This window comes from Pantoea sp. K16, assembly GCF_048452805.1.
Classification (GTDB): domain Bacteria; phylum Pseudomonadota; class Gammaproteobacteria; order Enterobacterales; family Enterobacteriaceae; genus Pantoea; species Pantoea agglomerans.
Map to the genome: position 1 here is coordinate 1 of NZ_JBLWNV010000012.1, position 51525 is coordinate 51525.

The following is a 51525-nucleotide window of genomic DNA, read 5'->3' on the forward strand; positions in this document are numbered from 1 at the left end:
CCTCTTTCTCAGAAGTTTTTCTCCGGCGGCGCAGTCTCCTGTGCCTCTCAACCCGCTTCCCGTTGCCGGTGTTCCGTGTCGATGGAGGCGCATTATAGGGATCCCGTTTCAGAGCACAACCCTTTTTTTGGATCTTTTATCTGAACGGTTATAAATGATCCAGATTGATGAGATCGCCAGCGATCCAGGCCAGAATTGGCTTGTCAGCTGCCTGAAATCGCATCAGGCTGCATTGAAAACAGAACAAAGGAGAACATGATGACTTCCGCCCTACGTCCATATAAAGACCTTTTCCCGCAAACCGGCCAGCGCGTTATGGTCGATCCAAGCAGTGTTGTGGTCGGTGATGTCATAATGGAGGACGACGTGAGCATCTGGCCGCTGGTTGCGATCAGGGGTGATGTGAATCAGGTCCGCATTGGTGCCCGTACTAATGTACAGGACGGCAGCGTTCTGCACGTTACGCATAAATCAGCGTCTAACCCGCAAGGCTTCCCTCTTATTATTGGCGAGGATGTCACGGTCGGGCATAAAGCGATGTTGCACGGCTGTACCATTGGCGATCGCGTGCTGGTCGGAATGGGATCGATTCTGCTTGATGGCGTAATAGTAGAAGAAGAGGTGATGATTGGTGCCGGAAGTCTGGTGCCGCCAGGTAAAAGACTGGAGAGCGGCTATCTCTATCTGGGTAGTCCGGTCAGGCAGATCAGGCCGCTGAATGACAATGAGAAGGAAGGTTTACGCTATTCTGCTAATAATTATGTCGCCTGGAAAGATGATTACCTGGCGGGAGATAACCAGATCCAGCCCTGAGCATCAATATTATCCTGACGGATAGCCGCTTCAGCCTCATCTTCCAGATCCCAGCGATGGTGCTGAAACAGCGCCATCGCCTCCCCTTCACCAAAACGTGAAGCCAGCGACTTCCTGCTGATTGCACAGGTCAGCCGCATGCCGTTGACCAGCACCGGGAAACAGACCGCGTTCAGTTCAGCATTATAGGTTTCATCATCAGGAAACTGTATCGCCTGATTCATGGCTGCATGGCCTGTTTAAGCTGGGTAATCACCGGCGCGATTTCCGGCATCACACCGTGCCACAGATAGAAGGCATGAGCAGCCTGCCCCACCAGCATGCCCAAACCATCTGCCAGATGAGCCGTGCCCTGCGCCTGACACCAGCGAAGGAAAGGCGTCAGCCCGATTTGATAAAACATGTCATAACAGCGCACATCAGCATGAATGACTGCTGCAGGTAAAGGAGGGGTTTCGCCATTCACACCGCTTGATGTCGCATTAATGATCAGATCAAAGTGCTGATCTGTCAGCTGCTCAAAACCACATGAGCGGATAGTGCCGCTCGCTGCAAACAGGCCAGCCAGCTCTTCCGCCCGCGCGGCGGTACGGTTAACAACAGTGAGTGTCACGCCTGCTGAGAGAAGCGGCAGAATGACCCCACGTGCAGCACCACCCGCCCCCACCAGCAATACCTTGTCACCAGCGTTGATCATCTTCAGCCGTTCAAGATCGCTTAACAGCCCGATACCATCCGTGTTGTCACCCAGGATCTGCCCATCGCTGAGTTTTTTCACCGTGTTTACCGCGCCGGACAGGGCTGCACGTTCGCTGAGCTGATCGGCAAATTCCCATGCCTGCTGTTTAAAAGGTAACGTCACGTTGGCGCCACGGCCTCCCTGTTCGAAAAAGGCAGAGAGCGCCTGAGGAAAACCATCTATCGGGGCACAAATCCGACCATAGCGATGTTCAATGCCCGTCTGTTCAGCGAAAGCCTGATGGATCAGCGGAGATTTACTGTGGTTGATCGGATTACCGAAAACGGCGAATTGATCCATGAATTAGCCCTGACGTATAAGTTCGCCGCTGATGACATCGCGGATTTCAGAGGGATTGAGCCGCCCACCCGTTTTTCCCGACAGAACCGGGAACTGCTCACCAAACTGCTGCTTCACTTCTTCAGCCGTTCGGCAGGGAGGCAGGCCTGACAGATTTGCACTGGTTGAGACCAGCGGTTTACCAAATGCGCGGCAAAGGGCCTGCACATCAGGATGGTCACTGACGCGAATGGCCAGTGAATCAAACTGTCCGGTAAGCCAGCGAGGCGTTTGTGGCGGAACGGGTACGACAAAGGTCACCGGGCCGGGCCAGCATGCAAACATCCGCTCACGTTGTATCACAGACAGTTCCCGAGCGGAGATGTAAGGTTCCAGCTGGGTGTAATCAGCCGCAATCAGGATAAGCCCCTTTTCTACCGGACGCTGTTTCAGCGCCAGTAAAGCCATGACGGCAGATTCACTGTCAGGGTCACAGCCCAGACCAAATACGGCTTCAGTAGGATAGGCGATGACCGCCTGTCGATTCAGCTGCTCTAAGCAGGTTTCAAGTGAATCGGCGAGGTGTTGATTTTCCATGGTCTATGAATTCTCTTCAGCAATGGCTTTGCCACAACTTTTACTGGCGCAAAAGCGTTTGATCCCTTGGGCCGTCTTTTTTTCAACTAATAGCGGATACTGGCAATAAGGACAGATTCCGGCAACGGGTGTCAGATTCACAACAAACTGGCAGGCTGGATAGCGGTCGCAGGAGTGAAACGTTTTGCCGTAACGGGAGCGCCGCTGAACTAACCGGCCTTCATGGCACTGTGGACAGGCCAGCGAGGTTTCATCCGGTTTGTCGATGGTTTCGGTGTATCCGCATTCCGGATAGAGGCTACAGCCAATGAACATGCCAAATCGCCCCTGCCGCAACACTTTATCCGCACCGCATTCGGGACAGGCGTGGCCTTCCAGCACTTTGACCACATGACCATCGGCCTGACCCTTTAAGGGTCGAATGTAGTCGCATGCCGGGTAGTTCGCGCAGCCCAGAAAAGGACCGTGTTTACCGGAGCGGATAACCAGTTCTGCCCCGCAAGCGGGGCAGGGATCCTGTTTACGCACGGTGAAGAGTGCAGCTTTACTCATAGCGATCAATGCATGAAAGGAAATTTAATGCAGCATACCTTCATTGGCGTCGAATAGCAGTTCTTCCATCTGCTGATAGGCATTTTCACATCCGGGAATGTTGAACAACACCATCAGTACCACCCATTTGAGATCCTCCAGGTCAAACTCAGAGGTATCCAGCGCCATAATGCGTTCGATGACCATTTCACGCGTTTCCAGGTTCAGCACCTGAATCTGCTCCAGGAACAGAAGGAAACCACGGCTGTCAGCATCTAAACGTTTGCTCTCTTCATCGGTATAAATACGCATGGAGAGCGGATCATTTGTCAGTAAAATTGGCGCAACCAGTCCTTCCTGATAGTCAGCCAATCTTTCTAACCAGTTCAGCGCACTGTAAATATCTTCACGATGGAACCCGGCATCCGTCAGGTCGTCTGTCAATCTGTCCTGATCAACACCCATTTCTGCTTCGTTGTGGATATATGTCTCAAACAAATACATCAGTACGTCGAACATGGCATGCCCTCCTCAATCGGACATAGCCGCCGGGTACAGCTGCGATCCATCCTGCTAACTCCAGTTCCAGCAACTGAGCTGAGATAACTGGCACAGATTGGCCGGCACGTTCAGCGACAACGTCAACAGGTGTAACATCATCACCTACGTTAGCCAACACATCAGCAAATGGCAATGGAGCATCGTCACTCACCTCAGAATAAATTTCACCGGCCGGTGTCATCGGCAGCCAGTTAAGTGCACTAGCCAGATCTTCCACGATGTTATGGGGATGGGCCACCAGCAGCGCCCCCTGCTGAATCAGCCAGTTTACGCCTTCGCTTAACGGGTTACCGAGCGCGCCAGGTAAGGCATAGACATTACGATTTTGCTCCAGCCCATACCGCGCCGTTACCAGGGAACCACTCTTCAGCGAGGCTTCTACCACCAGCACCCCATGGCTCAGGCCGCTGATGATACGATTACGGCGCGGAAAATTAAGCGGATGCGGCAGGGTCGTCAGCGGAAACTCAGAAACCACCGCCCCACCCTGTTCAACGATCTCTGCGGCAAGATGGGCATGATTGCTGGGATAGAGCTGCTGCAATCCACTACCTAACACGGCCACCGTTTTACCGCCCACGTTGAGTGCTGCCTGATGCGCAACACCATCAATACCCCTTGCCAGTCCGCTGGTAATGGTCAGACCGCTGAGGCTTAAGTGCTGGGTAAACCAGTCGCACCAGTAGCGGCCATAGTGTGAACAGTTTCGGCTGCCCACCACCGCTAACTGTGGTGTGCTGATAAGCGCAGGATCGCCATCAATATAGAGCAGCGGCGGAAAGCGGTTGGTTTCTTTAAGACGGGCAGGATAGGCCGCGTCCAGAGCAGTCACCAGATGATGAGCCGGGCTCTGAGCCAGCCAGGAATAGACTTCTGTAAGATTTTTTTCATTATAATCATCATATTGCTGGCACTGGCTCTCATCTAAGCCAAGCCGGATAAGCTGCTCCCTGTCTGCCTGTCCGGCACCTATTTGCTGCGCCACATCAACCCAGCGTTTTCCTGTCATTCCAGTGACGGCGGCCAGCCGTACAGACTGCGCTATTTTGTCCATCTTCAGCTCCCTGATCGCCCTTGCTTCCTGCCGCAGAATGCTGTCAATCAGGCCTCGAAAAGTCTACAATATAAGGTAGTAATCTTTTCTTAACCGAATACAGATCTGGATATTTATGTCAGTTTTGCAGGTATTACATTTCCCTGACGAGCGTCTTCGCAAAGTTGCTGCGCCCGTTAAAGAAGTTAACGCAGACATTCAGCGTATCGTTGATGATATGTTCGAGACGATGTATGCCGAAGAAGGTATCGGTCTTGCGGCTACGCAGGTCGATATTCATCAGCGCATTATCGTGATTGACGTCTCTGAAAGTCGTGAAGAGCGTTTAGTGCTGATTAACCCTGAGCTGCTGGAAAAAAGTGGTGAAACCGGCATTGAAGAGGGTTGCCTCTCTATTCCGGAACAGCGCGCATTTGTTCCGCGTGCCGAGCGGGTAAAGGTCCGTGCACTGGATCGCGAGGGTAAAAGTTTCGAACTGGAAGCCAGCGAGTTACTGGCCATCTGTATCCAGCATGAGATCGATCATCTGGAAGGCAAACTGTTTATCGATTATCTGTCGCCTTTAAAGCGGCAACGGATCAAAAATAAATTAGAGAAACTGGCGCGTCAGAACGCGCAGGCTTCCTGAGATCTTAATAAGGGATAAACGTGTCTGCCCCGCTAAAAATCATCTTTGCTGGCACACCTGACTTTGCAGCGCGTCATCTTGACGCGCTGCTTGCTTCTGAACATCAGGTTATCGCCGTATTCACCCAACCCGACCGTCCTGCTGGTCGCGGTAACAAATTAACGCCAGGCCCGGTCAAAACGCTGGCGATGGCACATGACATTCCGGTTTATCAGCCTAAGTCACTGCGACCTGAAGAAAATCAGCAACTGGTTGCTGACCTCAAGGCCGATGTGATGGTGGTTGTAGCCTACGGATTAATTCTGCCCAAGGCCGTGCTTGATATGCCACGTCTGGGATGCATCAATGTCCATGGCTCACTGCTGCCACGCTGGCGCGGAGCTGCGCCTATTCAACGTGCGCTCTGGGCTGGCGACAGCGAAACCGGCGTGACCATCATGCAGATGGACGTGGGACTGGATACCGGCGATATGCTGCATAAGCTGGCCTGTCCGATTACTGCCCAGGATACCAGTGCCACGCTGTATGACAAGCTGGCACAGCTTGGCCCACAGGGGCTGCTGGATACGCTGACATTACTGACCACTCAGCAGGCTTCACCTGAAAAACAGGATGAAACGCTGGCCAACTATGCTGAGAAACTCAGTAAAGAGGAGGCACGTCTTGACTGGACACTCTCTGCAGAACAGCTTGAGCGTTGTATTCGCGCTTTTAACCCGTGGCCGATGAGCTTTTTCACCATTGAAGATCAGCCGGTTAAAGTCTGGCAGGCAAGCGTTCTGCCCCACAGCGATCGTGCGCCTGGTGAAATTATCCATGCTGACAAGCATGGCATCCAGGTGGCGACGGCTCAGGGCGTACTGAACCTGCTCCAGTTGCAGCCCGCCGGTAAAAAACCGATGTCGGCTCAGGATCTTCTCAACTCGCGCCGGGAATGGTTTGAACCTGGAACCCTTCTGGACTGACTCTCAGGCCCGGTCCCTCACCGGGCCTTTTGTTTGATGACAAAACCCTATGACTAAATCTATCAACCTGCGTAGCCTCTCGGCTCAACTTATTGAGCGTGTGGTCGACAAGGGCGAATCCCTGAATACGGCATTGCCAGCCGCCCAGAAAAAGCTCTCTGACAAAGATAGCGCATTAGTGCAGGAGATCTGTTTTGGCGTATTGCGCACATTACCGCAGCTGGAAGCGCTGATTGGCAAACTGATGGAGCGTCCACTTACCGGCAAACAGCGGGTTCTGCACTATCTGATCATGGTCGGGCTTTATCAGCTGGAATATACCCGTGTGCCTGCCCATGCCGCACTGGCAGAAACCGTCGCGGGCGCCGAAGTACTGAAGCGCACCAGTATGAAAGGCTTATTAAATGGCGTATTACGCCAGTTTCAGCGTCAGCGGGAAGAGCTGCTCGCCACTGTTCAGGATGGCCCGCAACGCTATCTGCATCCGGGATGGCTGCTAAAGCGTTTACAGCACGCCTGGCCGGAACAATGGCAACAGATTGTCGAAGCAAATAATCTGCGTCCGCCGATGTGGCTGCGGGTTAATCGCCAGCACCACGATCGTGACACGTGGCTGGCTATGCTGGCCGAAAGCGGCAGGAATGCACAGCCTGCTGTCGATGTGCCGGATGCGCTGCGGCTTGACGCCCCTGCCCCGGTCAGCCAGCTACCAGGCTTTGATCAGGGTTGGGTTACCGTGCAGGATTTATCTGCTCAGCGCTGTGCCTTGCTGCTTGAGCCCCAAAACGGCGAACAGATTCTGGATTTATGCGCTGCGCCCGGCGGTAAAACGACCCATATCCTTGAAATCGCGCCTCAGGCCGAAGTTATGGCCGTCGACGTGGATGCGCAGCGTCTTAAACGCGTAAATGAGAATCTGCAGCGACTGGGTATGAAAGCAGACGTGAAACAGGGTGATGGACGAACGCCGCAACAGTGGTGCGGCGATCGTCAGTTTGACCGTATTCTGCTGGATGCGCCCTGCTCTGCTACCGGTGTGATCCGACGCCATCCCGATATTAAGTGGCTGCGTCGCGATCGGGATATCGCCGAGCTGGCAAAGCTTCAGGGTGAAATTCTTGATGCTATCTGGCCGCACCTGAAACCTGGCGGTACACTGATTTATGCCACCTGCTCCATCCTGCCTGAAGAGAATCATCAGCAGATAGATGCTTTCCTGCAGCGCCAGCATGATGCGCAGGCTGAGCCCCTCGGAGATGCGCCCGCGAACGGCTTACAGGTATTCCCGGAAGCCGAGGGCGGAGATGGTTTCTTCTACGCTAAGCTGATAAAAAAATCGGGTACAAACTGAAATGAGTATTGATAAGCGATGAAAATAATCATTCTGGGCGCAGGACAGGTTGGCGGAACCCTGGCAGAAAATCTGGTGGGTGAAAACAACGATATCACGGTGGTTGATACCGACTCTTCACGCCTGCGTCACCTGCAGGATAAGTTCGATCTTCGCGTCGTGCAGGGTCATGGTTCTCATCCACGCATTTTACGTGAGGCGGGTGCAGAAGATGCCGACATGCTGGTTGCCGTAACCAACTCCGATGAAACCAACATGATTGCCTGTCAGATTGCTTATTCGCTTTTCAATACGCCGAATCGCATCGCCCGTATTCGCGCAGCCGACTATCTGCGTGATGCGGACAAGTTATTTATTCCTGAAGCGGTGCCTATCGATCACCTGATCTCGCCTGAACAGCTGGTGATCGACAATATCTATCGTTTAATCCAGTACCCTGGCGCATTGCAGGTCGTCAACTTTGCTGAAGGCAAAGTCAGCCTCGCCGTGGTGAAAGCTTATTATGGCGGGCCACTGGTAGGAAATCCGCTGTCGATCATGCGTGAGCATATGCCACACATTGATACCCGCGTAGCCGCTATATTTCGTCAGGATCGCCCCATTCGCCCGCAGGGTTCAACCATCGTAGAAGCGGGTGATGAAGTCTTTTTCATTGCAGCCAGTCAGAACATTCGTGCGGTAATGAGTGAAATGCAGCGGCTGGAGAAACCTTATAAACGGATTATGCTGGTAGGTGGCGGTAATATCGGTTTCGGTCTGGCACAAAAACTTGAGAAAAATTACAGCGTGAAGCTGATTGAACGTAACCCCCAGCGCGCAGCAGAACTGGCAGAGCATCTTCACGACACAGTCGTCTTTTATGGCGATGCGTCAGATCAGGAACTTCTCGCTGAAGAACATGTTGATCAGGTTGATCTCTTTATCGCCGTCACCAATGATGATGAAGCCAATATTATGTCAGCCATGCTGGCAAAAAAGATGGGGGCGAAGAAGGTTATGGTGCTGATTCAGCGCCGCGCCTACGTCGATCTGGTACAAGGCAGCGTTATCGATATCGCTATTTCACCTCAGCAGGCCACGATTTCTGCCCTGCTGGGTCATGTGCGCAAAGCGGATATCGTGGGCGTTTCATCGCTACGACGCGGTATTGCAGAAGCGATCGAAGCGATAGCGCACGGAGACGAATCAACTTCACGCGTGGTCGGCCGCTCCATTGATGATATCAAACTACCGCCAGGCACCATTATTGGCGCAGTGGTTCGTGGAGACGATGTGATGATTGCCAATGATAACCTGCGAATTGAACAAGGTGATCATGTCATCATGTTCCTGACCGACAAGAAGTTTGTATCAGATGTGGAACGTCTCTTCCAGCCGAGTCCATTTTTCCTGTAAATGCCGCGTTTATAGGCGAACAGAACACAAGGAATGCAAAACTGCCGCTTAATTCGCTGTGTTGATGGCAAAACCAGTAGGGTTTGTTAGACTTTATGGCATTGGCTTGGGCAAGGAGATAAGTATGAGTTTAATCAAAGAGTTTCGCGATTTCGCAATGCGCGGCAATGTGATGGATTTAGCCGTCGGTGTCATCATCGGTGCTGCATTCGGTAAAATTGTTTCATCGTTAGTCGCCAACATCATTATGCCGCCTTTAGGCTTACTGATTGGTGGTGTCGATTTTAAATCATTCGCCTGGGTACTTAAGCCTGCAGTTGGTGATGCTCCAGCCGTTGTAATGCAGTACGGTATCTTCCTTCAGACCATCTTCGATTTCGTCATCATCGCTTTCGCAATCTTTATGGCGATCAAGTTAATGAATCGTCTGTACAAGAAAAAGGAAGTAGAGAAGCCAGTGGCTAAACCGTCAAACGAAGAAGTTCTGCTGACTGAAATCCGCGATCTGCTGAAACAGCAGAATACCCGGGTCTAGTTAATAAGCCGCCGCACAGGCGGTTTTTTTAACCGTAAAAGCAGAAGGGCAGTGATAAGACGCTTTCTTATCACTGCCCTCCCATCCAGTCCCCTTGCCATGTTTCTCTTTCCGCTTAAAACTACCTTTACCCTTTTGCTTCTGCTCGATGCGTTGCCGAAATAGCGGGTCGTGTAACAGAGCCTGAATCGCGTTATCGCGGATTTGCCCTTTGGTGTGCTGATATTTACTCATGACGCCTCCTGTTGAGATGGTCTGATACTCTATTCCTTTGCAGCAAAATAACAATATGCTTATTTGCTCGAAGCCTCTCCCCGCTCCAGCGCCTCAAGAATTGAGCACGAAATGCTACTGTGACTGTCACCACAACAGGCATCGGAAAGGTGTCGCAGAGAACGCTGCATCGTTTCTAATTCTGCGATCATCTGAGCAACTTCGCTCAGCCGTTTTTCAACGATCGCTTTTGATTCCTGACAGGTGTGGTGCGCAGGATCAACCCGGATCGAAAGTAGCTCTCTGATCGCTTCCAGACTGAAACCCAGTTTACGACCATAACGAATAAATTTCAGACGCTGAAGATCGCCCTCGCTGTAAAGGCGAAAACCACCTTCCGTCCGACCATCATGATCCATCATCTGCTGCTTTTCATAAAAACGGATAGTGTCTGGCGTCACCTCCGCAAGCTTAGCTAACTGACCGATGCGAAACATTTACTCCTCCTCGCGGAAACGATGCTGAATAGCAGTGGAATAACTGCCATGGAGAAAATCGGTACTGATACCCGCCTGGCGTAATCTTAGCTCCAGCACCTGAAGCCGATGGCAATGATCCTGATAATTTTGATCCGCAGGATCGAGGTTGCGAATAAGATCGTTAACTTCCATGGCTTCACGTCTGAGCTCAAGCTCCGGCGGCAGAAAGCCCGCATTTTTCAGTAAACGGTAGCCCGCTCTTAACTCAGGCGGAACATGACTGTCATCATCCAGCTGCAGCGGCTTACCAGAGCCGGGAAGATTACTCAGCTCGCCTTTTTCCAGCGCCGCTTTGATGTGCTGTTCAGCAAGTTCATCAACCAGCCACATAGTTAGCTCCTTTGAACATGAAAAGAGTAAGCTCTAAGGTAGTAAATTTCAGGCAATAAAAAACCCGCCGAAGCGGGTTTTTTACGTTGCTACAGATTACTCTGCGGCTGCTTCTGCTTGAGCTTCTGGACGATCAACCAGCTCGATGTAAGCCATCGGAGCGTTGTCACCAGCACGGAAGCCACACTTCAGAATACGAGTGTAACCACCGGCACGGCTCGCGAAACGCGGGCCCAGCTCATTAAACAGTTTTGCCACGATCTCGTTATCACGAGTACGGGCGAATGCCAGACGACGATTAGCTACGCTGTCGGTCTTGGCAAGAGTAATCAGCGGCTCAACTACGCGACGCAGTTCTTTGGCTTTCGGCAGAGTCGTTTTGATGATCTCATGACGAACCAGAGAACCGGCCATGTTGCGGAACATAGCCTGACGATGGCTGCTGTTGCGGTTCAGTTGACGACCACTCTTACGATGGCGCATGACCTTATCCTTCTCAGTGAAACCTTAACCTGTGATCTGATTATTCATCAGCAATGCTTGCTGGCGGCCAGTTCTCGAGGCGCATGCCCAGAGAAAGACCACGCGAAGCCAGCACATCTTTAATCTCGGTAAGAGATTTTTTACCAAGGTTAGGCGTTTTAAGCAGCTCAACCTCGGTACGCTGTACCAGATCACCGATGTAGTGGATAGCTTCTGCCTTAAGGCAGTTAGCAGAGCGGACAGTCAATTCCAGATCGTCAACAGGGCGCAGCAGGATCGGATCGAATTCTGGTTTCTCTTCTTTAACTTCCGGCTGACGTACATCACGTAAGTCAACGAAAGCTTCAAGTTGTTCTGCCAGAATGGTTGCCGCACGACGAATCGCCTCTTCAGGATCGATTGTGCCGTTGGTTTCCATTTCGATGACCAGCTTGTCCAGGTCGGTGCGCTGCTCTACACGCGCTGCTTCAACATTGTAGGCGATACGGTCTACAGGGCTGTAGCAAGCGTCAACTAACAGGCGGCCGATTGGGCGCTCATCTTCTTCCGAATGAATTCGGGCAGAAGCCGGCACATAGCCACGACCACGCTGAACTTTGATACGCATGCTGATAGCAGCGTTCTCATCGGTCAGATGGCAAATGACATGCTGAGGCTTGACGATTTCGACATCACCATCATGGGTAATGTCGGCTGCAGTCACAGGGCCAATGCCAGATTTATTCAAGGTCAGAATAACTTCATCTTTCCCCTGAACTCTTACCGCCAGCCCTTTCAGGTTGAGCAGGATTTCCAGGATATCTTCCTGTACTCCCTCTTTGGTGCTGTACTCATGAAGTACACCATCAATTTCAACCTCGGTCACCGCGCAACCCGGCATGGATGAAAGCAGAATACGGCGCAGTGCGTTACCAAGAGTATGGCCAAAGCCACGCTCTAAAGGCTCAAGGGTCACCTTGGCGTGCGTCGAACTCACTTGCTCGATATCTACCAGGCGCGGTTTTAGAAACTCTGTCACAGAACCCTGCATTGTGTCCTCTCTTTGGTACTAAGCCTTACTTGGAGTAAAGCTCGACGATCAGGTGTTCGTTAATGTCCGCAGACAGATCAGTACGTTCAGGAATACGCTTGAACACACCTTCCATCTTAGTCGCATCAACTTCCAGCCAGGTTGGCTTTTCACGCTGCTCAGCCAGCTCCAGAGCGGCCTTCACGCGAGATTGCTTTTTGGCTTTCTCACGGATGCTAACGACATCATTCGGAGATACCTGATAAGAAGCGATGTTAACAACGCGGCCATTTACCAGAACAGACTTATGGCTGACCAGCTGACGTGCTTCTGCACGAGTGGCACCAAAGCCCATACGATAAACTACGTTGTCCAGACGACCTTCCAGCAGAGCCAACAGGTTTTCACCGGTGTTGCCTTTCAGACGAGCTGCTTCTTTATAATAGTTACGGAACTGACGCTCCAGCACGCCGTAGATACGACGAACTTTTTGCTTTTCACGTAACTGACCGCCGTAATCAGACAGACGCGGTTTACGCGCACCATGCTGACCAGGGGCTTGTTCAATCTTACACTTGGAATCAATCGCGCGAACGCCAGACTTAAGGAATAAGTCAGTGCCCTCACGACGGCTCAGCTTGAGCTTAGGACCCAAATATCTTGCCATTTTCTTTCTCCAACTATCCTAAAAAAACGGGCGTTATACGCGACGTTTTTTCGGCGGACGACAACCGTTATGAGGGATCGGAGTCACATCAGTAATATTAGTGATGCGGAAACCAGCGGCGTTCAAAGCACGAATCGTAGATTCGCGACCTGGACCCGGACCCTTTACCATAACTTCCAGGTTCTTAATTCCGTAATCTTTTACCGCTTCTGCACAGCGCTCTGCAGCGACCTGAGCAGCAAACGGAGTGGATTTACGTGAACCGCGGAAACCGGAACCACCGGCGGTTGCCCAACCCAGTGCGTTACCCTGACGATCAGTAATGGTAACGATGGTGTTGTTAAAAGAAGCATGGACATGAGCCACGCCATCTGAGACTTGTTTTCTTACACGCTTACGTGCACGAACTGGTGCCTTTGCCATTATTTACTCACCCCGATTATTTCTTGATCGGTTTACGCGGACCCTTACGGGTACGTGCGTTGGTCTTAGTACGCTGACCGCGAACCGGAAGACCACGACGATGGCGCAAACCACGGTAGCAACCAAGGTCCATAAGACGCTTGATGCTCAGGGTGATTTCACGGCGCAGATCACCTTCTACAACGAATTTCGCAACTGCATCACGCAGCTGATCAATTTGTTCTTCAGACAGCTCACTGATCTTAACATTTTCAGCAATACCCGTTGAAGCGCAGATGGCTTTAGAACGAGTTTTACCGATACCGAAGATCGAAGTTAATGCGATAACGGTATGTTTTTGATCAGGAATGTTAATGCCTGCTATACGGGCCACTATGCACTCCTATAATTAAACAAGCACGTCCCATGCTGAAAAGCCCGTTTTCAGGATACTCAAATGGAAACGCACTGACATACAAAAGATTGGCTGGCTAATCTAGCCAGCTCAACCCGACTTTGCAAGAAAAATATGTGACAAAATCAGCCTTGGCGCTGTTTATGCTTTGGCTCGGCGCTGCAGATCACACGGACGACACCGTCGCGACGAATGATTTTGCAGTTACGACATAATCTCTTGACGGAAGCACGAACTTTCATTTTTACTCTCCGTAACTTCTCAACCAACTGAATTAACGGCCGTAGCCTTTCAGGTTAGCTTTCTTCAGTGCCGACTCGTACTGACTTGACATCATCAGAGTTTGCACTTGAGCCATAAAGTCCATGATGACGACAACTACGATAAGCAGTGAAGTACCGCCAAAGTAGAAGGGAACCTTCATCGCATCACGCATGAACTCCGGGATAAGGCAGATAAACGTAATGTAGAGAGCGCCGATTAAGGTCAATCGCGTCATTACTTTATCAATATACTTCGCCGTTTGCTCTCCCGGACGAATTCCCGGTACGAATGCACCAGACTTCTTCAGGTTATCTGCTGTTTCACGTGGGTTGAAAACCAACGCCGTATAGAAGAAACAGAAGAAGATGATTGCAGTCGCATAGAGTAGCACATAAAGCGGCTGTCCTGGCTGCAAATACAGCGAAATTGTTGTCAGCCAGTTCCAACCGGTACCGCCCCCAAACCACGATGCAATCGTTGCCGGGAACAGAATAATGCTGGAAGCAAAGATGGCTGGAATGACGCCTGCCATGTTCACTTTCAACGGTAAATGTGTGCTCTGTGCAGCGTAAACGCGACGACCTTGCTGACGTTTTGCGTAGTTCACCACAATGCGGCGTTGACCACGTTCAACAAAGATAACAAAGAAGGTCACTGCGAATACGAGTACTGCAACCAACAGCAACAGAAGGAAGTGCAGGTCGCCTTGCCGCGCTTGCTCGATGGTATGGCCAATGGCCGGCGGGAGACCCGCAACGATACCTGCGAAGATAATGATCGAAATACCGTTACCGATACCACGCTCAGTAATCTGTTCGCCCAGCCACATCAGGAACATCGTTCCTGAGACCAGACTCACAACAGCGGTAAAGTAGAAAGCAAAGCCTGGATTCATTACCAGGCCTTGCATCCCTGGCATATTCGGCAGACCGGTAGCAATACCGATCGACTGAAATATGGCCAATACCAACGTACCGTATCGGGTGTACTGGCTAATCTTACGACGGCCAGCCTCCCCTTCTTTCTTAATTTCCGCTAACGCTGGATGAACCACCGTTAATAACTGGATGATAATCGATGCCGAAATATACGGCATGATGCCCAGTGCGAAAATAGAAGCACGGCTCAGAGCACCACCAGAGAACATGTTAAACATTTCAATGATGGTGCCACGCTGTTGCTCAAGCAGTTTGGCAAGTACAGTGGCATCAATACCAGGGATTGGAATAAAAGAGCCAATACGGAAGACAATGAGTGCGCCGATTACAAACAGCAGTCTGCGTTTCAGCTCACCAAAGCCACCCTTGGCACTTTGAAAATCTAATCCCGGTTGTTTAGCCATCTGCTACTTATTCCTCGATTTTACCGCCAGCAGCTTCGATTGCAGCACGTGCACCTTTGGTGACACGCAGACCGCGAACCGTTACCGGTGTAGAAACTTCACCAGACAGAATTACTTTAACGAATTCAATCTGAACACCGACAATGTTGGCTGCTTTCAGCGCGTTCAGGTCGACGATACCGCCTTCAACTTTCGCCAGATCAGACAGACGAATCTCTGTGGTGATCATTGCTTTGCGAGAGGTGAAACCGAACTTCGGCAGACGACGGTACAGAGGCATCTGACCACCTTCGAAACCGCGACGTACGCCACCGCCAGAACGTGAGTTCTGACCTTTGTGACCACGACCACCGGTTTTTCCGAGGCCAGAACCGATACCACGACCCAGACGCTTGGTAGCGTGCTTAGACCCTTCGGCCGGAGACAGAGTATTTAAACGCATCTCTTACTCCTCCACTTTAACCATATAGGAAACCGCGTTAACCATACCGCGTACTGCAGGCGTGTCTTCACGCTCAACGGTGTGGCCAATACGACGCAGACCCAGGCCAACCAGAGTGGCTTTATGCTTAGGCAAGCGGCCGATTGAACTACGGGTTTGAGTGATTTTAATAGTCTTAGCCATCGTGATTACCCCAGAATTTCTTCAACGGATTTACCACGCTTAGCAGCGACCATTTCCGGAGATTTCATATTGCCCAGGCCGTCGATAGTTGCACGAACCACGTTAATCGGGTTAGTAGAACCATAGGCTTTTGCCAGTACGTTATGAACTCCAGCGACTTCCAGAACGGCGCGCATTGCACCACCGGCAATAATACCGGTACCTTCTGAAGCCGGCTGCATGAACACGCGGGAACCCGTGTGTGCACCTTTAACTGGGTGCTGCAGGGTGCCGTTGGTCAGCGCGACGTTAACCATGTTGCGACGGGCTTTCTCCATCGCTTTCTGGATCGCTGCTGGAACTTCACGCGCTTTACCGTAACCAAAACCTACGCGACCATTACCATCGCCTACCACAGTCAGTGCTGTGAAGGAGAAGATACGACCACCTTTAACAGTTTTAGAAACACGGTTTACCGCGATCAGTTTTTCCTGCAGTTCGCCAGCTTGTTTCTCGATGTGTGCCATCTTAGACCTCTACCTTAGAACTGAAGGCCAGCTTCACGGGCAGCATCTGCCAGTGCCTGGACGCGACCATGATATTGGAAACCGGAACGGTCGAAAGAAACACCAGTGATGCCTTTTTCGATTGCGCGTTCTGCGATAGCTTTACCTACTGCAGCTGCGGCTTCTTTATTACCGGTATACTTCAGTTGTTCAGTGATAGCTTTTTCTACAGTAGAAGCAGCGACCAGAACTTCGGAACCGTTCGGGGCGATTACCTGTGCGTAAATATGACGCGGGGTACGATGTACCACCAGGCGAGTAGCACCCAGCTCTTTGAGCTTGCGACGTGCACGGGTCGCACGACGGATACGAGCAGATTTCTTATCCATAGTGTTACCTTACTTCTTCTTAGCCTCTTTGGTACGCACGACTTCGTCGGCGTAACGGACACCCTTGCCTTTATAAGGCTCAGGACGACGGTAGGCGCGCAAGTCCGCTGCAACCTGACCAATCAGCTGTTTATCAGCGCCTTTCAGCACGATCTCAGTCTGAGTTGGACATTCTGCAGTGATACCCGCGGGCAGCTGGTGATCGACTGGATGAGAAAAGCCCAGAGACAGGTTAACCACGTCGCCTTTAACGGCTGCACGATAACCTACACCAACCAGCTGCAGCTTCTTAGTGAAGCCTTCGGTAACACCGATTACCATTGCGTTCAGCAGCGCGCGAGAAGTACCCGCCTGCGCCCAGCCGTCAACGAAACCTTCGCGCGGAGCGAAAGTCAGAGCGTTGTCAGCATGCTTAACTTCAACAGCATCATTGATAGTACGAGTCAGCTCGCCGTTTTTACCTTTAATCGAAATTACCTGACCGTTGAGTTTTACCTCTACGCCGGCAGGAACAACGACAGGTGCTTTAGCAACACGAGACATATGTATCCTCCGATTACGCTACGTAGCAGATAATTTCGCCACCAAGACCTGCCTGGCGCGCTGCACGATCAGTCATGACACCTTTAGATGTAGAAACTACAGCGATGCCCATACCAGCCATTACCTTTGGCAGCTCATCTTTTTTCTTATAGATGCGCAGACCAGGACGGCTTACTCGCTGAATGCTTTCTACAACAGCTTTGCCCTGGAAATACTTGAGAGTAAGTTCCAGTTCCAGCTTGATGTCGCCTTCGATTTTGAAATCTTCAATATATCCTTCTTCCTTCAGAACGTTGGCAATTGCCAATTTCAGCTTGGAGGAAGGCATGGTGACCGCAACTTTGTTTGCGGCCTGACCGTTACGGATACGGGTCAGCATATCCGCGATCGGATCTTGCATGCTCATCTGTGTTACTCCCGTGATTCAATTGGTGACAATTACCAGCTAGCCTTTTTCAGGCCCGGGATTTCACCGCGCATGGCGGCTTCGCGGACCTTGATACGGCTCAACCCAAACTTCCGCAGGAAACCGTGCGGACGACCTGTTTGACGGCAGCGGTTACGCTGACGCGAAGGGCTGGAATCACGCGGCAGACTCTGCAGCTTCAGAACAGCATCCCAACGATCTTCGTCGGAAGCGTTCACATCAGAGATGATCGCTTTCAGTTCAGCGCGTTTAGCGAAGAATTTGTCTGCTAATTTTGCACGCTTAACTTCGCGTGCTTTCATAGATTGCTTAGCCATTAAGTAACCCTACCTTACTTACGGAACGGGAAGTCAAAGGCAGCCAGCAGAGCACGGCCTTCATCATCAGATTTCGCAGTAGTGGTAATGGTGATATCCAAACCACGAACGCGATCGACTTTGTCGTAGTCGATTTCTGGGAAGATGATCTGCTCACGTACACCCATGCTGTAGTTGCCACGACCATCGAATGACTTAGCGGACAAGCCACGGAAGTCACGGATACGTGGAACAGCAATGGTGACCAGACGCTCAAAGAACTCCCACATGCGCTCGCCACGCAGAGTTACTTTACAGCCGATCGGATAGCCCTGACGGATTTTGAAGCCTGCAACTGATTTGCGTGCTTTGGTGACCAGCGGTTTTTGACCGGAGATTGCTGCCAGGTCAGCTGCTGCGTTATCCAGCAGTTTCTTGTCAGCGATCGCTTCACCAACACCCATGTTCAGGGTGATCTTCTCGACCCGAGGGACTTGCATGACAGAATTGTAGCCAAACTCTGTCATGAGTTTCTGGACTACTTCGTCTTTGTAGTAATCATGCAGTTTCGCCATCGTACTACTCCAAATTACTTGATAGTTTCGCTGTTAGACTTGAAGAAACGGACTTTTTTGCCGTCTTCGAATCTAAAGCCTACACGGTCAGCCTTACCAGTTGCCGCGTTGAACAGTGCAACGTTAGAAACCTGAATAGCAGCTTCTTTTTCAACGATGCCACCTGGTTGGTTCAGAGCCGGAACCGGCTTCTGATGTTTCTTCACCAGGTTGATACCTTCAACGATGACCTTACCAGAAGACAGGACATTCTTAACTTTACCGCGCTTACCTTTATCTTTACCGGTTAACACGATAACTTCGTCGTTACGACGGATTTTAGCTGCCATTGTTCGCTCCTTAGAGTACTTCTGGTGCCAGAGAGATAATTTTCATGAACTTTTCAGTACGAAGTTCACGAGTTACCGGCCCAAAAATACGCGTACCGATAGGCTGCTCACTGTTATTGTTCAGAATAACGCATGCATTACCATCGAAGCGAATGACAGAACCGTCCGGGCGACGAACACCCTTCCTGGTGCGCACCACTACCGCCTTCAGGACATCACCTTTTTTGACTTTACCACGCGGAATTGCTTCCTTGATGGTAACTTTGATGATGTCACCGACGCCTGCGTAGCGACGGTGCGAGCCACCCAGAACCTTGATACACATTACGCGACGTGCACCGGAGTTGTCGGCGACGTTCAGCATAGTCTGTTCTTGGATCATTTTAGTGCTCCGCTAATGTCAACTACTACTTCGGGACCTAAACCTCAGGTCGTTAGAAAGCCCCATAATTGAGGGCGCGGCATTGTAACACCGGTTCTCACAGATGGGTAGAAAAAATAAACGGCTCTCAATCGAGCCGCTGATTTCCCCTGATGACAGGGAGGGCGTATTCTAGGGAATAGTGCGAACAGTAGCAAATGTAATCTGCCTTATTTTTCGTCGCCTCCCAAATAAAGTGCCCTTCTGACTCAACCAGCCAGTTTCCTGGCCAGTTGGTTATGCTGACGCAACACGGCTGGCAGTTCAATTCCGGCCACTTGTCCGTCCCGTACCCGGACTTTTCCGTTAATGATGCTATAGGCAACCTGTCCCGGATTACAGAACACCAGGGCGGCGACAGGATCGTGCCCTGCCCCGGCAAGTCCAATTCGATTCAGGTCAAAAATGGCCAGATCGGCCATCATGCCCGGCGCAATGTTGCCCACATCATCGCGGTTTAGCACCTTTGCTCCACCCAGCGTCGCCAGTTCCAGTGCCTGACGTGCCGTCATCGCATCCGGGCCGAAGCCAACGCGTTGCAGCAGCATCGCCTGACGAACCTCGGCCATCATGTCTGAGCTGTCATTGGAGGCTGAGCCATCCACACCCATACCCACGTGTACGCCGGCATCACACATATGGCGTATCGGCGCAATACCGGAACCGAGACGCATGTTCGAGCAGGGACAATGCGCGACGCCGGTACCGGTACGTGCAAAGAGTTCTATGCCATGCTGATCCAGTTTGACGCAGTGTGCATGCCAGACATCCGGTCCTACCCAGCCGAGGTCTTCAACATACTGTGCTGGCGTCATATTGAATTTTTCACGGCTATAACGGATATCGCTGTCGTTCTCCGCCAGATGGGTATGCATAGAGACATTGAAGCTGCGTGCCATCGCTGCGGATTGCTTCATCAGCTCACGGCTGACTGAAAACGGCGAACATGGCGCAACCACGATGCGTAACATCGAACCGTGGCTGTCATCATGGTAGCGCTCAATCACACGCTGCGTATCTTTAAGAATGGCGGCTTCATCCTCTACCAGTGCATCGGGTGGTAAGCCACCCAGGGACTTACCGACGCTCATGCTGCCCCGGCTAGCATGGAAACGCATGCCCATTAAGGCTGCAGCCTCAATACTGTCGTCAAGCTTACAGCCATTCGGGTAGACGTAGAGATGGTCACTGGTGGTGGTGCAGCCGGAGAGCATTAACTCGGCCATGGAGATCTGTGTTGAGATATGAATCATCTCAGGCGTCAGATTCTGCCACAGTGGATAGAGGTGGGTCAGCCAGTTAAAGAGCTCGCCGTTTTGCACTGCAGGAATAGCGCGGGTCAGGCTCTGATACATGTGGTGATGCGTATTGATCAGGCCAGGGATGACAATATGTCCTCGCAGATCGATGATCTCATCCGCGCTATCAGGTAACGAGCGTGCTTCCCCGACTGCAACGATCTTATTTCCTTTTATCAGAATAGAGGCGTTACCTATTTCCCGACGGTCAGCATCCATGCAGACCACACATTCAGCATTCTTCAGTAACAGAGTTCGTTCCATGCTATTGCCTGTGGGTAGTGGTTGTGTGTTACCCGATAATAGCGGCAAGCTTTTGGCAGAGCTAATCGCAGGTAACGCAGCTAACAGTGGCAATTTTAACAGTGACCGGCGTAAGCGGTCATGACTCTCCATTTTCACGGCACATTTCCTTGTACAGTTATGATAACCCCGGCGTTTATAGCCTGGCGTTTTCAGGCCACCTCGCCTGAAGAGAGGCAGCTTAATCCCTGCAAATCCCTGAATTTGTGAGCACCATCAAATCCGTATTGCCACGGGCACAAATGGATCAAGCCCGAATCGCAGGCAAAAAAAAACCCCCTGCCGAAGCAGAGGGTTTCCTCAGAAAAAACGATTCTTATTACAGAACAGCTTTCTCGATTACGCGAACCAGGGTCCAGGATTTAGTCTTGGACAGTGGACGGCATTCGCGGATTTCTACCACGTCACCAATTCCACATTCATTGTTCTCGTCATGGATGTGCAGCTTGGTCGTACGTTTAATGAATTTGCCGTAGATCGGGTGTTTCACGAAACGTTCGATAGCAACAACTGCAGATTTCTGCATTTTGTCACTTACTACACGACCCTGCAGAGTACGGATTTTATCGGTCATTACGAACCCGCCTTCTCAGTCAGTAAAGTCTTAACGCGTGCAACATCACGGCGAACCTGTTTCAGCAGATGAGTCTGCTGCAGTTGGCCAGATGCTGCCTGCATGCGCAGGTTAAATTGCTCACGCAGCAGATTAAGCAGCTCAGTGTTCAGCTCTTCAACGCTTTTTTCACGCAGCTCAGTTGCTTTCATTACATCACCGTCTTAGTTACAAAGGTGGTTTTGATAGGCAGTTTTGCTGCTGCCAGCTTGAATGCTTCACGGGCCAGCTCTTCTGGTACGCCGTCCATTTCATACAGGACTTTACCAGGCTGGATCAGGGCAACCCAATACTCTACGTTACCCTTACCTTTACCCATACGCACTTCCAGCGGCTTCTCGGTGATCGGTTTGTCCGGGAATACTCGGATCCAGATCTTACCTTGACGCTTAACTGCACGGGTCATAGCACGACGTGCTGCTTCGATCTGACGAGCAGTCAGACGACCACGGCCAACAGCTTTCAGACCGAAAGTACCGAAGCTGACATCCGTACCCGCAGCCAGACCGCGGTTACGGCCTTTGTGCACTTTACGGAATTTCGTACGCTTTGGTTGTAACATCAGCGACTCTCCTTACTTACGGCCTTTACGCTGCTGCTTTTTAGGTTGAGCAGCCGGTTCCGGTTGTTCAACAGCAGCCATACCACCCAGGATCTCACCTTTGAAGATCCATACCTTAACGCCGATTACACCATAAGTGGTGTGCGCTTCAGAGGTGTTGTAGTCAATGTCAGCACGCAGTGTGTGCAATGGCACGCGACCTTCACGATACCATTCGGTACGTGCGATCTCGGCGCCACCCAGACGGCCGCTAACTTCGACTTTAATACCCTTCGCGCCAAGACGCATGGCGTTCTGAACTGCACGCTTCATAGCACGACGGAACATCACACGACGCTCCAGCTGTGAAGTGATGCTGTCAGCTACCAGTTTCGCGTCCAGTTCCGGCTTGCGGACTTCGGCGATATTAATCTGTGCAGGAACGCCAGCGATATTCGCGACGACCGTGCGCAGTTTTTCTACATCTTCGCCTTTCTTACCGATAACGATGCCCGGACGAGCGGTGTGAATAGTCACACGGATGCTCTTCGCTGGACGCTCGATAACGATACGAGAGACAGATGCTTTAGCCAGTTCTTTAGTCAAAAACTGACGTACTTTAAAATCGCTGTCCAGGTTGTCAGCGAATTCTTTGGTGTTCGCAAACCAGGTAGAGTTCCATGGTTTTACAATACCCAGGCGAATACCATTAGGATGTACTTTCTGACCCATTGCTAGTCTCCAGAGTCTCAGCGATCGGACACAACCACAGTAATGTGGCTGGTGCGCTTCAGGATGCGATCTGCACGACCTTTGGCACGCGGCATAATGCGTTTCATGGTCGGACCTTCATCAACGAAAATTTTCGTGATTTTCAGATCGTCGATATCAGCGCCATCGTTGTGTTCGGCGTTAGCAATGGCAGATTCCAGAACTTTTTTGACCAGTACAGCCGCTTTCTTATTGGTGTAGGTCAAAATGTCCAGTGCCTGCGACACTTTCTTACCGCGAATCAGGTCAGCAACAAGGCGAACCTTCTGAGCAGAAGAACGAGCGTGGCGATGTTGAGCTAAAGTTTCCATCTCTTCCTCCTACTTATTTCTTCTTGGCTTTTTTATCAGCCGCGTGACCGCGATAAGTACGTGTCGGCGCGAATTCACCCAGTTTGTGACCAACCATTTCGTCGGAAACAAAGACAGGAACGTGCTGACGACCATTATGGACAGCGATGGTCAAACCGATCATGTTAGGAAAGATCGTTGAACGACGGGACCAAGTGCGCAAAGGCTTCTTGTCACCGCTTTCCACCGCTTTCTCTACCTTCTTCAGCAAGTGCAGGTCAATAAAAGGACCTTTCTTGAGAGAACGTGGCATGGCTTATCCTCTAATATTATTTGCTACGGCGACGTACGATAAACTTATCGGTACGCTTGTTGCTACGGGTCTTCTTACCTTTGGTCTGAACGCCCCACGGAGTTACCGGGTGCTTACCAAAGTTACGACCTTCACCACCACCGTGCGGGTGATCAACTGGGTTCATCGCGGTACCACGAACGGTAGGACGAACACCACGCCAACGGGCTGCACCAGCTTTACCCAGAACGCGCAGCATATGCTCAGCGTTGCCGACTTCGCCCAGTGTTGCGCGGCAGTCAGACTCGACTTTACGCATTTCACCTGAACGCAGACGCAGGGTAACGTAAGAACCTTCACGCGCAACGATCTGCACGTAAGCACCGGCTGAGCGAGCAATCTGACCGCCTTTGCCTGGTTTCATTTCTACGTTATGCACGGTTGAACCCACCGGGATGTTACGCATCGGCAGAGTGTTACCTGCTTTAATCGCAGCATCAACGCCAGATTGGATCTGGTCGCCGGCTTTCAGGCCTTTAGGGGCCAGGATGTAACGGCGTTCGCCGTCTTTGTACAGAACCAGTGCGATGTTCGCAGAGCGGTTCGGATCGTACTCAAGACGTTCAACAACTGCCGGGATACCGTCTTTGTTGCGTTTGAAGTCAACAATACGATAAGCCTGCTTGTGACCACCACCGATATGACGGGTAGTGATACGACCATTGTTGTTACGGCCACCGGATTTGCTGTTTTTTTCTACCAGCGGGGCAAATGGTTTGCCCTTGTGCAGCTCCGCGTTTACCACTTTAACTACATGGCGACGACCCGGAGATGTCGGTTTACATTTAACAACTGCCATTGTCTTTCTCCTCCGACTTACTCAGCGCCGCCAGCGAAGTCCAGATTCTGGCCTTCTTTCAGGGTGACGTAAGCTTTTTTCCAGTCGCTACGACGACCGATACGCTGTCCTTGACGCTTAACTTTGCCCTTAACTACCAGGGTGTTTACGTCTTTAACTTCTACTTCGAACAGTTTCTCAACAGCAGCAACGATCTCTGCTTTGGTCGCGTCATTAGCAACTTTGAGAACGATGGTATTGGTTTTTTCCATCGCGCTAGATGCTTTTTCAGATACGTGCGGCGCGCGCAGTACTTTCAGCAGACGTTCTTCACGGATCATGCCAGCATCTCCTCAACTTGCTTAACTGCATCAGCAGTCATAACGACTTTGTCGAAGGCGATCAGGCTAACTGGGTCGATACCGGATGCATCACGTACGTCAACCTTGTACAGGTTGCGCGCAGCCAGGAACAGATTCTCATCCAGTTCACCGGTGATGATCAGCACGTCTTCCAGAGCCATGTCTTTCAGTTTCTGTACCAGCAGCTTGGTTTTCGGTGCTTCTACAGCAAATGATTCGACAACGATCAGACGATCTTGACGTACCAGTTCGGACAGGATGCTTTTCAGCGCGCCTCGGTACATCTTTTTGTTAACTTTTTGACTGTGGTCCTGCGGCTTCGCAGCAAAGGTCACACCACCTGAACGCCAGATTGGGCTCTTTACAGAACCTGCACGCGCACGGCCGGTGCCTTTTTGACGCCATGGCTTTTTGCCTGAACCGGTTACTTCGGCGCGAGTTTTCTGCGCGCGAGTACCCTGGCGGGCGCCAGATGCGTAAGCAACAACAACCTGGTGAACCAGCGCTTCGTTGAAATCACGACCGAAGGTAGTTTCGGAAACAGTCAGCGCGCTCTGCGCGTCTTTCAATACTAATTCCATTGCTATCCCCTTACGCCTTCACAGCTGGTTTAACGATCAGGTCGCTACCGGTAGCACCGGGAACTGCACCTTTAACCAGCAGCAGGTTGCGCTCAGCGTCAACACGTACTACGTCCAGACTCTGAACGGTTACGCGCTCATTACCCAGCTGACCTGCCATTTTCTTGCCTTTGAACACTTTGCCCGGAGTCTGGTTCTGACCGATAGAACCCGGAACGCGGTGAGACAAGGAGTTACCGTGAGTAGCGTCCTGGGTACGGAAGTTCCAGCGCTTAACGGTACCGGCGAAACCTTTACCTTTAGAGGTACCGGTTACGTCAACTTTCTTAACTTCAGCGAAAATCTCAACGCTGATGCTCTGACCTACAGAGTATTCTTCACCTTCAGCGGTGCGGAATTCCCACAGGCCACGGCCAGCTTCAACGCCAGCTTTAGCAAAATGACCAGCTTCAGGTTTGGTCACACGGTTTGCTTTTTTAGCACCGGTGGTAACCTGAATTGCCTGGTAACCATCGTTTTCCAGGCCTTTGACCTGAGTAACGCGGTTCGCTTCAACTTCGATTACGGTGACGGGGATAGAAACGCCATCTTCAGTGAAGATGCGGGTCATGCCCACTTTTTTACCGACTAAACCAATCATTGTTTCAACCTCTCAATCGCTCGATGACCTGATTAACCCAGGCTGATCTGCACGTCAACACCGGCAGCCAGATCCAGACGCATCAGAGCATCAACGGTTTTTTCAGTTGGCTCAACGATGTCTACCAGACGCTTGTGAGTGCGGATTTCGTACTGATCACGCGCATCTTTGTTAACGTGCGGAGAGATCAGAACAGTAAAACGCTCTTTGCGGGTTGGCAGCGGGATTGGACCACGAACCTGCGCACCAGTGCGCTTGGCGGTCTCAACGATTTCCGCGGTTGATTGATCGATCAGACGATGATCAAACGCTTTAAGACGGATACGGATTCTTTGGTTCTGCATGAGACCAGAGCTCCAAACTTTTTATAGACGAAAAAAATTACTACTCGAGCCCATTACGATTGATGGGAGAGTGTAATCGTTCAGCATATAACTCCACAATTGGGAGTATTGTCAGGCGGCCTAAATTTCAGCCGTCTGCGATTCTGCTCGAATCGCGCCTGCAATATCTGCAGGCCCGCGCATTATACGTAAATCTGTTCAGGAAGCAACCCGTGTTGAGGTTTTACCCATTAAATTGTGGCCGGTTCGTGAAGCGTGCGTCGCATTGCACTGCCGTATCGCTGATAAATCAGTTATTCAGTTGTGACTCTGTTTCCGCCCTTCTTCATTCATAGGTGACACAAAACCCGTTGCCCACGAGAGTGCATCTAACCTTTCGTCCGGAGCATAATCATGTCGCCCACTCTGATAACTCACATTGCTGCACTCGCAGGCGGAGGTGCATTGGGAAGCTTTCTTTCGCTGACCAGCCAGCGCTTCACCCCCGCCCTCTCACCCGCTCAATGGTTTGCCCTACTCTGCTTTCCGGGTTCGCACTGTAATCATTGCCAGCAGCGCCTGCTGTGGCGAGATGCGCTGCCGTTAATAAGCTGGCCTGGCTTAAAAGGGCGGTGTCGCTTCTGTCATCGCGCGTTCGGCGCAGAAAGCGTTGTCATTGAATGGCTGTTTGCCCTTCTGTGCCTGCTGGTGCTGCAGAGTTTTGACCACTCTGCGGAGGCTATTTTTATTATTACGGCCTCAGGCCTCTTGCTGCTCGTGGCTGCCATCGATCGTCGCCACTTCTGTATACCTGACCCGCTCAATTATCTGCTGCTCTGGTCCGGATTATTCCATGCCACGCTGTCCGGAACCGAAACAACGGCGATATGGGGTGCTGTGGCGGGCTACTGTGCGTTGTGGCTGCTCGCCTGGAGCTATCGGCAGATGCGGGGGTACGAGGGATTAGGTTATGGCGATATCAAGCTTTTCGCAGCGTTAGGTGCCTGCTGTGGCTGGCAGGCATTACCCTGGATTGCGCTGGGTGCCACCGTTATGGCGCTGACGTCGATCGTGATGCTGCAACTGCGGGGTTTTATTCAGGGGGACAGCCCGCTGCCGTTTGGCCCTTTCCTGGCCATTGCGGGCTGGGTAACGATAGTGCTGCAGACCCGATTCACTCTTGTTTGATTTGAGCCTGCAGATAGTTCTGGATGCCCATCTTCTGGATTAACTCAAGTTCCGTCTCAATCCAGTCGATGTGATGTTCCTCATCAGCCAGGATTTCAATCATCATGTCACGGCTGACATAGTCATGCACTTTGTCAGCATAGGAGATAGCTTCACGTAGGTCTTTCGCGCCCTCCAGCTCCAGATTCAGGTCTGAACTCAGCATCTCTTCAACATCTTCACCGATACGGAGCCGTCCCAGATCCTGAAGATTTGGGATCCCTTCAAGGAAAAGAATACGCTCAATATATTTATCGGCATGTTTCATCTCATCGATTGATTCATGGTATTCCACATCATTGAGGCGCGTCAGACCCCAGTTTTTGAACATGCGCGCATGAAGAAAGTACTGATTGATAGCAACCAGTTCATTTCCAAGCAGTTTGTTGAGATGACTGATAACTTTGATATCGCCCTTCATTGTTAACCCTCCGCGTCTGGTTTATTAGAGCGTAGATGCGGTTAAAAAGAAGTCAAAAAAACGCGACAGATATTGTGGGTATTCACGCGCCGATCGTCGGTCAGGCTATCTCTTTGTAGAGTGGTGCATGCTGCATCTCTTCATCCATAATTTCACGCGCAGCACGAATGCATTTGCCGCATTGCTTGCCGACCGGCACAAGCTGGCGCAGTTGCTGAATAGATTTGGGCTGATAGCGACGCACGACTTCACGAAGGGTTTTATCACTGATGGCATTACACAGGCAGACGTACATTGATTCATCACTCGGGTACATTTTCTGTACATAGTGTAAATGCGAATCGTTTTTATTTCAAACCCACCCTTTGCAGGGTTATGGCGTTTTCAGAGCAAAAAAAAGAGCACCGAAGTGCTCTTTTTACTGTGTTGCAGTGGCCATTTACACAGCCACAGCAGATATCACAATTAAGCGATAACTTTAGCAACAACACCCGCGCCAACGGTACGGCCGCCTTCGCGGATTGCGAAGCGCAGACCTTCGTCCATTGCGATTGGGTGGATCAGGGTAACAACCATTTTGATGTTGTCGCCTGGCATGACCATCTCAACGCCTTCTGGCAGCTCTACTGAACCGGTTACGTCAGTTGTACGGAAGTAGAACTGTGGACGATAGCCTTTGAAGAACGGAGTATGGCGGCCACCTTCGTCTTTAGACAGAACGTAAACTTCTGACTCGAACTGGGTGTGCGGCTTGATTGAGCCTGGCTTAGCCAGAACCTGGCCACGCTGGATGTCTTCACGCTTGATACCGCGCAGCAGAACACCACAGTTTTCGCCTGCCTGACCCTGGTCCAGCAGCTTACGGAACATCTCAACACCGGTACAGGTTGATTTCACAGTATCTTTGATACCAACGATTTCAACTTCGTCGCCGACTTTAACGATGCCGCGCTCAACACGACCGGTAACAACGGTACCACGGCCAGAGATTGAGAATACGTCTTCGATTGGCAGCAGGAACGGCATGTCGATCGCACGGACTGGATCCGGGATGTAGTTGTCCAGGTGTTCAGCCAGCTCAACGATTTTTGCTTCCCACTCTGGAACGCCTTCCAGCGCTTTCAGAGCAGAACCACGAACGATTGGGGTGTCATCGCCTGGGAAGTCGTACTGTGACAGCAGGTCACGTACTTCCATCTCTACCAGTTCCAGCAGCTCTTCATCATCAACCATGTCACACTTGTTCAGGAACACGATGATGTAAGGAACGCCAACCTGGCGACCCAGCAGGATGTGCTCACGGGTCTGTGGCATTGGGCCATCAGTCGCAGCAACAACCAGGATCGCGCCGTCCATCTGCGCAGCACCGGTGATCATGTTTTTCACATAGTCGGCGTGGCCTGGGCAGTCAACGTGCGCATAGTGGCGAGTCGGGGTTTCATACTCAACGTGTGAAGTGTTGATGGTGATACCACGTGCTTTCTCTTCTGGTGCGTTATCGATCTGATCGAATGCACGAGCCTGGCCGCCGTAAGTTTTAGACAGTACGGTGGTGATAGCTGCAGTCAGGGTGGTTTTACCGTGGTCGACGTGACCGATGGTGCCCACGTTTACGTGCAGTTTGTTACGCTGAAATTGCTCTTTCGCCATGGCGATAATTCCTTACGTTGTGCCTTCACCATCTGGGTGAAGGCATCAGTTCAAATTTAAACCGTAGCTTATTTGCTACGAGCTTCAATAACGGCCTGCGCTACGTTGTTTGGCGCATCGTCATACTTCAGGAACTCCATGGAGTAAGAAGCACGACCTTTGGTCAGAGAACGCAGCTGAGTTGCGTATCCGAACATCTCAGACAACGGAACTTCAGCGTGAATCTGAACGCCAGTAGCGTTAGATTCCTGCCCTTTGAGCATACCACGACGACGGCTAAGGTCACCGATGACATCACCCGTGTTCTCTTCTGGCGTTTCAACTTCAACCTTCATGATAGGCTCAAGCAGAACAGGTGTCGCTTGTTTAAAGCCTTGTTTGAAGGCAAGAGACGCGGCCAGTTTAAACGCCAGTTCTGAGGAGTCGACATCGTGGTAAGAACCGAAGTGCAGACGCACGCCCAGATCCACAACCGGGTAACCAGCCAGAGGGCCTGATTTCAGCTGCTCCTGGATACCTTTGTCAACCGCAGGGATGTATTCACCAGGAATCACACCACCTTTGATGTCGTTGACAAATTCGTAGCCTTTCGGGTTCGAACCTGGCTCCAGTGGGTACATGTCGATAACAACATGGCCATACTGACCACGACCACCAGACTGCTTGGCGTGTTTACCTTCAACATCGGTAACTTTGTTGCGAATCGCTTCACGGTAAGCAACCTGTGGTTTACCCACGTTTGCTTCAACGTTGAACTCACGCTTCATACGGTCAACGATGATGTCGAGGTGCAATTCACCCATACCGGCGATGATGGTCTGGTTAGATTCTTCATCAGTCCATACGCGGAATGATGGGTCTTCTTTTGCCAGACGGCCCAGAGCCAGACCCATTTTTTCCTGGTCAGCTTTGGTTTTTGGCTCAACGGCGATAGAGATGACCGGCTCCGGGAACTCCATGCGCTCAAGGATGATGACGTTATCTGGGTCACACAGGGTGTCACCAGTGGTCACATCTTTCAGGCCGATCGCAGCTGCGATATCACCCGCACGAACTTCTTTAATCTCTTCACGCTTGTTAGCGTGCATCTGAACGATACGGCCCAGACGCTCACGGTTTGACTTAACCGGGTTGAACACGGTGTCACCCGTGTTAACAACACCAGAGTAAACGCGGAAGAAGGTTAAGTTACCCACGAACGGGTCGGTAGCGATTTTGAACGCCAGTGCAGCAAACGGCTCGTTGTCATCAGAGTGACGAACAGCCGGCGTGTCTTTACCGTCGTCCAGCATACCGTTGATCGCGGTAACGTCAGTCGGTGCTGGCAGATATTCAACAACTGCATCCAGCATCGCCTGAACACCTTTGTTCTTAAATGCAGAACCACAGGTTACCAGGATAATTTCGTTGTTCAGAACACGCTTACGCAGAGATGTTTTGATCTCTTCTTCAGTCAGTTCTTCACCACCGAAGAATTTCTCCATCAGCTCATCAGAGCCTTCAGCAGCGGCTTCAACCAGCTTCGCATGCCATTCTTCAGCCAGTTCCTGCATATCAGCTGGGATATCTTCGTAGACGAAGGTTACACCCTGGTCTGCGTCGTTCCAGTTGATTGCTTTCATTTTCACCAGGTCAACAACACCGGTGAATTTCTCTTCTGCGCCGATAGCCAGCTGCAGAGGAACTGGAGTTGCGCCCAGACGAACTTCCATCTGTTTAACAACTTTCAGGAAGTTAGCACCCATGCGGTCCATTTTGTTAACGAACGCAATGCGTGGAACTTTATATTTGTTAGCCTGACGCCATACGGTCTCAGACTGTGGCTGAACGCCACCAACTGCACAGTAAACCATTACCGCGCCATCAAGCACACGCATAGAACGTTCAACTTCGATGGTGAAGTCAACGTGTCCTGGGGTGTCGATAATGTTTACGTGGTGTGGTTCAAACTGCTTGGCCATACCAGACCAGTAACAGGTGGTCGCAGCGGAGGTGATGGTAATACCACGTTCCTGTTCCTGCTCCATCCAGTCCATGGTTGCTGCGCCGTCATGTACTTCACCGATTTTGTGGTTTACACCGGTGTAGAACAGAACGCGTTCGGTAGTGGTAGTCTTACCGGCGTCGATGTGCGCACTGATACCGATATTACGGTAGCGGGCAATGGGTGTTTTACGAGCCATTTGATTCCTCTGATTCTCGGACGTTCAAGGTAAGTCGACCCCAGCGGGTTGGCTGATTGAGCGCCCGCTGGTTTAACAACTACGTGGTGATTACCAACGGTAGTGTGCGAACGCCTTGTTGGCTTCTGCCATGCGGTGAACGTCTTCACGTTTCTTAACTGCTGTACCTTTGTTCTCTGCAGCATCAGAAAGTTCGTTCGCCAGGCGAAGAGCCATTGATTTATCACCGCGTTTACGAGCAGCATCTACGATCCAGCGCATTGCCAGAGCATTACGACGAACCGGACGGACTTCTACTGGTACCTGATAAGTAGAACCACCAACGCGACGTGACTTAACTTCGACAGTCGGACGCACGTTTTCCAGGGCTACTTCAAAAGATTCCAGCGCGTTTTTACCTGAACGCTGAGCCAGGGTCTCAAGCGCGGTATAAACGATTGATTCTGCAGTAGATTTTTTACCATCTACCATCAGGATATTTACAAATTTGGCCAGCAGCTCTGATCCGAACTTAGGATCTGGCAGAATTTTACGCTGACCAATGACGCGACGACGTGGCATGGAAATACTCCGTTGTTAATTCAGGATTGTCCAAAACTCGATGAGTTTATTTTGACATTTAATTTAAAACGTTTGGCCTTACTTAACGGAGAACCATTAAGCCTTTGGCTTCTTCACGCCGTACTTGGAGCGAGCCTGCTTACGGTCTTTAACACCTGAGCAGTCAAGCGCGCCACGAACGGTGTGGTAACGCACACCTGGCAGGTCTTTTACACGACCGCCACGGATCAGGATCACGGAGTGTTCCTGCAGGTTATGACCTTCACCACCAATGTAGGAGGTAACTTCAAAACCGTTGGTCAAACGCACACGGCAGACTTTACGCAGTGCGGAGTTTGGTTTCTTAGGAGTGGTGGTGTACACACGAGTACAAACGCCACGTTTTTGCGGGCAAGCTTCCAGCGCCGGCACGTTGCTCTTTGCAACTTTGCGGACGCGTGGTTTGCGAACCAGCTGGTTAACTGTTGCCATTAAATAGCTCCTGGATTTGCTTTTGCTTCGTAAACACGTAATAAATCGCCTCGTAGAATTACGAGGAGGCAGAATTTTAGGGCTGAGTCAAAGGGGTGTCAAGAAATAACCAGGTTTTAGCCGATTACCAGACCATTTGTTGCTGATGCCTGATCGTTAGCGTGACAAACCCAGTATAGTCTACTGACTGCACACGGGTCGAAATTTGTCCAGCGAGACCGCGAGCCTGGACATCTTCGTCCAGCACCCAGAGCGTTGCTTCGCTCTCTGACAGTCGCATCAATGCGTGGCTGCCAGCTATAGCGGCCAGCACGCCATCCTGCAACAGCAGCAGGTCATCACCCGCACCCGCCATTAAAAGCAGGCTCTCAAGGTCACAGTGTGCCGGTGAGTGCAGTAACGTATGCAGCATTAACGTCTCTTAAAAAGTAAGAATGCGATCGTAGCTGGCCAGCGTCTGTCGCAGTGCCGGCGCGTCCAGTAGCGTAACATCCAGCAACCGGTCAGCGTCAACCTCTAATCCACGCGCTATCAGCGATGTCCGGCAGAGATAGCAGTGTTCAATCTCATATAGTGCCAGCACGCCAAAGGTCGCGGCATAGTGACGGCTCTTAATCGTCTCAGGTTGCTGGTGCAGATTAAGCTGCAGCACGCCATCACCGATAAAAAACAGGCCGATATCCTCACTGAGCGCGCCCGTGGCCAGCGCGGCATCCAGCCCCTCACGTCCTGCGCTGCTGCCGTGCGGCGCCCGGGTAAAGACAAACGCGACCCGATTCATCAGAACTGCACCATGCGTTCACAGCTCAGCGCCGCTTCCGCCAGCGCGCCCAGCCCGCTCAGGGTAAAGCCCGGCTGCAGGTTACTGCCCGCCAGCTGGAGTCGTGCCGCTTCCTGCTGGTCGCTGACGCCACGACGCAGCGCGGCCGCCACACAAATATTCAGTGCCACACCCTGCTCCTGATGCAATGTCTGCCATGCGCGCACCAGATCAAACTCATCACTGGCGGGCGACGTCAGTTGGTTAGCGTTCAGCACCCCTTCGCGATAGAAGAAAACACTGTCAAGCTGATGGCCTGCCGTCAGCAGTGCGCAGGCAAACAGCCAGGCACTGGTCGCCTGTTGCGTACCGTAAGCCGGGCCGGTGACCAGCAGGGTGTAACGCATTACCGCTCCTGCCCCTGGAAGTCGCCATTTTTAAACTGACGGATATAGAGATAGACGGTGTGTTTGGAAATATTCAGCCGATCGGCCACCTGGTTGATGGCATCCTTGATGTCGAAGATCCCCTTCTCATACAGGTTCAGCACAATCTGACGATTCTTGGCGTTGTTCGATACATTACGGTCAGCACTCACCTCTTCAATGGTGAACTCCAGCGTCTGCATCACCAGATCGTCTACCGAACTGGCGAAGTTGACGTTGGAGTCAACCTGCTGCATCTCGGGCGGCATAAAGGTCGACATGATCTGTGAGAACGGCACATCAAGGTTCATGTTGATGCAGAGCAAGCCAATGACCCGCTGCTGACGGTTACGAATCGCAATCGTGACCGATTTCATCAGCACGCCGCTTTTAGCACGTGTGAAGTAAGCACGGGAGACATTACTGTCCGCACCCTGCATATCATGCAGCATACGCAGGGCTAAATCGGTAATAGGCGAACCGACTTTACGTCCAGTGTGTTCACCATTAGCGATACGCACGGCCGAACACTTAAGATCTTCAAGCGAATGCAGGACAATTTCACAATGCGAACCGATCAACATCGCCAGGCCATCCACGACAGCTTCGTACGATTTCAGAATATCGTAATCACTTTGTTCGAACGGGCGCTGCTCCAGAAGATCGAAGTCGCTCAGTTCACCCGGATTGAATGGATTAGACATTGAAGAGTATCACCCTGAATGGCTGGAGCCTGTCACAGCGGCTTATGGGCAGACTCAATATTGGGATAATTAGGCAGGCATTAGTCTGGCAAATGTCGTCGGCTTATGCCAGAGGTTTGTCGTGAAGCCGAAATGAAACCGCCGCCCGGAGGCGGCGGTCAGCAGATTACTGCGCTTTTTCTGCAGCAGCAGGCGCAGGAGCCTGTGCTTTTTCATCTGCCTTTGGCGCTGGTTTGATATCAAGCAGCTCGACATCAAACACCAGGGTGGAGTTAGCCGGGATGCCCGGAACGCCATTTTTGCCGTAAGCCAGATTTGGTGGGATCACCAGCTTGATCTTGCCGCCTTTCTTCACGTGCTTCAGACCTTCAGTCCAGCCCGGGATGACACCATCCAGACGGAATGAAAGTGGCTCGCCACGGGTATAAGAGTTGTCGAATTCAGTACCGTCAATCAGCGTACCTTTGTAGTTTACCACTACAGTATCGCTGTCTTTAGGTGCGTCGCCGGTACCCTCTTTCTCAACTTTATACAGCAGGCCGCTTTCGGTTTTCTTCACGCCGCTCTCTTTAGCAAATTTGGTTGCGTAAGCTTCGCCCTTTTCAGAGTTCTCTTTCGCATCTTTTTCCATTTTTGCTGAGGCTGCGCCTTTCACGCGGCCTTCAAAGGATTGCAGCGTCTGCTCAATCTCTTCATCAGAGAGTTTGCTCTTGCCACCAAATGCATCCTGAACACCAGCGATCAGCTGCTGCTTATCCAGTTTGATGCCCAGTTTTTCCTGCTCCTTCAGGGAGTTGTCCATGTAGCGACCCAGCGAAGCACCCAGCGCGTAGGCCGACTGCTGGTCTTCATCTTTGAAGGCAGCATTTTTCGGTGCCTGAGGCGCAGACTGTGGCGCGGCGGCTGGTGCAGCCTGTGGCGCCGCAGCGGTATCTGCCGCCATTGCCAGCGGAGCATTCAGCGCAACAGCCATGGTGGTAGCTAACAATGTGACTTTAAACAGTGATTTCATCCATTCTCCAAAACCGAAGCGTCTAACCTCGGGAAACATTGCGGACTTCAGGGTCCACACTATAACTTTACGTGGCAGTGTCGAACACTCCCACAATGTAATTACCCGGTTAACCTCCGACCTTTATAACATCGGGAAGTTTCATCAGAGATGATGCCGCGCTGCCTTTTTTCAAGCGCAACGCCTCCGGGCGTGAAAAAAACAGGTGATTCCTGGCATTCAGATCGTAGAATCACGCCCCGAGTCGCACCTTAACAGAGGAACAGGTCATGCAACAATCTGAGTGGGAACAGCGTCTGGAGACGCTGGAGAGCAAACTGGCCTTTCAGGAGATGACTATCGATCAGCTGAACAGCGCGGTCGTTCAGCACGAGCTGGAGATGAATAAGATGCGTGAGCAGATGCGCATTTTAACCGACAAGCTCAAAGCGAATGCGCCATCGATCGTCGCCTCACAATCTGAAGAGACGCCACCACCGCACTACTGATCGCGGGCTATCTGGCCCCGGCTTACCCGGGCAGAACCAGAATACGCGCCAAAAGAAAGGCCACCCGAGGGTGGCCTTGAAAGGTCTGTTGAGACTTAGTGGCTGCAGCCGCAGCCGCCAGTGCCACAACCGCCTTTACCCTGATCATGGTCGTGGTCGTGATCATGGCCGTGATCGTGGTCATGATGATGGCCATCTGCACCGTGAACATGGCCATGAGCCAGTTCTTCCGGCGTGGCTTCGCGGATAGCAACCACTTCAACGTTGAAGTTCAGGTTCTGACCCGCCAGCATGTGGTTACCATCAACCACGACGTGATCATCTTCCACTTCGGTGATTTCTACCGGTACCGGGCCCTGATCGGTTTCTGCCAGGAAGCGCATGCCAACCTGCAGTTCGTCAACGCCCATGAAGACGTCTTTAGGAACGCGCTGCACCAGGTTATCGTCATACTGACCGTAGGCATCGTTTGCCGGGATATGCACGTCAAACTTGTCGCCGGCAATGTGGTTTTCCAGCGCATTTTCCAGACCAGAAATCAGGGAACCATGACCGTGCAGGTAGTCTAACGGTGCACTCACCGGTGACTCGTCAACTAACACGCCGTCTTCTGTACGTACCTGATAGGCCAGGCTTACCACCAGGTCTTTTGCTACTTTCATGATATCTCCTAACCGTTGAGAGCTGAGATCCCGTCTCATTGGTCTATTCTTTCGTGCAATAACACCAACCAGAAAGGTTCGGGGCTGAGTACAAGAGGGTTTTCACTTTCTCTTGCGACTACAGCGTTAATGGCGACAATTGTAACGGAATTCAATCCCGCTGTAAGTCCAGGCGTAAAAAAAGCTGCGCCATTCCGCTACTCAGGATGAAAAATACCGATAACCTGCTCATTAGTGCGAACCTGATCGCGCGCCTGCTTATCGGCCTCACGCATCTGGTGACCACACTTCACGCACTCCACCACATCGACATTATTTTCACGCCACATTGCCAGCGTGTCCTTCTCCTGGCAGTGCGGGCATGTCGCACCAGCAATAAAACGTTTACGCATTAGCTTCTGCCTGTTTAAAGAGGTTATTCATCATCGTCCCAGCCGTCGATCTGCCGCTTTTCGCGCTGCATTTCGCGCTGGAAGATATCTTCCAGTTCGCGCCGCGCTTCACGGACGCGCGAAGCCTGCGCGCTTTCAGAGAGATTGGGCATCAGCTCGCGCAGCATCCGCATATCAAGATGGCGGAAATACTGCTGGGCGCGGTGCGCCTGATGCGGATGCATCCCCAGCGTCATCAGCGTTTTACGTCCCAGCTCCAGCGCACTGGAGAAGGTCTCACGCGAGAACTGCGTGACGCCCGCCTGAAGCAGTTCATGCGCTTCTACACGGCCCCGGGCGCGCGCCTGAATCTGCAACTGCGGAAAATGCTGCTGGCACAGATGTACAATCGTCATCACATCTTCGGGCTCGTTACAGGTGATCACAATCGCCTGAGCGCTGGCCGCACCGGCTGCCCGCAGCAACTCCAGTTCAGTAGCGTCGCCGTAATAAACCTTATAGCCATATTTCCGCATCAGACTGACTGCACTGATATCGCGCTCAAGCACGGTGATGCGTTTGTTATTCGCCATCAGCAAACGCCCCACCACCTGCCCGAAGCGACCAAAGCCCACCACAATCACCTGCGGCTGATCGTCTTCGACAAAGTGTTTCTCTGCCTCGTCATCCGGCTCATTGAAGCGGCGTGCCAGCAGACGATCGATTCCCTTCATCAGCAGCGGCGTAGTCATCATCGACAGGGTCACCGTCACCAGCAGCATCGGCAGTTGATCGCCAGAGAACAGCTTTGCCGAGGAGGCCGCTGAAAAGAGCACAAAGGCGAACTCGCCCCCCTGACTCAGCACGCCAGCAAACTGCTGCCGCTCAGAGCTGCGCAAGCCATAAATGCGCGCCAGCAGATAGAGCACCAGCGTTTTCACCGCCACCAGCGTCACGACACCCAGCAGGATGGTCACAATATGGGTATAGAGCACACCGAGGTTGAGCGCCATGCCAACCGAAATAAAGAACAGGCCCAGCAGTAAACCTTTAAACGGGTCGATGGCGACTTCCAGCTCATGCCGGTACTCGCTCTCCGCCAGCAGGATCCCGGCAATAAAGGTCCCCAGCGCCATCGACAGACCCAGCGCATCCATAAACAGCGCCGAGCCCAGCACCAGCAGCAGCGAAGCGGCGGTAAAGACTTCGCGCACGCCCGACGCAGCGATGTAACGGAAGATAGGCCGCAGCAGATAGCGTCCGCCTACCAGCATGCCGGCAAACGCCAGTACTTTCATGCCGACCTTCATCCAGTCGATATGACCGCTGTCGGTTCCGGCCAGCAGCGGGATCAGCGCCAGGGCTGGGATCACCGCGATATCCTGAAACAGCAACACCGAAAAGCCCAGTTGCCCCGCTTCGCTGCGATTCATGCCTTTATCCATCATCAGCTGCAGGGCCATGGCGGTCGAGGACATCGCCAGACCAATCCCGCCAATGATCGCCGCCTGCCAGCTAAAGTTGGTCAGCCACAATAAGCCGCCCAGAATCGCCGCTGAGAAGATCACCTGCGCCGCGCCGACGCCAAAAATGGAGCGGCGCAGCGCCCACAGCTTTGCCGGGTTCAGCTCCAGCCCGATAATAAACATCAGGAACACCACGCCGAGCTCAGAGAAGTGCAGAATCTCGTCGACGTCGCTGATAAAGCCTAATCCCCACGGGCCGATAGCGATACCCGCCACCAGATAGCCCAGAACTGCACCAATACCGAGGCGCGCCGCCACCGGTACAATCAATACCGCCGCGACCAGATAAATCACCCCGGCGGTCAGCAGCGTTTGCCCTTCCATCTATACCCCTCCATTCGGCAGCGGTGCCGCCAGCCAGTCGCCATAGGCGCGGGCGTAATTTTTCATTAATTCAGGACTCTGACGACGCGCCCAGTAGACGATCATCGGCGGCATCCAGTGCATACGGCACATCTGCGCGGTCAGCTCAAAAGGACGCATAATGTCATTGAGCGAATAGCGGTTCAGCCCCTGGTGTCTGAAGGCACTTTCCGGTTCTCCGGTGGTGACGACGCTGCGCCAGTACTTTCCTTCCAGCGCATTGCCATCCACGCCATTGGCGAAACCGCGCGACAGAACTCTGTCCAGCCACTCTTTCAGCAGCGCCGGACAGCTATAGGTATAGAGCGGATGCTGAAAAATGATGACATCATGTTCACGCAGCAGCTGTTGTTCATGGTGAATATCGATAAAAAAATCCGGATAGGTTGCGTACAGATCGTGCACGGTAACGTGTTCCAGTGCCTGAGCCGGCTGCAGCAGAATACGATTGGCGATCGAATCCTGTGATTCCGGATGAGCATAAAGCAGCAAAACCCTGGGTGGCTGCGACATCCTTTCCCTCCAAAGCGTCGTCATTGGTGCGGTTTTCCGCTACCATGCACGACGCAGCAAAATCTCATTATGTTGCCAGTAAATTAACATATTCTGACGATACGGCGCTTACATGATTGTCTTCTCAGCCTTACAAATTCGCCGCGGCATCCGCGTCCTGCTCGACAATGCCACCGCCACCATTAATCCCGGCCAGAAGGTCGGGCTGGTGGGTAAAAACGGCTGTGGAAAATCCACGCTGCTGTCGCTGTTAAAAGGTGAAATCACCAGCGATGCCGGTACCGTCACTTTCCCCACTCACTGGGCGCTGGCCTGGGTGAATCAGGAAACCCCCGCGCTGGATAAAGCCGCGCTGGAGTACGTGATTGATGGCGATCGCCAGTTTCGCCAGCTTGAAGCAGAACTGGCGGACGCCAATCTGCGTGACGATGGCAATGCCATCGCGCTGCTGCATGGCAAGCTGGACGCGGTGCAGGCGTGGAGCATCCATGCGCGCGCCTCAAGCCTGCTGCATGGTCTGGGCTTCAGTCAGGAACAGCTGCAACGCCCGGTCAGCGACTTCTCGGGTGGCTGGCGCATGCGCCTCAACCTGGCACAGGCGCTGATTTGCCGTTCCGATCTGCTGCTGCTGGATGAACCGACCAACCACCTCGATCTCGATGCGGTGATCTGGCTGGAGCGCTGGCTGAAGAGTTATGAAGGCACGCTGATCCTGATTTCGCACGATCGTGACTTCCTCGATCCCGTCATCGACAAAATTATTCATATCGAACAGGAGTCGATGTTCGAATATACCGGCAACTACAGCTCCTTTGAGCGGCAGCGCGTCGCCAAACTGGCTCAGCAGCAGTCGCTGTATGAGAGCCAGCAGGAGAAAGTGGCGCACCTGCACAGCTACATTGATCGCTTCCGTGCCCAGGCCACCAAGGCGAAGCAGGCGCAGAGCCGCATCAAGATGCTGGAGCGCATGGAGATGATTGCGCCCGCCCATGTCGATAACCCATTCAGCTTCACTTTCCGCAAGCCGGAGAACCTGCCTAATCCACTGATGAAGATGGAGAAGGTCACTGCGGGTTATGGCGACCGTATTATTCTCGACGCCATCAAGCTCAACCTGGTCCCCGGCTCGCGCATCGGCCTGCTGGGACGTAACGGTGCCGGTAAATCGACCCTGATTAAGCTGCTGGCGGGTGAGCTGGAGGCGATGGACGGCAAGATGGGTCTGGCGAAAGGGATCAAGCTTGGTTACTTCGCTCAGCATCAGCTGGAGTATCTGCGAGCCGATGAGTCACCGCTGCAGCATCTGTCGCGTATTGCGCCTGAGGTGCTGGAACAGCAGCTGCGCGACTATCTGGGGGGCTTCGATTTCCGCGGCGATAAAGTCACTGAAATCACTGAGCGCTTCTCCGGCGGAGAGAAAGCGCGACTGGTGCTGGCGCTGATTGTCTGGCAGCGCCCTAACCTGCTGCTGCTGGATGAACCCACCAACCACCTCGATCTCGATATGCGCCAGGCGCTGACCGAAGCGTTGATCGACTTCGAAGGTGCGCTGGTCGTGGTATCGCACGACCGACATCTGCTGCGCGCGACCACCGACGATCTCTATCTGGTGCATGATGGCAAAGTGGATGTGTTTGAAGGCGATCTCGGAGATTATCAGAAGTGGCTGAGCGATCTGCAGAAGCAGCAGGCGCAACAGGATGCCGCGCCGAAGCAGGATAACGGCAACAGTGCCCAGGCGCGTAAAGACCAGAAGCGTCGTGATGCTGAACTGCGCACCCAGACGCAGCCGCTGCGCAAAGAGATAGAGAAGCTGGAAAAGCAGATGAGCAAATGGCAGAGCCAGCTGGCCGAAGCCGAAGCTCAGCTCTCAGACAGCGCTATCTATGAACAGAGCCGTAAAGCGGACCTGACCACCGCGCTGCAGCGTCAGGCGGAGAGCAAATCTGCGCTGGAAGAGGTGGAGATGGCGTGGCTGGAAGCGCAGGAACAGCTCGAACAGATTATGGCCTCATAAAAAAATCTCCCCGCGAGCGGGGAGATTCTCTTTTAACGGGGTTTATCGCCCAGCACCGTTGCCCGCTGCATAATGCGCCGGGCAGGATAGTAATCAGCATTGGCATAATGCTGCGTGACCCGATTATCCCAGATAGCCAGATCGTCTGGCTGCCAGCGCCAGCGCACCTGAAACTCCGGTTTGGTGGCGTGCGCAAACAGAAAGCCCAGCACCGCATCACTCTCTTTCTCGCTTAAATCGACGATCCGCGTGGTAAAGCCCTCATTCACAAACAGCGCTTTTTTGCCGCTGACCGGATGGGTGCGGATGACCGGATGCTGCACCGGCGGATGTTTTGCTACCGCCTGCTGCCAGCGCTGATGCTCGTCCTCGGTTTTGCGGTACTTATACTCCTGGAATGACTTTTTGAAATCATGCTCGGCATGGAGACCTGCCAGCAACTGTTTAAAGGGTTCAGAGAGCGCTTCGTAAGCCGCAATGCCGCTGGTCCAGAGCGTGTCACCCCCCGACTCCGGTAACACCTTCGAGGCCAGCAAGGCGATCGCTGGCGGCGTATCAATAAAGGTGACATCGGTATGCCAGTTGTCATTATCTGGCGGATTATCCTGATGGGTATCCAGCACGATAATCTCCTCGACGCCTTCCGCATGCGGATAGACCGGATGGATGTGCAGATCGCCAAAGCGGATTGCCAGCGCGCGGTGCTGTTCCGGCGTTATTTTCTGGTCACGCAGAAACAGCACCTGATGACGAAGCAGGCCATGATAAAGCTGCTCAAACTGAGCATCACTCAATGGGCGAGACACATCCAGGTTTGAGACCTGCGCGCCAATGTACGGGCCAAGCGGGGTAAAACTGAGACGTTCGTTCATGATTGTTCTCCACTCCAGGGCGTCAGACGGCGCTGCAACGCGCGGAGCCCGAGTTCTAAGCTAAAAGCAATAAAGGCGATTACCGCGATACCCGCCAGCACCACATCGGTGGCGAGGAATTCTCCTGCTGACTGCACCATAAAACCCAGACCCCGCGTGGCGGCAATCAGCTCAGCGGCCACCAGCGTTGACCAGCCAACCCCCAGACCGATGCGCAGACCGGTGAGGATCTCCGGCAACGCGCCTGGCAGAATCACCCAGCGCAGCAGTTGCCAGCGGTTAGCCCCCAGCGAGCGCGCCGCACGCAGTCGGACCTGCTGCGTGTTACGCACACCGGCCAGGGTGGAAAGCGTCACCGGCGCGAAAATCGCCAGATAGATCAGCAGGATTTTCGAGGTCTCACCAATGCCGAACCAGATCACCATCAATGGCAGATAGGCGAGTGGCGGAATCGGGCGATAGAGTTCAATCAGAGGATCGAGCAACCCGCGAGCGACCGGGCTGAGGCCCATCAGGATCCCTACAGGAATACCGATGGCGGCAGCGGCAGTCAGCGCAATCAGCATTCGTGTCAGGCTGGCGGCCAGATGCTGCCACAGCGTGGCATCCATAAAGCCCTGCGCGCTGGCAATCAGCAACAGCTTGCTTAACACCTGCTGCGGCGACGGCAGGAACAGCGGGGCAATCAGGCCCAGCGCGGTCACGCCCCACCAGAGCAGCAACAGCAGAGAGAGACTCAGCATGCTCAGCGTAAAGGCGGTTGAAAACGGCCAGCGCAAACGACGGCGCACCGGCAGAGACTTGTCATTGATTAGTGCACTCATGCAAACGCCTCCCGCTGATCAAAGACCCGGCTCAGCACATACTCGCGCTGGGCGATAAACTGCGGATCGGATTTGATGCTGCGGCACGACTCCCCTGCGGCAAAGCGCTGACCAAAGCCAGGACGCAGCCGCTCAACGATGCGGCCCGGTCCTGGCGACAGCAGAATCAGTTCGCTGGCCAGGAAAATCGCCTCTTCTATGTCGTGCGTAATCAGCAGAATCTGTTTACCGCTGTCGCGCCACAGCGTCAGCAGCAGGGTTTGCATCTGCTCTCGGGTAAAGGCATCCAGTGCGCCGAAAGGCTCATCCAGCAACAGCAGTTGTGGATCCGTGGCCAGCGCGCGCGCAATGCCCACCCGCTGACGCTGACCGCCGGACAACTGCCAGATGGCGCGCTTTTCCGCACCTTCAAGCCCCACCTGCCTGATTAACCGGCGGGCAATCGCGTCGCGATCCGGGCGCGACATCCCCGCCAGCTGCAAGCCAAAGGCGACGTTATCCAGCACGTTGCGCCACGGCAGTAATCCTTCATGCTGAAACACCACGCCGCGCTCCGCACCAGGCCCGGTCACCGGCTGGTTATCCAGCGTGATGCTGCCCGACTCCACCGGCAGGAAACCGGCAACCAGATTGAGCAGTGTGGTTTTGCCGCAGCCGGAGGGGCCGAGCACCACCAGCAGTTCATGGCTATCCAGCTGCAGATTGATATCCTGCAACACCGGCTGTCCGGCATAACGGGCATTAAGGTGAGCGATGCGCAGCATAGTGCCTCCTTAAGGTTTAACTAATGGCTCGACGAAACGGGAGGTCACATAGCTGCTGTAGTCGTTATCCGCCTGCGGCACCCGGCCCTGTGCTTTCAGAAACTGCGCGGTATCGACGATCGCTTTATTGACCGGTTTGCCCAGTTGCTCAACCTGCTGCTGCGCCGTGAGGTAGGTATTGCCCTTCACCAGACCGGGCACCTGTGCTTCCGGCACACCGCTGAGGCGAGAGAGTTTGCTGAGGTTATCGGACTGCTTCAGCCAGCTGTCGGGGCTATTCAGGTAGGCCTGCTGCGCGTCAAGCGCGCTGCGGGCAAAAGCAGTCACGATCTCCGGATGCTGCTGAGCAAAATCTTTGCGTACCACCCAGACATCCAGCGTCGGCGATCCCCAGCTTCCCACTTCCGCAGAGTCGGTTAACACTTTGCCCTCTTTTTCCAGCTCATTAACCGCCGGTGCCCAGACGTAAGCGCCATCAATGTCGCCACGCTGCCAGGCAGCAATAATCGCTGGCGGCTGCAGATTGACCAGCTGCACCTGTGACGGTTTGATGCCCCAGTGTTTCAGCGCAGCCAGCAGGCTGTAGTGGGTGGTAGAGATGAACGGCACCGCGATGCGTTTGCCAATTAAATCTTTGGGCGTAGTGATGCTCTTCTTCACCACCAGCGCTTCAGAGTTGCCCAGCTGAGAGGCGAGTAAAAAGGCTTCAATCGGCAGCTTCTGCGCCGCCGCGACCGCTAACGGGCTGGAACCGATATTGCCAATCTGGACGTCACCGGACGCCATCGCACGTAATACCCCGGCGCCGCTGTCAAATTTGCGCCAGTCAACGCTGGCCCCGCTCTCTTTCGCAAAGCTGTTGTCAGCCTGCGCCACTTTCGCCGGCTCAGCCGAGGTCTGGTAAGCCACGGTGACATTGACCGCATCAGCCCGAAACGCCAGCAGCGCCAGCGCTGCGGCTAAAAAAGTTAAACGTGTTGCTGCCATGATCACTACCCCACCGTTTTTATAGTGGAGGCAGTGTCTCTGCGCGCTATAGTTTCATAAAGGAATTAAAAATTATCCCTAATAGAAATAAGTTCTTAGATCACTATCTGCAAAACTAAGTCAAAAATCGCAAATGCTGAAAATAGCTAAAGTAAGCAAAAATGTCAGGCGCTCACATTGTCCCTGTGCTATTCATATGCGTTCCCAATTATTGCCTGTTAAGGTTTCTGAATCCGATGTCGATCGAGAAAGTCGCTCAGCTGGCTGGCGTCTCCAAAGCCACGGTATCGCGGGTTCTCAACGCGCATCCCGGCGTGAAGCCCGATACGCGTGAGAAAGTTCTGGCGGCAATCTCTGCCTGCGACTATCAGCCCAACTTACTGGCGCGTCAGCTGCGTACGTCGCAAAGCAACATGCTGCTGGTGCTGATCTCGGATATCACCAATCCCTTCTGTTCACGCGTGGTTCAGGGCATCGAGGCCGAAGCGGAACTGCACGGCTATCACATCCTGCTCTGTAACTCCGCCTCGCAGCTCCAGCGTGAAGCCGCTTATCTCTCCCTGCTGACCGGAAAAGTGGTCGATGGCGTGATTACGATGGATGCGGCCTCCGGTTTACAGGATTTGCAGGCCCTCATCGCCGGTGCGCCGTGGGTGCAGTGCTGCGAATTTGATCCGGATATCCCCGCCTCCTCGGTCAGCATTGATCACCTTGAAGCTGCGCGAGACACCGTCCATTACCTTGCCGGTAAAGGGCGTAAACGCATCGGGCTGATCAATGGCGACATGCGTTACCTTTACTCACATCATCGTGAAAAGGGCTACCGGCAGGCGATTGAGGAGCTGGGGTATGCGTGGTCCGGCGTCTCCTACACTTACGAAATCTCCTGTGAGGCGGGCAGTCAGGGGCTGAGGGAGTTGATGGCGCTGCCGGAACCGCCGGATGCGGTGTTTGCGGTTTCAGATGTGCTGGCGGTAGGCGTGGTGCATGCGGCGCTGGAAGCGGGTCTGCGCGTGCCGGAAGATCTGGCGGTGGTCGGGTTTGATGGCGTGTCGTTTACCCGCAGCCTGAATCCGCCGCTGACGACCATCGAGCAGCCGATGAACCAGCTGGGCGCGCGTAGCGTGCAATTGCTGCTGCAGAAGATCCGCAATCCTAATGCGCCAGTCATCCGCGAGGTGCTGCCCTGGACGCGCGTTGAACGCGCATCCAGCTAATTTAGTGCCAGATTAACAGCACGCAGGCGGCGGTCAGCAGCCCCATGGCGAGGTTAAAAATTTTCCAGGCGCGACGGCTGCGCAGAATGCGGCCGATCATCGCACCAAATCCCATCCAGATAACACCCGATACCAGATTAACCAGAAACATGCCGATGCTTATCGCCATCACTGAATGGCGATATGCGTCACCGGCCAGGCTGAAGCTGGCGACCGCGCCCAGCGCCATCAGCCAGGCCTTGGGATTGATCAACTGCAACAATCCGCCCTGCCAGAAGGGCATCGGCGCATCCGGCGCCTGATCGGTTTCCAGCTTCTCATAACTGGCAGTAGCGATTTTCCATGCCAGCCAGAGCAGATAGAGGCTACCGGCGATTTTCAGCACCAGGTGCAGCGAAGGATAGAGCAGGATCAGCCCGCCGACGCCAAAGGCCACCATCAGCAGCATCACCTGCATTCCGAACATGATTCCAATCATCAGCGGAATGGTGCGCATAAAGCCAAAATTAGCGCCCGAGGCGGTGAGTAACATATTATTAGGCCCGGGCGTAATGGCCGCGACCCAAAGAAATCCCAACATTGATAAGAAAAGACTCAGTTCCATGGCAATCGGGTACTCCTTACCCTGCAAGAAAAAACTTATCGAAGCTAACAGTGTGATATGGAACAGACAAGCTTTTACCACATGAAATTTACCGGACCGGAAAACGAGCACTTCACGCCTCCTGAGAGTCTGCGTAACGCGCACCTGCAGACCCTGCTGCCGCGCCTGCTACGTCGTCGTATCACGGGCGATCCCCACTGGCAACGTCTCGACCTGCCGGATGGCGACTTCGTCGATCTCGCCTGGAGTGAAGATCCGCAGTTCGCGCAGCATAAACCGCGCGTGGTGCTGTTTCATGGGCTGGAGGGCAGTTTTCATAGCCCCTATATTCATGGACTGATGGCGATCTGCCATGCGCGCGGCTGGCTGGCGGTGGTGATGCATTTTCGCGGCTGCAGCGGCGAACCGAATCGGCTCAACCGCATCTATCACTCCGGCGAAACCGAAGATGCCCGCTTTTTTCTGCACTGGCTGCGCACCCGCTGGGGCCGCGTACCCACCGCGGCGGTGGGTTTCTCGCTGGGCGGTAACATGCTGGGCTGCCTGCTGGGCCAGCAGGGCGCAGCCGCTGAGGTAGACGCGGGTGTCATTGTCTCCGCTCCGCTGCTGCTGGAGCCCTGTAGCGTAAAACTGGAACGCGGCTTCTCACGCGTCTATCAATACTATTTGCTGGCGCAGCTCAAGAAAAATGCCCGCCGTAAACTGCACGCCTGGCCGGATACGCTGCCGGTCAATCTGGCGCAGCTGAAAGCGCTACGGCGACTGCGCGACTTTGATGATGCCATTACCGCCCGCGCCCACGGTTTTCTGGATGCGGCCGATTACTATCATCGTGCCAGCGCCATGCCCTGGCTGAAGCACGCAGAGAAACCGCTGCTGATCATTCACGCCAAAGATGATCCTTTTATGAGTGATGAGGTGATCCCGCACAGCAGCCAATTATCTGCCACTATTACTTATCAACTGACACCACACGGCGGCCATGTAGGTTTTGTTGGTGGGACATTACGCCAGCCTGAAATGTGGCTGGAACAGCGTATCCCCCAGTGGATCGCCCCTTTTCTGGATAACTGATCTCGTGATTATTCCCTGGCAACAGGTCTCACCTGAGACCCTTGAAAATCTGATTGAAACCTTTGTGCTGCGCGAAGGCACGGACTATGGCGAGCAGGAACGCAGCCTGATCGACAAGGTGGCCGATGTGCGACGTCAGCTGGAAACGGGTGAAGTGGTGCTGGTGTGGTCGGAACTGCACGAATCGGTCAATATCATGCCGCGCAAAGAATTTCGTGGCTGATGCACCCAACGGCATTTCGTGTTAACAATGCCTATTGCCCGACCTCACAGGGAGCTTTTCTATGTCTGCACGTCATCCCATTATCGCGGTGACTGGTTCCAGCGGCGCAGGGACCACCACCACCAGCGTGGCGTTTCGCAAAATCTTTCAGCAGCTCGATCTTCATGCGGCGGAGCTGGAAGGTGACAGTTTTCACCGCTTTACCCGCCCTGAAATGGATATGGCGATTCGTAAGGCGCGCGATTTAGGACGTCATGTCAGCTACTTCGGCCCGGAAGCCAATGACTTTGGCCTGCTGGAGCAGAGCTTTAAAGAGTATGGTCAGAGCGGACAGGGCCAGTCGCGTAAATATCTGCACACCTACGATGAAGCGGTGCCGTGGAATCAGGTGCCCGGCACCTTTACGCCGTGGCAACCGCTGCCGCAGAACACCGATATTCTCTTCTACGAAGGGCTGCACGGCGGCGTGGTAACGGCGCAGCACAACGTAGCAGAACAGGTTGATCTGCTGGTTGGCGTGGTGCCGATTGTGAACCTGGAGTGGATTCAGAAGCTGGTGCGCGACACCGGCGAGCGCGGCCATTCACGTGAAGCGGTCATGGATTCGGTGGTGCGCTCGATGGAAGATTACATCAACTTCATCACACCACAGTTCTCACGCACTCACCTCAACTTTCAGCGCGTCCCGACGGTCGATACCTCAAACCCGTTCGCTGCCCGCGCTATTCCGTCACTGGATGAGAGCTTTGTGGTGATCCACTTCCAGGCGCTGGAAGATATCGACCTCCCCTACCTGCTGGCGATGCTGCAGGGCTCGTTTATCTCGCACATCAATACGCTAGTGGTGCCTGGCGGCAAAATGGGTCTGGCGATGGAGTTGATCATGGGTCCGCTGGTGAAGCGGCTGATGGAAGGCAAACGAATAGAGTAAGAGGCCAGCAAAAACCGCTCTGAGAGCAGATGTCTTTCATAAAGATGGTAAAACTGGCTTTCCTGCGGCTAAAGACTTACCGCTGAGCAGGCTTCAGGGAGCATACACCTTTCGCAAAGACGCAAAACCGCCATCCCTGGCAGGCTCAGCGCGGGCCATCCCTGGCCCGCGATGCTTTGCTACAGGTATATGCTCCCTTCGCTTCACGTCCGGCAACCGCATCCGGTTTCAGGAAGGTCGCTACAGACAACGCCTGGGCAGAAAGAATCTGGCAGCAATAGATAAGTTCAACACGCTGGGAACCGGGTCAGAAGAGGAAAGCGTCCCGCGCCAGGGACGGCGCGGGCCGAGCGGCCAGGGATTGGCTTAAGCGACTTTCCGATCTGACCCGGTTCCCAGCGCAGGCACAGTCTGACAGCAGAGCACGACAGATTTTGCCCGCGACCTTAAAAGATCCCTGCTAGTACTAAAGTTCGATCACTTCATAGCTATGGGTAATGTTGACGCCTTTACCCAGCATGATGGCCACAGAGCAATATTTTTCAGCAGAAAGATCCACGGCGCGTGAGACCGCTTTATCCTGGAGGGCTTTGCCACTCACGATAAAATGCAGGTTGATGTGCGTAAAGATTCGCGGCGCCTCTTCACGACGTTCTGAGGTCAGTTTTACTTCACAATCAGCCACATCGTTTCGGCCTTTTTGCAGAATTGATACCACGTCAATCGCGCTGCATCCGCCCGCCGCCATCAGCACCATCTCCATTGGGCTGGGCGCTTTATCACCCGAATTTCCATCCATCAGTATCTGATGGCCGGATGAGGATTCTCCGAGGAATGTCAGCCCTTCTACCCATTTCACTCTTGCCTGCATGATTTTTGCTCCGGAATACGCTGTTTTGTCGCCAGAGTACGCTTTCGCCTGGTAAACAGCAATCCAGAGAAATCCGCCCGTAGCTGAAGCGAGACAACAGAAGACAGTCGGCAAAAGCTGTGCTACAAACAGTGCTGAAAATATTTTTCGTCACCCGATGACGAAGCCGGGAAGGATGATGCGCACTGCGCCTGATGCGGCCCGAATAATTTCCTGAAATGGAAACGCTTGAAGCTTTCACCGCCTGACAGGGAAAACTGCCCCCTGTATTTTGGGCACGATTACAACAGAGGATAATAGCGAATGGTTCTCGGCAAACCGCAAACAGACCCTACACTCGAATGGTTCCTGTCCCATTGCCATATTCACAAGTATCCATCCAAAAGTACGCTGATTCACCAAGGTGAAAAAGCAGAAACGCTTTACTACATCGTGAAAGGTTCCGTTGCGGTTCTGATTAAAGATGAAGAAGGCAAAGAGATGATTCTTTCCTACCTGAATCAGGGCGATTTTATTGGTGAACTTGGCCTGTTCGAAGAAGGCCAGGAGCGCAGCGCCTGGGTACGTGCGAAAAGCGCGTGCGAAGTGGCGGAAATTTCTTACAAGAAATTCCGTCAGCTGATCCAGGTTAACCCTGACATCCTGATGCGACTCTCATCGCAGATGGCGCGTCGCCTGCAGGTGACGTCTGAAAAAGTGGGTAACCTCGCTTTCCTCGACGTAACCGGACGCATTGCACAGACCCTGCTCAACCTGGCGAAGCAGCCAGATGCCATGACGCATCCCGACGGCATGCAAATTAAAATCACTCGTCAGGAAATTGGCCAGATTGTTGGTTGTTCACGTGAAACCGTGGGCCGTATTTTGAAGATGCTGGAAGATCAGAACCTGATCTCCGCACACGGCAAAACCATCGTCGTTTACGGCACCCGCTAATTCCTGTCACCCACGGCGTGATGGCAACATCACGCCGTTATTGTTTGTGTTGGGCCGATGTGGCGTCGAATTATTTACCATCCTGAAGTTAACTACGCCTTGCGGCAAACGCTGGTGCTCTGTCTGCCGGTGGCGCTGGGCTGGCTGGCTGGCGACCTGCAAAAAGGTCTGCTGTTCTCATTAGTGCCCGCCTGCTGCAACATCGCCGGTCTGGATACCCCGCATAAACGCTTCTTCAAACGCCTGATTGTTGGCGGCAGCCTGTTTGCCCTCGGCAGCTTTCTGATGCAGTGGCTCACCCTGCATGCTATTCCGCTGCCGCTGATTCTGTTTGCCATGCCCTTATTGCTCGGCGTTACCGGGGAGATCAGCCCGCTGCATGGTCGTCTGCTGCCCGGCACCCTGATTGCCGCCATCTTTACCCTGAGCCTGATTGGCCGCATGCCAATCTATGTTCCCCCGCTGCTCTATATCGGCGGCACGCTATGGTACGGGCTGTTTAACTGGTTCTGGTTCTGGCTGTGGAAAGAGCAGCCAATGCGCGAAAGCCTGAGCCTGATCTACCGCGAGCTGGCTAACTACTGCGACGCAAAATATACCCTGCTGACGCAGCTGACCGATCCGGAAAAGGCGCTGCCGCCGCTGCTGGCTCGCCAGCAGAAAGTGGTCGATCTGATTAACACCTGTTATCAGCAGATGCATATGCTGTCGGCAAGCCGCGATCACAGCCATAAACGGCTGACGCGCGCCTTTCAGGTGGCGCTGGATCTGCAGGAACATATCTCGGTCAGCCTGCATCGGCCGGAAGAGGTGC

Annotated in this window: 74 protein-coding genes (1 of these 74 only partly in view); 15 read left to right on the forward strand and 59 right to left on the reverse strand. The window is 53.1% G+C overall.

Annotated features, from left to right (window positions below):
* Positions 1-258: 258 nt before the first annotated feature.
* The gene (locus ACK13D_RS15965; RefSeq protein ID WP_010671596.1) at positions 259-813 is read left to right on the forward strand and encodes a gamma carbonic anhydrase family protein; all 555 of its coding nucleotides are present in this window, start codon (positions 259-261) and stop codon (positions 811-813) included.
* Here the strand turns inward: ACK13D_RS15965 and ACK13D_RS15970 are convergent.
* Genes ACK13D_RS15970 through dprA form a run of 6 tightly spaced genes read right to left on the reverse strand, consistent with a single transcriptional unit; the run spans position 780 to position 4574 of the window.
* Positions 780-1037: a DUF1488 family protein gene (locus ACK13D_RS15970; protein WP_010252729.1), complete on the reverse strand. Its 258-nt coding sequence runs from the start codon at positions 1035-1037 to the stop codon at positions 780-782. The two genes, ACK13D_RS15965 and ACK13D_RS15970, sit on opposite strands and share 34 nt — an antisense overlap.
* Positions 1034-1852: a shikimate dehydrogenase gene (gene aroE, locus ACK13D_RS15975; RefSeq protein ID WP_307594703.1), complete on the reverse strand. Its 819-nt coding sequence runs from the start codon at positions 1850-1852 to the stop codon at positions 1034-1036. The genes ACK13D_RS15970 and aroE overlap by 4 nt, the downstream gene beginning before the upstream one ends.
* Before the next feature lie 3 nt (positions 1853-1855).
* Complete coding sequence (tsaC, locus tag ACK13D_RS15980) at positions 1856-2428, reverse strand: L-threonylcarbamoyladenylate synthase type 1 TsaC (protein WP_010252735.1); 573 nt, start codon at positions 2426-2428, stop codon at positions 1856-1858.
* A gap of 3 nt (positions 2429-2431) precedes the next feature.
* Positions 2432-2980, reverse strand: coding sequence for a DNA topoisomerase family protein (locus ACK13D_RS15985; RefSeq protein ID WP_010252738.1), 549 nt, complete (start codon positions 2978-2980; stop codon positions 2432-2434).
* Between the two features lie 24 nt (positions 2981-3004).
* Entirely contained in the window at positions 3005-3478 is a 474-nt protein-coding gene (smg, locus tag ACK13D_RS15990; protein ID WP_010252741.1) for a DUF494 family protein Smg, read from the reverse strand.
* On the reverse strand, positions 3450-4574 hold the full coding sequence (dprA, locus tag ACK13D_RS15995) for a DNA-protecting protein DprA (protein WP_264353468.1): 1125 nt from the start codon (positions 4572-4574) through the stop codon (positions 3450-3452). Before dprA ends, smg begins: the two co-directional genes overlap by 29 nt.
* Positions 4575-4689: 115 nt before the next feature.
* On the opposite strand from dprA, the gene def reads away from it, so the two are divergent.
* The 5 genes from def to mscL all read left to right on the forward strand — a co-directional run bounded on the left by def (position 4690) and on the right by mscL (position 9448).
* A complete protein-coding gene (def, locus tag ACK13D_RS16000; RefSeq protein WP_010252747.1) occupies positions 4690-5202 on the forward strand; it encodes a peptide deformylase in 513 nt (170 codons plus the stop codon).
* Positions 5203-5222: 20 nt separating this feature from the next.
* A complete protein-coding gene (gene fmt, locus ACK13D_RS16005) occupies positions 5223-6167 on the forward strand; it encodes a methionyl-tRNA formyltransferase (RefSeq protein ID WP_031593733.1) in 945 nt (314 codons plus the stop codon).
* Between the two features lie 49 nt (positions 6168-6216).
* Positions 6217-7518, forward strand: a complete 1302-nt coding sequence (gene rsmB / locus ACK13D_RS16010) for a 16S rRNA (cytosine(967)-C(5))-methyltransferase RsmB (protein ID WP_033768376.1) — start codon at positions 6217-6219, stop codon at positions 7516-7518.
* 18 nt (positions 7519-7536) lie between these two features.
* On the forward strand, positions 7537-8913 hold the full coding sequence (gene trkA, locus ACK13D_RS16015) for a Trk system potassium transporter TrkA (RefSeq protein WP_010252756.1): 1377 nt from the start codon (positions 7537-7539) through the stop codon (positions 8911-8913).
* A 124-nt stretch (positions 8914-9037) separates the two neighbouring features.
* The gene (gene mscL, locus ACK13D_RS16020; protein ID WP_022625142.1) at positions 9038-9448 is read left to right on the forward strand and encodes a large-conductance mechanosensitive channel protein MscL; all 411 of its coding nucleotides are present in this window, start codon (positions 9038-9040) and stop codon (positions 9446-9448) included.
* Here mscL and ACK13D_RS16025 read toward each other — a convergent pair whose 3' ends face one another.
* The 32 genes from ACK13D_RS16025 to rpsJ form a co-directional block, all read right to left on the reverse strand.
* A complete protein-coding gene (locus ACK13D_RS16025) occupies positions 9449-9682 on the reverse strand; it encodes an alternative ribosome-rescue factor A (RefSeq protein WP_010252762.1) in 234 nt (77 codons plus the stop codon). It lies immediately after the preceding gene.
* Positions 9683-9741: 59 nt separating this feature from the next.
* Complete coding sequence (gene zntR, locus ACK13D_RS16030) at positions 9742-10158, reverse strand: Zn(2+)-responsive transcriptional regulator (RefSeq protein WP_010252765.1); 417 nt, start codon at positions 10156-10158, stop codon at positions 9742-9744.
* Positions 10159-10530, reverse strand: a complete 372-nt coding sequence (locus tag ACK13D_RS16035) for a DnaJ family domain-containing protein (protein ID WP_010252768.1) — start codon at positions 10528-10530, stop codon at positions 10159-10161.
* A gap of 96 nt (positions 10531-10626) precedes the next feature.
* Positions 10627-11013, reverse strand: coding sequence for a 50S ribosomal protein L17 (gene rplQ / locus ACK13D_RS16040; RefSeq protein WP_003850180.1), 387 nt, complete (start codon positions 11011-11013; stop codon positions 10627-10629).
* Positions 11014-11053: 40 nt separating this feature from the next.
* A complete protein-coding gene (locus ACK13D_RS16045; RefSeq protein WP_003850179.1) occupies positions 11054-12043 on the reverse strand; it encodes a DNA-directed RNA polymerase subunit alpha in 990 nt (329 codons plus the stop codon).
* Between the two features lie 25 nt (positions 12044-12068).
* A complete protein-coding gene (gene rpsD / locus ACK13D_RS16050) occupies positions 12069-12689 on the reverse strand; it encodes a 30S ribosomal protein S4 (protein WP_008927131.1) in 621 nt (206 codons plus the stop codon).
* A gap of 33 nt (positions 12690-12722) precedes the next feature.
* Positions 12723-13112, reverse strand: a complete 390-nt coding sequence (gene rpsK / locus ACK13D_RS16055; protein WP_004160563.1) for a 30S ribosomal protein S11 — start codon at positions 13110-13112, stop codon at positions 12723-12725.
* 16 nt (positions 13113-13128) lie between these two features.
* Positions 13129-13485, reverse strand: a complete 357-nt coding sequence (gene rpsM / locus ACK13D_RS16060; protein WP_003850176.1) for a 30S ribosomal protein S13 — start codon at positions 13483-13485, stop codon at positions 13129-13131.
* A gap of 146 nt (positions 13486-13631) precedes the next feature.
* The gene (rpmJ, locus tag ACK13D_RS16065; protein ID WP_010252805.1) at positions 13632-13748 is read right to left on the reverse strand and encodes a 50S ribosomal protein L36; all 117 of its coding nucleotides are present in this window, start codon (positions 13746-13748) and stop codon (positions 13632-13634) included.
* Positions 13749-13780: 32 nt separating this feature from the next.
* Positions 13781-15112, reverse strand: coding sequence for a preprotein translocase subunit SecY (secY, locus tag ACK13D_RS16070; protein ID WP_003850175.1), 1332 nt, complete (start codon positions 15110-15112; stop codon positions 13781-13783).
* Positions 15113-15119: 7 nt separating this feature from the next.
* On the reverse strand, positions 15120-15554 hold the full coding sequence (gene rplO / locus ACK13D_RS16075; RefSeq protein ID WP_003850168.1) for a 50S ribosomal protein L15: 435 nt from the start codon (positions 15552-15554) through the stop codon (positions 15120-15122).
* 3 nt (positions 15555-15557) lie between these two features.
* Positions 15558-15737: a 50S ribosomal protein L30 gene (gene rpmD / locus ACK13D_RS16080; protein WP_003850166.1), complete on the reverse strand. Its 180-nt coding sequence runs from the start codon at positions 15735-15737 to the stop codon at positions 15558-15560.
* 5 nt (positions 15738-15742) lie between these two features.
* Positions 15743-16243 (reverse strand): 30S ribosomal protein S5, encoded by a 501-nt coding sequence (gene rpsE / locus ACK13D_RS16085; protein WP_003850164.1) that lies wholly within the window; start codon positions 16241-16243, stop codon positions 15743-15745.
* A gap of 14 nt (positions 16244-16257) precedes the next feature.
* On the reverse strand, positions 16258-16611 hold the full coding sequence (gene rplR / locus ACK13D_RS16090) for a 50S ribosomal protein L18 (RefSeq protein ID WP_003850163.1): 354 nt from the start codon (positions 16609-16611) through the stop codon (positions 16258-16260).
* Positions 16612-16620: 9 nt separating this feature from the next.
* Positions 16621-17154, reverse strand: coding sequence for a 50S ribosomal protein L6 (rplF, locus tag ACK13D_RS16095; RefSeq protein ID WP_003850161.1), 534 nt, complete (start codon positions 17152-17154; stop codon positions 16621-16623).
* Between the two features lie 13 nt (positions 17155-17167).
* The gene (gene rpsH, locus ACK13D_RS16100; protein ID WP_003850158.1) at positions 17168-17560 is read right to left on the reverse strand and encodes a 30S ribosomal protein S8; all 393 of its coding nucleotides are present in this window, start codon (positions 17558-17560) and stop codon (positions 17168-17170) included.
* A 32-nt stretch (positions 17561-17592) separates the two neighbouring features.
* Positions 17593-17898 (reverse strand): 30S ribosomal protein S14, encoded by a 306-nt coding sequence (rpsN, locus tag ACK13D_RS16105; RefSeq protein ID WP_008927132.1) that lies wholly within the window; start codon positions 17896-17898, stop codon positions 17593-17595.
* A 14-nt stretch (positions 17899-17912) separates the two neighbouring features.
* The gene (gene rplE / locus ACK13D_RS16110; protein WP_003850155.1) at positions 17913-18452 is read right to left on the reverse strand and encodes a 50S ribosomal protein L5; all 540 of its coding nucleotides are present in this window, start codon (positions 18450-18452) and stop codon (positions 17913-17915) included.
* Between the two features lie 14 nt (positions 18453-18466).
* Entirely contained in the window at positions 18467-18781 is a 315-nt protein-coding gene (gene rplX / locus ACK13D_RS16115; RefSeq protein WP_003850150.1) for a 50S ribosomal protein L24, read from the reverse strand.
* A 10-nt stretch (positions 18782-18791) separates the two neighbouring features.
* Positions 18792-19163, reverse strand: a complete 372-nt coding sequence (rplN, locus tag ACK13D_RS16120; protein ID WP_006120590.1) for a 50S ribosomal protein L14 — start codon at positions 19161-19163, stop codon at positions 18792-18794.
* A gap of 248 nt (positions 19164-19411) precedes the next feature.
* A complete protein-coding gene (locus ACK13D_RS16125; protein WP_418796849.1) occupies positions 19412-20764 on the reverse strand; it encodes an 8-oxoguanine deaminase in 1353 nt (450 codons plus the stop codon).
* 358 nt (positions 20765-21122) lie between these two features.
* Complete coding sequence (gene rpsQ, locus ACK13D_RS16130) at positions 21123-21377, reverse strand: 30S ribosomal protein S17 (protein WP_003850147.1); 255 nt, start codon at positions 21375-21377, stop codon at positions 21123-21125.
* The gene (gene rpmC, locus ACK13D_RS16135; RefSeq protein ID WP_003850146.1) at positions 21377-21568 is read right to left on the reverse strand and encodes a 50S ribosomal protein L29; all 192 of its coding nucleotides are present in this window, start codon (positions 21566-21568) and stop codon (positions 21377-21379) included. The genes rpsQ and rpmC overlap by 1 nt, the downstream gene beginning before the upstream one ends.
* Positions 21568-21978 carry a 50S ribosomal protein L16 gene (gene rplP, locus ACK13D_RS16140; protein ID WP_008927134.1) on the reverse strand — a complete coding sequence of 137 codons (411 nt, stop codon included), beginning with the start codon at positions 21976-21978 and terminating at the stop codon, positions 21568-21570. Before rplP ends, rpmC begins: the two co-directional genes overlap by 1 nt.
* Positions 21979-21990: 12 nt before the next feature.
* Positions 21991-22689: a 30S ribosomal protein S3 gene (gene rpsC / locus ACK13D_RS16145; protein WP_009087585.1), complete on the reverse strand. Its 699-nt coding sequence runs from the start codon at positions 22687-22689 to the stop codon at positions 21991-21993.
* Between the two features lie 17 nt (positions 22690-22706).
* Entirely contained in the window at positions 22707-23039 is a 333-nt protein-coding gene (gene rplV / locus ACK13D_RS16150; RefSeq protein WP_008927136.1) for a 50S ribosomal protein L22, read from the reverse strand.
* 13 nt (positions 23040-23052) lie between these two features.
* Positions 23053-23331 (reverse strand): 30S ribosomal protein S19, encoded by a 279-nt coding sequence (gene rpsS, locus ACK13D_RS16155; RefSeq protein WP_001138115.1) that lies wholly within the window; start codon positions 23329-23331, stop codon positions 23053-23055.
* A gap of 16 nt (positions 23332-23347) precedes the next feature.
* On the reverse strand, positions 23348-24169 hold the full coding sequence (gene rplB, locus ACK13D_RS16160) for a 50S ribosomal protein L2 (RefSeq protein WP_008927137.1): 822 nt from the start codon (positions 24167-24169) through the stop codon (positions 23348-23350).
* A 17-nt stretch (positions 24170-24186) separates the two neighbouring features.
* A complete protein-coding gene (rplW, locus tag ACK13D_RS16165; protein WP_003850708.1) occupies positions 24187-24489 on the reverse strand; it encodes a 50S ribosomal protein L23 in 303 nt (100 codons plus the stop codon).
* Positions 24486-25091: a 50S ribosomal protein L4 gene (gene rplD, locus ACK13D_RS16170; protein WP_003850711.1), complete on the reverse strand. Its 606-nt coding sequence runs from the start codon at positions 25089-25091 to the stop codon at positions 24486-24488. Before rplD ends, rplW begins: the two co-directional genes overlap by 4 nt.
* Positions 25092-25101: 10 nt before the next feature.
* Positions 25102-25731 (reverse strand): 50S ribosomal protein L3, encoded by a 630-nt coding sequence (gene rplC, locus ACK13D_RS16175; protein WP_003850712.1) that lies wholly within the window; start codon positions 25729-25731, stop codon positions 25102-25104.
* Positions 25732-25763: 32 nt separating this feature from the next.
* Positions 25764-26075, reverse strand: a complete 312-nt coding sequence (gene rpsJ / locus ACK13D_RS16180; protein ID WP_001181005.1) for a 30S ribosomal protein S10 — start codon at positions 26073-26075, stop codon at positions 25764-25766.
* 393 nt (positions 26076-26468) lie between these two features.
* Between rpsJ and ACK13D_RS16185 the strand changes: the two genes are divergently transcribed.
* A complete protein-coding gene (locus ACK13D_RS16185; RefSeq protein WP_418796858.1) occupies positions 26469-27242 on the forward strand; it encodes a prepilin peptidase in 774 nt (257 codons plus the stop codon).
* Here ACK13D_RS16185 and bfr read toward each other — a convergent pair.
* From bfr to fkpA, 11 genes are all read right to left on the reverse strand, one after another.
* Positions 27229-27702, reverse strand: coding sequence for a bacterioferritin (gene bfr / locus ACK13D_RS16190; RefSeq protein WP_010253012.1), 474 nt, complete (start codon positions 27700-27702; stop codon positions 27229-27231). The genes ACK13D_RS16185 and bfr overlap by 14 nt on opposite strands.
* Before the next feature lie 100 nt (positions 27703-27802).
* A complete protein-coding gene (gene bfd / locus ACK13D_RS16195; protein ID WP_010671585.1) occupies positions 27803-27997 on the reverse strand; it encodes a bacterioferritin-associated ferredoxin in 195 nt (64 codons plus the stop codon).
* Positions 27998-28167: 170 nt separating this feature from the next.
* On the reverse strand, positions 28168-29352 hold the full coding sequence (gene tuf / locus ACK13D_RS16200) for an elongation factor Tu (protein WP_418796860.1): 1185 nt from the start codon (positions 29350-29352) through the stop codon (positions 28168-28170).
* Between the two features lie 68 nt (positions 29353-29420).
* Entirely contained in the window at positions 29421-31535 is a 2115-nt protein-coding gene (gene fusA / locus ACK13D_RS16205; RefSeq protein ID WP_010253020.1) for an elongation factor G, read from the reverse strand.
* Between the two features lie 90 nt (positions 31536-31625).
* The gene (rpsG, locus tag ACK13D_RS16210; RefSeq protein ID WP_003852909.1) at positions 31626-32096 is read right to left on the reverse strand and encodes a 30S ribosomal protein S7; all 471 of its coding nucleotides are present in this window, start codon (positions 32094-32096) and stop codon (positions 31626-31628) included.
* A 96-nt stretch (positions 32097-32192) separates the two neighbouring features.
* Entirely contained in the window at positions 32193-32567 is a 375-nt protein-coding gene (rpsL, locus tag ACK13D_RS16215; RefSeq protein ID WP_003852912.1) for a 30S ribosomal protein S12, read from the reverse strand.
* A gap of 124 nt (positions 32568-32691) precedes the next feature.
* Positions 32692-32979, reverse strand: coding sequence for a sulfurtransferase complex subunit TusB (tusB, locus tag ACK13D_RS16220; protein WP_033768100.1), 288 nt, complete (start codon positions 32977-32979; stop codon positions 32692-32694).
* 9 nt (positions 32980-32988) lie between these two features.
* Positions 32989-33348 carry a sulfurtransferase complex subunit TusC gene (gene tusC, locus ACK13D_RS16225; RefSeq protein WP_010253027.1) on the reverse strand — a complete coding sequence of 120 codons (360 nt, stop codon included), beginning with the start codon at positions 33346-33348 and terminating at the stop codon, positions 32989-32991.
* Positions 33348-33734, reverse strand: coding sequence for a sulfurtransferase complex subunit TusD (gene tusD / locus ACK13D_RS16230; RefSeq protein ID WP_010671584.1), 387 nt, complete (start codon positions 33732-33734; stop codon positions 33348-33350). Before tusD ends, tusC begins: the two co-directional genes overlap by 1 nt.
* Complete coding sequence (locus tag ACK13D_RS16235) at positions 33734-34456, reverse strand: helix-turn-helix transcriptional regulator (protein ID WP_111534719.1); 723 nt, start codon at positions 34454-34456, stop codon at positions 33734-33736. The genes tusD and ACK13D_RS16235 overlap by 1 nt, the downstream gene beginning before the upstream one ends.
* Before the next feature lie 166 nt (positions 34457-34622).
* Positions 34623-35468, reverse strand: coding sequence for an FKBP-type peptidyl-prolyl cis-trans isomerase (gene fkpA / locus ACK13D_RS16240; protein WP_010253030.1), 846 nt, complete (start codon positions 35466-35468; stop codon positions 34623-34625).
* Positions 35469-35737: 269 nt separating this feature from the next.
* On the opposite strand from fkpA, the gene ACK13D_RS16245 reads away from it, so the two are divergent.
* Positions 35738-35956 carry a SlyX family protein gene (locus ACK13D_RS16245; protein WP_010253031.1) on the forward strand — a complete coding sequence of 73 codons (219 nt, stop codon included), beginning with the start codon at positions 35738-35740 and terminating at the stop codon, positions 35954-35956.
* 95 nt (positions 35957-36051) lie between these two features.
* Here ACK13D_RS16245 and slyD read toward each other — a convergent pair whose 3' ends face one another.
* The 4 genes from slyD to kefG all read right to left on the reverse strand — a co-directional run bounded on the left by slyD (position 36052) and on the right by kefG (position 39391).
* Positions 36052-36618, reverse strand: coding sequence for a peptidylprolyl isomerase (gene slyD / locus ACK13D_RS16250; RefSeq protein WP_010671583.1), 567 nt, complete (start codon positions 36616-36618; stop codon positions 36052-36054).
* Positions 36619-36815: 197 nt separating this feature from the next.
* Positions 36816-37010, reverse strand: a complete 195-nt coding sequence (locus ACK13D_RS16255) for a YheV family putative zinc ribbon protein (RefSeq protein WP_010253033.1) — start codon at positions 37008-37010, stop codon at positions 36816-36818.
* Between the two features lie 23 nt (positions 37011-37033).
* Positions 37034-38839, reverse strand: coding sequence for a glutathione-regulated potassium-efflux system protein KefB (gene kefB, locus ACK13D_RS16260; RefSeq protein WP_010253035.1), 1806 nt, complete (start codon positions 38837-38839; stop codon positions 37034-37036).
* Positions 38840-39391 carry a glutathione-regulated potassium-efflux system ancillary protein KefG gene (gene kefG / locus ACK13D_RS16265; protein ID WP_010253037.1) on the reverse strand — a complete coding sequence of 184 codons (552 nt, stop codon included), beginning with the start codon at positions 39389-39391 and terminating at the stop codon, positions 38840-38842.
* Between the two features lie 112 nt (positions 39392-39503).
* Between kefG and ACK13D_RS16270 the strand changes: the two genes are divergently transcribed.
* A complete protein-coding gene (locus ACK13D_RS16270) occupies positions 39504-41408 on the forward strand; it encodes an ABC transporter ATP-binding protein (protein ID WP_418796865.1) in 1905 nt (634 codons plus the stop codon).
* A gap of 32 nt (positions 41409-41440) precedes the next feature.
* Here ACK13D_RS16270 and tauD read toward each other — a convergent pair whose 3' ends face one another.
* From tauD to tauA, 4 genes are read right to left on the reverse strand one after another with little or no spacing between them, the layout of a single operon-like run.
* The gene (gene tauD / locus ACK13D_RS16275; protein ID WP_033785674.1) at positions 41441-42280 is read right to left on the reverse strand and encodes a taurine dioxygenase; all 840 of its coding nucleotides are present in this window, start codon (positions 42278-42280) and stop codon (positions 41441-41443) included.
* Positions 42277-43104, reverse strand: a complete 828-nt coding sequence (tauC, locus tag ACK13D_RS16280; protein ID WP_010253046.1) for a taurine ABC transporter permease TauC — start codon at positions 43102-43104, stop codon at positions 42277-42279. Before tauC ends, tauD begins: the two co-directional genes overlap by 4 nt.
* Positions 43101-43868, reverse strand: coding sequence for a taurine ABC transporter ATP-binding subunit (tauB, locus tag ACK13D_RS16285; RefSeq protein ID WP_010671580.1), 768 nt, complete (start codon positions 43866-43868; stop codon positions 43101-43103). Before tauB ends, tauC begins: the two co-directional genes overlap by 4 nt.
* A gap of 9 nt (positions 43869-43877) precedes the next feature.
* Positions 43878-44855, reverse strand: coding sequence for a taurine ABC transporter substrate-binding protein (gene tauA, locus ACK13D_RS16290; protein ID WP_080694248.1), 978 nt, complete (start codon positions 44853-44855; stop codon positions 43878-43880).
* A gap of 236 nt (positions 44856-45091) precedes the next feature.
* On the opposite strand from tauA, the gene ACK13D_RS16295 reads away from it, so the two are divergent.
* On the forward strand, positions 45092-46072 hold the full coding sequence (locus tag ACK13D_RS16295; protein WP_010253055.1) for a LacI family DNA-binding transcriptional regulator: 981 nt from the start codon (positions 45092-45094) through the stop codon (positions 46070-46072).
* A gap of 1 nt (position 46073) precedes the next feature.
* Here the strand turns inward: ACK13D_RS16295 and ACK13D_RS16300 are convergent, their stop codons facing one another.
* The gene (locus ACK13D_RS16300; protein WP_418796868.1) at positions 46074-46676 is read right to left on the reverse strand and encodes a LysE family translocator; all 603 of its coding nucleotides are present in this window, start codon (positions 46674-46676) and stop codon (positions 46074-46076) included.
* A gap of 57 nt (positions 46677-46733) precedes the next feature.
* Here ACK13D_RS16300 and ACK13D_RS16305 point away from each other — a divergent pair, with 57 nt between their 5' ends.
* The 3 genes from ACK13D_RS16305 to ACK13D_RS16315 all read left to right on the forward strand — a co-directional run bounded on the left by ACK13D_RS16305 (position 46734) and on the right by ACK13D_RS16315 (position 48904).
* Complete coding sequence (locus ACK13D_RS16305; RefSeq protein ID WP_033772981.1) at positions 46734-47750, forward strand: hydrolase; 1017 nt, start codon at positions 46734-46736, stop codon at positions 47748-47750.
* A gap of 4 nt (positions 47751-47754) precedes the next feature.
* A complete protein-coding gene (locus ACK13D_RS16310; RefSeq protein ID WP_010253066.1) occupies positions 47755-47973 on the forward strand; it encodes a YheU family protein in 219 nt (72 codons plus the stop codon).
* Between the two features lie 61 nt (positions 47974-48034).
* Entirely contained in the window at positions 48035-48904 is an 870-nt protein-coding gene (locus tag ACK13D_RS16315; RefSeq protein WP_010253068.1) for a phosphoribulokinase, read from the forward strand.
* A gap of 466 nt (positions 48905-49370) precedes the next feature.
* Here the strand turns inward: ACK13D_RS16315 and ACK13D_RS16320 are convergent, their stop codons facing one another.
* The gene (locus tag ACK13D_RS16320) at positions 49371-49775 is read right to left on the reverse strand and encodes an OsmC family protein (RefSeq protein ID WP_010253071.1); all 405 of its coding nucleotides are present in this window, start codon (positions 49773-49775) and stop codon (positions 49371-49373) included.
* Between the two features lie 303 nt (positions 49776-50078).
* Here ACK13D_RS16320 and crp point away from each other — a divergent pair, with 303 nt between their 5' ends.
* Both crp and ACK13D_RS16330 read left to right on the forward strand, forming a co-directional pair.
* Positions 50079-50711, forward strand: a complete 633-nt coding sequence (gene crp / locus ACK13D_RS16325) for a cAMP-activated global transcriptional regulator CRP (RefSeq protein ID WP_003852956.1) — start codon at positions 50079-50081, stop codon at positions 50709-50711.
* Positions 50712-50768: 57 nt separating this feature from the next.
* A protein-coding gene (locus tag ACK13D_RS16330; protein ID WP_010253083.1) for a YccS/YhfK family putative transporter crosses the window boundary here: on the forward strand, positions 50769-51525 show its start. Its footprint extends 1319 nt past the window's final position; the window shows 757 of its 2076 coding nt (coding positions 1-757); it begins with the start codon at positions 50769-50771; the stop codon falls past the right edge of the window.

Excerpts from the sequence above, each read along its gene's own strand:
- ACK13D_RS15965 (WP_010671596.1), top strand. The coding sequence starts at position 259 with ATGACTTCCGCCCTACGTCCATATAAAGACCTTTTCCCGCAAACCGGC.
- ACK13D_RS15970 (WP_010252729.1), bottom strand. The coding sequence starts at position 1,037 with ATGAATCAGGCGATACAGTTTCCTGATGATGAAACCTATAATGCTGAA.
- aroE (WP_307594703.1), bottom strand. The coding sequence starts at position 1,852 with ATGGATCAATTCGCCGTTTTCGGTAATCCGATCAACCACAGTAAATCT.
- tsaC (WP_010252735.1), bottom strand. The coding sequence starts at position 2,428 with ATGGAAAATCAACACCTCGCCGATTCACTTGAAACCTGCTTAGAGCAG.
- ACK13D_RS15985 (WP_010252738.1), bottom strand. The coding sequence starts at position 2,980 with ATGAGTAAAGCTGCACTCTTCACCGTGCGTAAACAGGATCCCTGCCCC.
- smg (WP_010252741.1), bottom strand. The coding sequence starts at position 3,478 with ATGTTCGACGTACTGATGTATTTGTTTGAGACATATATCCACAACGAA.
- dprA (WP_264353468.1), bottom strand. The coding sequence starts at position 4,574 with ATGGACAAAATAGCGCAGTCTGTACGGCTGGCCGCCGTCACTGGAATG.
- def (WP_010252747.1), top strand. The coding sequence starts at position 4,690 with ATGTCAGTTTTGCAGGTATTACATTTCCCTGACGAGCGTCTTCGCAAA.
- rsmB (WP_033768376.1), top strand. The coding sequence starts at position 6,217 with ATGACTAAATCTATCAACCTGCGTAGCCTCTCGGCTCAACTTATTGAG.
- trkA (WP_010252756.1), top strand. The coding sequence starts at position 7,537 with ATGAAAATAATCATTCTGGGCGCAGGACAGGTTGGCGGAACCCTGGCA.
- mscL (WP_022625142.1), top strand. The coding sequence starts at position 9,038 with ATGAGTTTAATCAAAGAGTTTCGCGATTTCGCAATGCGCGGCAATGTG.
- ACK13D_RS16025 (WP_010252762.1), bottom strand. The coding sequence starts at position 9,682 with ATGAGTAAATATCAGCACACCAAAGGGCAAATCCGCGATAACGCGATT.
- zntR (WP_010252765.1), bottom strand. The coding sequence starts at position 10,158 with ATGTTTCGCATCGGTCAGTTAGCTAAGCTTGCGGAGGTGACGCCAGAC.
- ACK13D_RS16035 (WP_010252768.1), bottom strand. The coding sequence starts at position 10,530 with ATGTGGCTGGTTGATGAACTTGCTGAACAGCACATCAAAGCGGCGCTG.
- rplQ (WP_003850180.1), bottom strand. The coding sequence starts at position 11,013 with ATGCGCCATCGTAAGAGTGGTCGTCAACTGAACCGCAACAGCAGCCAT.
- ACK13D_RS16045 (WP_003850179.1), bottom strand. The coding sequence starts at position 12,043 with ATGCAGGGTTCTGTGACAGAGTTTCTAAAACCGCGCCTGGTAGATATC.
- rpsD (WP_008927131.1), bottom strand. The coding sequence starts at position 12,689 with ATGGCAAGATATTTGGGTCCTAAGCTCAAGCTGAGCCGTCGTGAGGGC.
- rpsK (WP_004160563.1), bottom strand. The coding sequence starts at position 13,112 with ATGGCAAAGGCACCAGTTCGTGCACGTAAGCGTGTAAGAAAACAAGTC.
- rpmJ (WP_010252805.1), bottom strand. The coding sequence starts at position 13,748 with ATGAAAGTTCGTGCTTCCGTCAAGAGATTATGTCGTAACTGCAAAATC.
- secY (WP_003850175.1), bottom strand. The coding sequence starts at position 15,112 with ATGGCTAAACAACCGGGATTAGATTTTCAAAGTGCCAAGGGTGGCTTT.
- rplO (WP_003850168.1), bottom strand. The coding sequence starts at position 15,554 with ATGCGTTTAAATACTCTGTCTCCGGCCGAAGGGTCTAAGCACGCTACC.
- rpmD (WP_003850166.1), bottom strand. The coding sequence starts at position 15,737 with ATGGCTAAGACTATTAAAATCACTCAAACCCGTAGTTCAATCGGCCGC.
- rpsE (WP_003850164.1), bottom strand. The coding sequence starts at position 16,243 with ATGGCACACATCGAGAAACAAGCTGGCGAACTGCAGGAAAAACTGATC.
- rplR (WP_003850163.1), bottom strand. The coding sequence starts at position 16,611 with ATGGATAAGAAATCTGCTCGTATCCGTCGTGCGACCCGTGCACGTCGC.
- rplF (WP_003850161.1), bottom strand. The coding sequence starts at position 17,154 with ATGTCTCGTGTTGCTAAAGCACCTGTCGTTGTTCCTGCCGGCGTAGAG.
- rpsH (WP_003850158.1), bottom strand. The coding sequence starts at position 17,560 with ATGAGCATGCAAGATCCGATCGCGGATATGCTGACCCGTATCCGTAAC.
- rpsN (WP_008927132.1), bottom strand. The coding sequence starts at position 17,898 with ATGGCTAAGCAATCTATGAAAGCACGCGAAGTTAAGCGTGCAAAATTA.
- rplE (WP_003850155.1), bottom strand. The coding sequence starts at position 18,452 with ATGGCGAAACTGCATGATTACTACAAAGACGAAGTAGTCCAGAAACTC.
- rplX (WP_003850150.1), bottom strand. The coding sequence starts at position 18,781 with ATGGCAGCTAAAATCCGTCGTAACGACGAAGTTATCGTGTTAACCGGT.
- rplN (WP_006120590.1), bottom strand. The coding sequence starts at position 19,163 with ATGATCCAAGAACAGACTATGCTGAACGTCGCCGACAACTCCGGTGCA.
- ACK13D_RS16125 (WP_418796849.1), bottom strand. The coding sequence starts at position 20,764 with ATGGAACGAACTCTGTTACTGAAGAATGCTGAATGTGTGGTCTGCATG.
- rpsQ (WP_003850147.1), bottom strand. The coding sequence starts at position 21,377 with ATGACCGATAAAATCCGTACTCTGCAGGGTCGTGTAGTAAGTGACAAA.
- rpmC (WP_003850146.1), bottom strand. The coding sequence starts at position 21,568 with ATGAAAGCAACTGAGCTGCGTGAAAAAAGCGTTGAAGAGCTGAACACT.
- rplP (WP_008927134.1), bottom strand. The coding sequence starts at position 21,978 with ATGTTACAACCAAAGCGTACGAAATTCCGTAAAGTGCACAAAGGCCGT.
- rpsC (WP_009087585.1), bottom strand. The coding sequence starts at position 22,689 with ATGGGTCAGAAAGTACATCCTAATGGTATTCGCCTGGGTATTGTAAAA.
- rplV (WP_008927136.1), bottom strand. The coding sequence starts at position 23,039 with ATGGAAACTTTAGCTCAACATCGCCACGCTCGTTCTTCTGCTCAGAAG.
- rpsS (WP_001138115.1), bottom strand. The coding sequence starts at position 23,331 with ATGCCACGTTCTCTCAAGAAAGGTCCTTTTATTGACCTGCACTTGCTG.
- rplB (WP_008927137.1), bottom strand. The coding sequence starts at position 24,169 with ATGGCAGTTGTTAAATGTAAACCGACATCTCCGGGTCGTCGCCATGTA.
- rplW (WP_003850708.1), bottom strand. The coding sequence starts at position 24,489 with ATGATCCGTGAAGAACGTCTGCTGAAAGTACTGCGCGCGCCGCACGTA.
- rplD (WP_003850711.1), bottom strand. The coding sequence starts at position 25,091 with ATGGAATTAGTATTGAAAGACGCGCAGAGCGCGCTGACTGTTTCCGAA.
- rplC (WP_003850712.1), bottom strand. The coding sequence starts at position 25,731 with ATGATTGGTTTAGTCGGTAAAAAAGTGGGCATGACCCGCATCTTCACT.
- rpsJ (WP_001181005.1), bottom strand. The coding sequence starts at position 26,075 with ATGCAGAACCAAAGAATCCGTATCCGTCTTAAAGCGTTTGATCATCGT.
- ACK13D_RS16185 (WP_418796858.1), top strand. The coding sequence starts at position 26,469 with ATGTCGCCCACTCTGATAACTCACATTGCTGCACTCGCAGGCGGAGGT.
- bfr (WP_010253012.1), bottom strand. The coding sequence starts at position 27,702 with ATGAAGGGCGATATCAAAGTTATCAGTCATCTCAACAAACTGCTTGGA.
- bfd (WP_010671585.1), bottom strand. The coding sequence starts at position 27,997 with ATGTACGTCTGCCTGTGTAATGCCATCAGTGATAAAACCCTTCGTGAA.
- tuf (WP_418796860.1), bottom strand. The coding sequence starts at position 29,352 with ATGGCGAAAGAGCAATTTCAGCGTAACAAACTGCACGTAAACGTGGGC.
- fusA (WP_010253020.1), bottom strand. The coding sequence starts at position 31,535 with ATGGCTCGTAAAACACCCATTGCCCGCTACCGTAATATCGGTATCAGT.
- rpsG (WP_003852909.1), bottom strand. The coding sequence starts at position 32,096 with ATGCCACGTCGTCGCGTCATTGGTCAGCGTAAAATTCTGCCAGATCCT.
- rpsL (WP_003852912.1), bottom strand. The coding sequence starts at position 32,567 with ATGGCAACAGTTAACCAGCTGGTTCGCAAACCACGCGTCCGCAAAGTT.
- tusB (WP_033768100.1), bottom strand. The coding sequence starts at position 32,979 with ATGCTGCATACGTTACTGCACTCACCGGCACACTGTGACCTTGAGAGC.
- tusC (WP_010253027.1), bottom strand. The coding sequence starts at position 33,348 with ATGAATCGGGTCGCGTTTGTCTTTACCCGGGCGCCGCACGGCAGCAGC.
- tusD (WP_010671584.1), bottom strand. The coding sequence starts at position 33,734 with ATGCGTTACACCCTGCTGGTCACCGGCCCGGCTTACGGTACGCAACAG.
- ACK13D_RS16235 (WP_111534719.1), bottom strand. The coding sequence starts at position 34,456 with ATGTCTAATCCATTCAATCCGGGTGAACTGAGCGACTTCGATCTTCTG.
- fkpA (WP_010253030.1), bottom strand. The coding sequence starts at position 35,468 with ATGAAATCACTGTTTAAAGTCACATTGTTAGCTACCACCATGGCTGTT.
- ACK13D_RS16245 (WP_010253031.1), top strand. The coding sequence starts at position 35,738 with ATGCAACAATCTGAGTGGGAACAGCGTCTGGAGACGCTGGAGAGCAAA.
- slyD (WP_010671583.1), bottom strand. The coding sequence starts at position 36,618 with ATGAAAGTAGCAAAAGACCTGGTGGTAAGCCTGGCCTATCAGGTACGT.
- ACK13D_RS16255 (WP_010253033.1), bottom strand. The coding sequence starts at position 37,010 with ATGCGTAAACGTTTTATTGCTGGTGCGACATGCCCGCACTGCCAGGAG.
- kefB (WP_010253035.1), bottom strand. The coding sequence starts at position 38,839 with ATGGAAGGGCAAACGCTGCTGACCGCCGGGGTGATTTATCTGGTCGCG.
- kefG (WP_010253037.1), bottom strand. The coding sequence starts at position 39,391 with ATGTCGCAGCCACCCAGGGTTTTGCTGCTTTATGCTCATCCGGAATCA.
- ACK13D_RS16270 (WP_418796865.1), top strand. The coding sequence starts at position 39,504 with ATGATTGTCTTCTCAGCCTTACAAATTCGCCGCGGCATCCGCGTCCTG.
- tauD (WP_033785674.1), bottom strand. The coding sequence starts at position 42,280 with ATGAACGAACGTCTCAGTTTTACCCCGCTTGGCCCGTACATTGGCGCG.
- tauC (WP_010253046.1), bottom strand. The coding sequence starts at position 43,104 with ATGAGTGCACTAATCAATGACAAGTCTCTGCCGGTGCGCCGTCGTTTG.
- tauB (WP_010671580.1), bottom strand. The coding sequence starts at position 43,868 with ATGCTGCGCATCGCTCACCTTAATGCCCGTTATGCCGGACAGCCGGTG.
- tauA (WP_080694248.1), bottom strand. The coding sequence starts at position 44,855 with ATGGCAGCAACACGTTTAACTTTTTTAGCCGCAGCGCTGGCGCTGCTG.
- ACK13D_RS16295 (WP_010253055.1), top strand. The coding sequence starts at position 45,092 with ATGTCGATCGAGAAAGTCGCTCAGCTGGCTGGCGTCTCCAAAGCCACG.
- ACK13D_RS16300 (WP_418796868.1), bottom strand. The coding sequence starts at position 46,676 with ATGGAACTGAGTCTTTTCTTATCAATGTTGGGATTTCTTTGGGTCGCG.
- ACK13D_RS16305 (WP_033772981.1), top strand. The coding sequence starts at position 46,734 with ATGGAACAGACAAGCTTTTACCACATGAAATTTACCGGACCGGAAAAC.
- ACK13D_RS16315 (WP_010253068.1), top strand. The coding sequence starts at position 48,035 with ATGTCTGCACGTCATCCCATTATCGCGGTGACTGGTTCCAGCGGCGCA.
- ACK13D_RS16320 (WP_010253071.1), bottom strand. The coding sequence starts at position 49,775 with ATGCAGGCAAGAGTGAAATGGGTAGAAGGGCTGACATTCCTCGGAGAA.
- crp (WP_003852956.1), top strand. The coding sequence starts at position 50,079 with ATGGTTCTCGGCAAACCGCAAACAGACCCTACACTCGAATGGTTCCTG.